Here is a 56,422-nt window from a genome sequence, read left to right on the forward strand (position 1 = left end):
AGTCGAAACCCCAGCCCGAGTCGAAGCCACCGAAGTCACCGAACCCACCACCCCAGTCGTCGCCGCCAGCGATGTCTGCGAGCGTTGCTTCGGCCCGAAGCTCCCGGAGCTCTGACGCGGCCGTCTTCTTCCGCTCCGAGGAGCGGTCAACGGTTGCCTGTCGTGCCTTCGAGACTCGCCTTGTCTTTGCCATCGCGGGTCAACACTGCAGCCCGCGCGCCAGCGGAACGGGCGGTGCCCATCGACCGTTGCATCGGCGCACTGTCCCTCCCAGCGGCAAGTCGGACCGACCTCCGACACGGCCCGCGCGGTGAGGACACACGGCGTTGCCGCGAACGGCGAGTCGCTGCCGCACGCGCGGTCTCCGATGAGCCGCGCCATCGCGAGCAACGTTCGCCCGCCGACGGGAAGGCGCTTGGCCGCGAAGCGACCCGCCCGCGACAGCGAGGATGCGCACCAAGGGCTCCGGCCCCCTGCAACGCATCGAGCGCCGGCTTCGCGTGGCACGCTCACCTTCGCGAGCCGGGCTGTCGCCAGCACGACTTCCGCAAATGGACCGAGGACCCCGGGACGGTGCCCCACGATGGACGACGGACCCTTGCCGCCCGGGTGCGCTCTCGCCAGCAAGTGGCCCGCCGAGTAGGCCCTGCGCTTATCAGGGGAGATCGGGCGGCGGTGGCGCCGGGATCTGGCCGATGAAGGAGTGATTGAGGTTGTCCGCCGCGGCCGCGCTGATCGGCGGGATGTTCATATTGGAGCCGCTATTGTTTTCGGACCACGTGTTGGCCGTGACCATGTTCGGCGCGCCCGTATCGGGGTTGGTCACCACGCCGAGGACGGGGTTGGCGTGCGTCGTCGTGGGCGACGTCGCGTAGTCGATGACGGCGACGAAGTTGCCGCCCGTCGCGGCCTGCAGCGCGACGGCTCCGCCGTCGACCATCTGTACGTTCTGCAAGCCGAGCTGCGTCATCACCTCGCTCGGCCACATGCCTTCGCCGGTGCCCATCCCCTCGCGAGCGCTCTGGACCATCCCGTTGGATTCGACGACGGCGGCATTCACGATCTGAAGTGTTTTGTCGCCTTGCGCGTAGAGGTTGTCGACGAAGGTCACCGGCACGTTCTGCGGTTGACCGTCGGCGCCCGTCAGCCGCACGTTGTACCGGTCGTCTCCCAGGTCGGTGACGAGGCTGTTGATATAGGCCTGCCCCTCGGGCGTGCTGTTGAGGGCGTTGACCACCGAGACGACGGCGCAGTTGCCCACGTGCAGCTGACTGATCTCGCCGGGGCTCGCGGCGTCGCGGTAGTTCTGCAGGAGATCCACAGTCTGATCGAACTGTTGCTGCGGAGTGAGCTCCGTCACCGTCACGCCAGTGACGTCGATCGGCGGGGGCTCGCCGAACTCGCCGCGCGGCGTGCTCATGCCGTCGATCAGTTCCTCGACGGAGGGGTCTGTGGTGGCTGCGGCGCCGGGGTCTGTGACGAAGGGACCCATGGCGCCAGTGTTCGTGGTGGACGCGGCGCCGGGGTCTGTGACGAAGGGGCCCATGGCGCCAGGGTCTGTGGTGGCCGCGGCGCCGGGGTCTGTGACGAAGGGGCCCATGGCGCCAGGGTCTGTGGTGGCCGCGGCGCCGGGGTTCAGGACGAAGGGGCCCATGGCGCCAGGGTCTGTGGTGGCCGCGGCGCCGGGGTCTGTGACGAAGGGGCCCATGGCGCCAGGGTCTGTGGTGGCCGCGGCGCCGGGGTCCGTGACGAAGGGACCCATGGCGCCGGGGTCTGTGGCGACCGTGGGCCACGGGTCCGTCGCAAAGGGATCGGTCGCAAAGGGATCGGTCGCAAAGGGATCGGTCGCGAAGGGATCGGTCGCGAAGGGATCGGTCGCGAAGGGATCGGTCGCGAAGGGATCGGTCGCGAAGGGATCGGTCGCGAAGGGATCGGTCGCGAAGGGATCGGTCGCGAAGGGATCAGTCGCGAAGGGATCGGTCGCGAAGGGATCGAGGCCGGTACCGAAGGAGTCGTACCCCCAGTCGAATCCGCCAAAGTCACCAAAGCCGTCGTCGCCGCCGGCGATGTCTGCCAGCGCCTCCTCGGCGTGAAGCTCTTGGAGCGCCGACGCGGACGCTGTTGCCCGCTCCGCGGCGCGGTTAGCGGTTGCGCTTGGTGCCTTCGAGACTCGCGTTGTAGTTGCCATTGCGGGTCAACACTGCAGCGCGCGCGCCAGCACCGTGGACGCTGCCGAGCGCTCCTTGCATCGGCTTGCCGTCCCTTTCTGGGGCAAGTCGGACCGACCACCGGCATCCGCTCGCGGCAAAGAGAATGTGGCGTTGCCACAAACGGCGAGCCGCTGCCCCTGCGCCCCTCAGTTGAGCCGCGTCATCGCGAGCAACGTTCGCCCGTCGACGGGCAGACCCTTGGCCACGAGGCGCGCGTGGAGTTCGGGATCGCTCGGGCCCTCGTAAATGCGGGCGAGGACGAACTGTTGATCGCGCGACAGGGTTGCGCCGGCGAGCGGTGCCGAGCCGGCCGGTCGGTCGTCGAAGACGAGCTCAAGGACGACGTCGAGGAGTGGCTTCGCAGAGCTGGGGTCGCGCGTCCCGCGGATGGCCGCGAGGAGCTTCTGCGCGAGCGCCGCGTCGCCGCGCTTCTCCAAGAGCGCGTGATTGACGTCGGCGGTCATGGGACGACCGGTCGCGTGTTCGTAGCGCTCCGCCAGCGACGCGGGCGCCACGAGCGCGCCGACCAGGACATCGAGGCGCGCCGAGGCGTCCCCCAGCGCGTCTTCGTGTCCTGGCGTGCCCAAGGCGGCGAGGATGCGCACCAAAGGATCCACGGCCCCCTGCAGCGCATCGAGCACCGGCCTCGCGTGGCGGTCGCCGATGTGGCCGAGCGCGAGGACCAGATGAGCAACGACCGCTTCGTCGCGTTGGTCCTCGAGGTGCCCCACGATGCGGAGCGCCATGTCGGATGGTCGACACGCCGACTGCGCAAGGCGTTCGAGGAGTCGCGCCGCCTCGGACCGCACCTCCGCGTCGTCGTGGCCGAGCAAGCGAAACACGCGGGGAAGGGAAGCTACGAGCGCCTCGTGGGTGCGGTGACCATACGCGGCTTCGGCGCCGACGGGATCGAAGTGCCTCATCAGCGCACCAGCCGCGCCGGTGGCCATCGCGGCGAAGCGCGCCACGGCATGCTCCGGCGGTCGCGGCGGTCCAGGTCGGGAGAGGAGCTGCGCCATGGCGCGTGACCAAACCGCCGCCGCGACCCTGGGCCCGGGCCGCGGTGCGAGCGGCGGCCGGTCCCAAGCGATGACGGCGATGCGCCGGAGCAACGCCAAGAGATCGCTCGCGTCGGGCGCGTTGGCGGCGGCGAGCCTTGCGACAAACGGAACCACGTAGCTCGTCACTTCGCAGACCGCGCCGTCGATGCCGTCGTAGAAGGGAAGGACGATGCCCCCGAGGGTCCGTAGCGCCTGGCGGCGCTCGTCGCGCGACGTGCCGCTGGCAAGCTCTGCGAGCAGCGCGGGAACGTTCGTGGCGGCGCCTCGCAGGTGCCAGAGGTGAGCCCAGTCGACACGCCCAACGTCGGAGAGGACAGACTGCGGCGTCTCGTCCGGAGCGAAGCGAGCCATGCCTCATCGTGGCACACTTGGTCGAAGCGAGCGACCGGTGAGGGCCGGCAGTGGCCTGCGATGCAAGCTCCGCTTCGAACCGCCCCGGTCGATCGAGTAACATCGGCGCCATGAGGTTCTCCGCGGGTCGGGCGCTAGGAGTCACGTGCATCGTTCTCACGCTGTCGGGGGCCGCGGCCTGTCGTCGCCGCCCGGCTCCCGCCGTAGCAGAAGCCGCGCCGCCGCTGGCTGCGCTTCCGCCTACTGCCGGCGGCCCCACGGCGCCCGTGAGCCCGTCACCGATCGCGCCCCTCTCTCCCAACGCGCGCACCGAAGACGAACGCAACACCGTCGCGATCTTTCGCGAGGCGGCGCCGTCGACGGTCTTCGTCACGCAGAAGCAACGCGTGGCGACCGATCCCTTCGGTTTCGACACCGAGGAGGTCACGGCGGGCTCCGGCAGCGGCTTCATCTGGGACGCGCAGGGGCACATCGTGACCAACTTCCACGTCGTCCAAGGCGGCCGCGGCACGTCGCTCACGGTGACCTTCTTCAACCAGCGCGAGGTGCCCGCGAAGGTCGTCGGCGTCGAGCCTCGCAAAGACATCGCGGTGCTCAAGGTGACGGCACCGGCCGACATGCTCAAGCCGCTGCGTGTGCCGCAGACGTTTGGCCTCGAGGTCGGCCAGAAGACCGTCGCCATCGGCAATCCCTTTGGCCTCGATCACACGCTCACGACGGGTGTCATCAGCGCCCTCGGGCGTCAGGTGCAAGGCATCGGCGGCGTGGCCATTCGCGACATGGTCCAGACTGACGCCGCCATCAACCCGGGCAACTCCGGCGGTCCTCTCTTGGACTCGGGCGGGCAGCTCATCGGGATGAACACGGTCATCTTCTCCAAGAGCGGCGCGTCGGCGGGCATCGGTTTCGCCGTCCCCGTCAGCACCATCGCGCGCGTCGTCCCGCAGCTCATCGCGCGAGGAAAAGCCGACTCCATTGGCCTGGGCCTCAACATCCTTCAGCGCGGCGTCGCGAACGTGCGCGGCGTCGTGGTCCTAGGCGTCCCCGCTGGGAGCCCAGCGGAGCGAGCAGGCTTTCGTCCGGCGAGGCGCCTCGCCAACGGCGACATCGACGCCGACATCATCGTCGGCATCGACGGCAAGAAGATCGACAACTACGACGATCTCTACAGCGCGCTCGACGCGCACAAGGCGGGCGACAAGGTCGACGTCGCGGTGCGCCGCGGCGAGCAGGTCGTCACGTTGAAGGCCGAAGCGATCCTTCTGAACGAGCGCTGAGCGGGCTCAAGAAAGGTCGCCGACGGTCGCGCGAAAGAGCGAGCCGCTTCCTTGTAGCGAATACGGGCCGTCGTCGTGTGCGACGAAGGCCGCGTCGCCTTGTTGCAGCGTGAGGTCTCGGCGGTTTTCGCCCACGCCTCCCGATGCCGGGGCGAGCGTCATCGTGCCGCTCTCGGCGAGCAGGATCTCGGGCCCACGGGGCTCTCGGCGCAAGGTGCCATCGACGGTCAGGCGCGAGAGGTGAAAGTCCGCCGCCGGCGTCGACCAAGCGACCTCGCTGTCGCCGCTCACCGTCGCACGAAGCGGCAAGACCTTCGCCGCGTCGAAGTCCACGACCCGAAGCAGCTCATCGACGTCAACGTGTTTTGGCGTCAAGCCGCCGCGAAGCACGTTGTCAGAGCTCGCCATGATCTCGACACCGAAGCCGCGGAGGTAGGCGTGGAGGTTTCCCGCGGGCAGGTAGAGTCCTTCGCCGGCTTCGAGCGCCACGTAGTTGAGGAGCAACGCTGTGATGCAGCCGGCGTCCGCCGGGTAAAGGCGTGAAAGCTCGAGCGTCCACTCCAGCGTGCGTTGAAAGGCGCTCCCCGCGGCGATGGCGCGCTCCGCAGCAGCACGCGCCTCCGCGACCAGCGACGCCGCTCCCTCTTGCCGAAGCAGCCGCTCGAAGACGGCCTTGTTGCCCGATGTCCGGAGGTCACGGGCGAGCGCGACGAGGCCGAGCTCATCGAACAGCGCCGCACTTTCCTCGGCGTCACGGAAGCCGCACAGAGCCTCGAAGGGACCGAGCGCGACGAGGAGCTCCGGCTTGTGGTTCGCGTCCTTGTAGTTGCGGGTGGCCAGCGGGACCTGACGAGCTTCCTCGTCGGCGAAGCCGCGCTCCGCCTGAGCCTTGCTCGGGTGCGCCTGGATGGAGAGGGGCGTGTCAGCCGCCAGCAGCTTGAGGAGGAACGGCAGCTCTCCAAAGCGCGCCGCGACGGCCGGGCCGAGCGTCGGCGTTGGCGCTTCGGCGATGACGTCGCGCAGCGAGCGCCCCGTGGGGCCCAATCGCGATGGCGCTGCCGGGTGCGCGCCGAGCCACAGTTCGGCCTCTGGCCTTCCCGAGGGCGCGCTCCCCAAGAAGGTCGCGATGGCGCCCAACTGTCCCCACGCGTAGGCCTGAATCGAGCCTTCGAGTCGATTCATCGGCCCGGCCTCCTCTGCGCGTTCGTCACGCGAGCTCGCCCAAGACCTTGGCGAGGGCGCGCGTCTCGACGATGTTGTCCTCGATGGAGCAATACGTCCAACCGCCATAGCGGCCGACGGGGTAAACGCCGCCGGCCGCGAAGATCTGGCCCAGCCGCGCGGTCTCCTTCATCGAAGCGGCAGTGATGTGGACGTAGGCCGGATCCATCAGCACGTGGTGCTCGGCGACGACCTCGTGGTCGTCGATGAGCCGCTCCCGCTTGAGTCCGGCCAGGACTTCGGCGCGCGCGCCGGCGACATCCACGGGGCCGTCTTTGGGACAACCGATCTCGACGTAGAGGCTCATGCGCTCGGTGTCGAAGATGTTGTCGTAGAAACCAACCCGATAGAAGGCGAGGGACTTGTCGGGGAAGTACATCCAGTGGACGTCCTTGGGCCCCTTCTTGTTGAAGCCCAAGTTGAAGACGAGCACGCGGTTGTACGTGAAGGCGCTTCGATCGAAGGCCACGCTCGTCATGGCGGCCAGCCGGTCGAGGGGCGCCGAGCTGACGAGCGTTCGGTAGCGGAGCTCGCGCTTGGTCGTTCGGGCGACGCGGTGCCTGAGGTCGATGGCCACGAGGGCTTCGCCATAGGCGAGCGCCGTCTCGGGCACGTCCGACAAGATGGCCCTTACGTATTCGATGGCGCCACCGCGCGGGTAGGTGAAGGTCGAGTTGTAGCTGGCGTTGTCCGACGCCTTCATGTTGCGGACGATGTCCGCGATGTCCGCGTGCGGGAAGAATCGACCCATGGCGTCGACGTCGAGGGTCGCAAGGTCGCAGGCGTAGAGCTTCTCGTTGTAGGGAATCAGGAAGCGCTCGGCGATGCCGCGGCCGTAGCGGCGGTAGAGCATGTCCTTGAAGCTTGCGGCGGATGCCGTTCGCGAGCCCGGGGCCGCGGCGGCCGCGCCCTCGTCACGAAAGTAGAGGTCGTGGAGGCACGCGATGAAGTCCTGCCGCGGCAGTTGGTGGATGTTCTTCTGGAAGGGGAAGTCGACGTCGTGGTCCTGAAACCGCACGAGCGACTTCTTCTGGACCGTCCGAATTTCTTGCCCCGGCATCCGCTCACGGAGCCACGCCTCGATCTCGGGGTGTTTGAAGTGGAAGAAGTGCCCCGAGTAGTCCCAGACGAACCCGTCTTTGACCACGGTCTTGCAGTAGCCGCCGGGCTCCCTGTCGGCCTCGACGACGAGGAGTGACGGCTCCGCCTTCCCGCGGCGTTGGGCTTCTTGGCGGATGGCGCTGGCGAAGCTCAGACCGCTGATGCCGGCGCCAATCACGAGGTGGTCTACGGTTTCCATGGTGCCTTTCCCGACGCTCAGGGGTGACGGAGGATACCCGCCGCAGGCCTTGCGCGCCTATGCGAATGCTCTGCAGGGAAAGGAGCACCGCTCGGCGAGGCGTCGCGCGTTCCAACGAAAATCTCGCACCTCCAGCGCGGATCGGCGCGGGTATGGCTCGTGCTTCAGCGCCGCCACATGAGCAAGCCCATCCCGCCGATCTCCAAGTACATGACGACCTCGCCCCATACCGTCGGGCTCGAGCAGACGATGGCTCAGGCGCACAAGATGATGCGCGAGCATCGCATTCGCCATCTGCCGGTGCTGCACGGGGGCAAGCTCGCGGGCATCCTCTCCGATGGCGACCTTCACCTCATCGAGACCCTGCGCGACGTCGACCCCGACAAAGTGCTCGTGGAGGACGCCATGACGCAGACGCCGTACTTTGTCTCGCCGGAGACTCCCCTTGATGAGGTCGTCGCCGAGATGGCGGAGCACAAGTACGGCTGCGCCGTGATCATGCAGAACCAGTCGGTGGTCGGCATCTTCACCACCGTCGACGCCTGTCGGGCCTTCGCGGAAATGCTCCACACGCGGCTCGCTAAGTAGCGAGACGTAGCCTGGCGCTACGACGGCAAGGCGATGGGGGCGCCGATGAAGACGATGCGCGCGAGGTGCGCGTGCGCCCCACCGTCGCGTGTCTCGTAGCGTGCCGGCTCAACGGATTCGACGAAAAAAGGCCGCGTGAAGGTGGCGCGGAGTTCGGCCTCCGTGACCCGGCGCGGCCCGCCCCACTCGGGCTCCAGCTCGCTGAAGCACAAGAGGTAGAGCGTTGCGCCGGTGGCCATGACTTCGGCCAGTTCGTTCGCGTAGTCGGCGCGCGCGTCGTTGCTGAGCGTATGAAAGAACCCGCTGTCGATGACGGCGTCGAAGGTTCCGCCGAGGCTGCTGACGTTGAGCGCGTCGTGCACCGCAAACTGAGCCGAGAGGCCGCGCGCCGCGCCCTTGCGCATCGCTGCGGCGATGGCCGCGCGGGCCGCGTCGACACCGACCACGGAGCAACCTCGCGACGCCAAGAGCAGCGTGTTTTCGCCGGTGCCGCAGCCGACGTCGAGGACGCGCCCGCGAATCGCCGAGGCGACTGACGCAATGGCGCCCTGCGGGCGATCGATCTCCCAGGGCGGCGTGCCTTCGTACATCCGATCGAAAGGGTTCATGAGGCGGCCATTGTGCCACGGGATCGCGCCGGTGAGCGGCGGGAGAGGCCGGCCGAGAGGTCGACGGTGGCCGCCCATGACGGTATGGTGCTCCACCCGATGTGGCGCTCCTTCCCCCGGCGGTATCGGTGGCCGCTCGACTCCGCGCGCGGCCGGGTTGAGGTGGGGCTCGCTTGCCTCGCGCTCGGCGGATGCGCTCAGCTTCTCGGCTACGGCGATGAGGTGACCCTCGCGAAGCCCGTCGCCGATGCGGGCCTTCGGCCTGACGCCCCCGGAGACGCGGGCCCGGGCGTCCCAGCGGACGCGGAGGAAGTTCGGCCCTTCTGCGAACGTTTCGCGAGCCCGCCGGAGTTTTGCTCAAGCTTCGACGGCCCGAACTACCTGGCCGGGTGGGAGGTCGGCCCTTCGGAGAATGGCGCCCTCGAGCGCGAGACGGCGCAGCCCCTCTCCGCCCCCGCGTCGCTGCGCGTCGTGGTGCCCGGCACCGGCGTCCCGAACTTGGGTCCCGCCGTTGCGTTCCCCGCGGTCGCGGCTCAGCGCATCGGGATCTCGACCGAGTTCGCCATTCGCGTAGACGCGGCGCCGGGCCCCGGCAGCGTTGCCGTGGCGGCGCTCCCCTACTTCACGGCGGTCTCGGGCGCACCGCCGTCCTACCTCTTGCAGTTCACCCTGGAGGTGCAGCCCGGCGGCGGCGTTGCGTTCGGACTGACGGAGGTCGACACCGCGACCTCCGCGACGCTGGTGCACCCGATCCCCGGCGCCGCCACCATCGGTGTGTGGTCGCGGGTGAAGGTCGACCTCCAGCTGGCCTCGGCGGCGGCGTCCGCGTCGAACACGTTGCGCGTCTCGGTCAACGACCAAGAGCGCGTGTCGGGCTCCCTCAGTCTCGCGCCCGGCAGCGGCGTTCCCAACGTCGGGGTCGGGATCAGCTACACCAACGCGCCGACGGCGGCGTGGACGTTAACCTACGACGACGTGGCCGTCGATCATCGTTGAGCGCGTCGCCAACTCAGAACGACGCCGCGACCGACAACGTTCGTCCGCTGAGGCCCACGTTCACGCCGCGCGGCGTCTTCGGCGACGTCAGGAGCAAGGTCACGCCCACGCCCGCGACGACGGCGCCGCCGAGCGTTGCGAACGTGGAAATGAGCGCCGCCGAGCGACCGTCGCGATCGGCGTTGACGGCGGCCTCGGAGCAGCCAGCAGCGCATTCGGCGTCGCGCTCGCTCTTTAGCGACAGGGCTCGTCCGCCGAAGGCGAGGCCGACGCCTGCCGCGACGACGCCCACGCCTGTGACGACGACGTCTACTGCGACGACGCTCTTCGTCTCTGGCGCCACCGACAAGTTGCGCGACACCGGCGGCCGGCCGTCGAGCCGGAGCTCCACGACGACTTGCCCCGCGACGACCCGGAGCTCGCCGAGCGACCCGGCGGCTCCTTCTTCGCGACCGTTGACGAACACCATGGCGCCGGGCTCGTTGGACCTCACGGTGATCCACGCGAGCTTGGCGCCGATGACGCGCAGGGCTCGCTCGAGCGCCTCCTTGTTTTGGCGGACCCACGGATCCTCGGGAGCCTCGAGCGCGGCTTTGAGATCGCGCTCCGACTCGACCCAGAGGGCCAGCGCCTGTTCGGCGAGCGCGAGCTGCGCCCGCGCGCGCGGCGTTGGCGACAGGGCGAAGGCCTTCCGAAACGCGTCGAGCGCCTCCGCGTCGCGGCCCGCGCGCCGCAATTCCACGCCGCCGCGCAAGAGCGCATCGGCCTCGGCGGAGTCGGCGGCCCACGCGGTGGAGCCCGTGAGGGTGAGCGCGATGGCCGTGGCGCGGACGAGGCGAGCGCCGGGCCTAGTCGAGGATCGGTACGCCATTGCGATCGACCTGTCCTTTCTTGGGCCCAGCCTTGGGCGCCGATGCAGGCCGCGCGACAGGCCGCAAGCGCCGCGCCGGCTGCGGCGGGCCCTCGGTCGAGGTCGAGGTCGAGGTCGAGGTCGAGGTCGAGGTGACTAGGGTCCTCGCGGACCCGTCGACATGACCGGACTCCGTCCCTTCGGGACTCCGTCCAGTCATGTTCGAGGTCGGGGTTGGCGAGGTCGAGGCGGCGGCGGACTGCTCCGGCGCGCGGAACCGTGACGACAACCAAGCCGCGCTGGCGGTCACGCTCACCACCAGCACAAGCATGCCGACGGTCCGTTTTCGTGTGTGCGCCGCGCGTTCAGTGTCGCTCGGCTCCCTGGCCGCTCGCGCCGCTTCCGTGGCGGTGGCCGTCATGGTCGCGTCGGGCGCATCGAGCACTGAGACCGGCGTCGCGGTGGGCGCGGCAGTCGTGGCGATGGCGCGGGGGACGTACGTGCTCCGCGTCAGCTCGGCACTGGCCTTGCCCGCCGTTGACGCGAACGGTTCGAGCGCGTCGGCGAGCGCGCTCACGTTGGGCATGCGCTCGTCGCGACGCTTCTCGAGGCATCGGAAGATCACGTCTTCGAGCGCGGCCGGCACCCCCGGCGTTCGATCGCGAAGCGGCCTCGGCGGATCGACGACGATGGACGCGCAGAGCGCCGCGACGGTCTCGCCCGCAAAGGGCTTGTCGCCACCGAGGAGCATGTAGAGGACGATGCCCAACGACCAAATGTCGGCCCGTTCGTCGACGTTACGGGCATCACGAATTTGTTCCGGCGAGACGTACGCCGGCGAGCCGATGAGCGCGTCGGTGGCGGTAAGCTCGTGAGCGCTTTGGGAGCGCGACTCGACTTTGGAGACGCCGAAATCGAGGATCTTGATGACCGGCATCCCGCCCGCGCGGTGAACGAGGAAGAGGTTCTGCGGCTTGAGATCCCGGTGCACGATGCCTGCCGCGTGGGCCGCCGCGAGTCCCGCGCAAACCTGCAAGATCAAGTCGACGGCGCGCTGCACCGGCAGCGCGCCCCGCTCGCGGAGCAGGGCCCGAAGGTCTTGGCCCTCCAGGTACTCGAGCACGATGTAGGGCGTCTGCGACGGAAGGAAGCCGAAGTCGAAGACCTGGACGACGTGCTCACTCCGAATCGCCATGGTCGACTGAGCCTCGCGCGTGAAGCGCGAACGAAGGTCGTCCCGTTCGATGGACTCGTGGAGGAACTTCAGCGCGACAGCGTGCCCCAAGAGCAGGTGCCGCGCGCGGAAGACGCGGCCCATGGCGCCCGAGCCGATGAGCGCTTCGAGGCGGTACTTGTCCGCGACGACATCTCCCTCGCGCGGCTCGTTGGACACGGCCCGGATGATACACGCCGGGCAACGGGCCTGAAAATGCCAGTGCGGGCTCCTGCGACCGGCGGGGGGCCTGCCTAGCCTCGCCGGAACGTGGAGAGGTCGAGCTCGTACTGGTCGAGCCAGCGACGAATCTGGAACGGCGCTTTTCCGAGGACCCGCGCCACCGCCGCCACGTTGCCGCCGTGCTCCGTGAGCAACCGCACCAGCTCGGCGCGCGGATCCGTCGGCTCGCCTTGCGGGCCCCGAGCGGGCAGCGGCGGGGCGGCCTTGGCCGACGGAAATACGAATCGAAGGTCCTCGGCTTCAAGCGCTGAGCCGCGCCGCGTGACGAGCGCGGCGGCGAGGCACGAGCGGAGCTCGCGCACGTTGAGCGGCCACCCGTGGTCGAAGAGTCGATAGGCGGCGTCGACGGAGAGCGACAGCGAGGGCAGGGCGGCCACGGCCTCCGCGCCGTGTTCACGGCCGAGCGCCGGCAAGAGCGAGCCCAAGAGCAGTCCCAGATCGCACATGCGCTCGCGAAGCGGCACGAGGTTGTGCACGAAGCCCGAGAGGCGCGCCAAGAGGTCCTCGCGAAAGGCTCCTCGTTGCACGAGCTGATCAAGCGACCGATGGGTCGCGGCCACGATGCGCACGTCGACGGGCACCTGCCTCGTGGTTCCGACGGGCGTCACCACCGCCTCTTCGAGAGCGCGAAGGAACGCGGCTTGCGAGGCGAGCGGCAGGTCGCCGAGCTCGTCCAAGAAGAGCGTGCCGCCGTCGGCGGCTCGAAAGAAGCCGAGCTCGTCGCGCGTCGCGCCTGAGAAGGCGCCCTTCGCGTGGCCGAAGAGGTGGCTCTCGACGAGCCCCTGCGGAATGGCGCCGCAGTTGACCGGTACGAAGGCGCCGCTTCGGCCCGAGAGCTCGTGGACCGCCGCCGCTGCCACTTCCTTTCCTGTCCCCGACTCGCCGAGGAGAATGACGGGCAGCCCCGCCGCGGCCACGCGTGCGAGGACTCGGTGACTCGCCGCGAGCTCAGGGCTCAGCGTCGCGAGGCGCGGCGCCGTCTGTGGATCGAGGTCGAGGTCCAGCGGTTCGTCCCGATCGATGGGCGCGTCGTCGCGGAACAGAAAGAACGAGTGGCCACACTCAATGAGATCGCCGTCTTCGAGGGTCGCCTTCGTCTTGGGCTCCTTGTTGACGAAGGTCCCGTTGCGCGACCCCTCGTCCACGAGCGTCCACGTCTTGAGCGCACGCTTGATGCGCGCGTGCGACCGCGACACGTGCGCACCGGGGATGCGAATCGTGAGGATGCGGCCGTCGGGGCCTTGTTCGCGTACGGCGCTTCGGCCCGCGCCGCCGCTCGCTCGCGTGATGACGACCTCGTCGACGCCCTTCAGCGAGTACCGCGCCGCGCCGCCGAGCGGCGCGTCGCACGACATGACGAGAAAGAGGTGCGGCGCCGTCGCTCCGCCGCTGCCACCGGCGCCTCGCCCGTCCTTCCTATGCGCCGAGGTCGCCGTGGCCTCCGCATCGGAACGCGTCATGACCTCGAACGATAGCGGAGCCGCGCGCCCGTGCGCAAACGCTGCGTAGCCGGGCTGCCGTCGCCGACGTCGGGCGCGCTACGGGCCACACTTGCCCGAGGCGACGGCCGCCTTCGTTTGCCAAAGCGTGCGCTTCGACGTCTTTTGAATGCTCGCGGCGTGGGTGGTCACCACCTCCGTGGCCCAGCCAGCCTTGAGCGTGGACGCGTGGAGCCCGTCGGCGACCATGTCGAACGCCGAGCTCGTCCCGTTGCTGCAGTCGCCGTTGAAGTTGTCCCAGGACCACGGGAAGTAGCCGACGCCGCTCGCGGCGGCGCGCGTAATGAGGTGCTGGTACGGCACGGCCTGGCCGCAGGCGCCGGGACTCACGTTTCCGAATTCGCCGAAGATGAGCGGGAGCTTCTGCGCCGCCGCGGTGGCGAGGGCCTGGTCGATGCGAGCCGTCTCACCGGCCCCGGAGTCGTAGACGTGCCACGAGAAGACCAGGTTGTGGAGCGGGTCGGCGGCGATGAGCCCCGGCGCCACGCGAAGGAGCTGCTCCACGTTGCGCCCGTAGCCCGCCGCGTCGATGACGAAGGGTGACCGAACACCGGCCGCGCGGAGCTTCTGAACGAGCTGCGTGTACGTCGCCGTGAACGTCGCATCGCTCACCGTCTGGCCCGCTTCGTTGGCGAGGTTGACCAAGAGGCGCGACTCGAACTGCTTGAGCACGCCGACGGTGGAGGCGTCGGTCCAGAAGGCCTCGATCTGCGGCATCTTCGAGAAGTCGCCGGTCGCGTCGTGCAGCTCCCACATGGGAACGAGCTCGGAATCGATGGCGCGCTGAATCGTCTGCACCGCCTCCGTCGCGGGCTCCGAGGTGAGCCACATGAAGCGGACCGCGTTGGCGCCGGTCTTGGCGATCTCCGGAAAGGAGTCGCCTTTGCGATCGGCGAAGACGGCCATCTTGTTGATGCCGCGAAGAACAACCTCTTCGCCGCACGGATCTGTGAGCTTGGCGCCGCTCGTCGCGTAGGCCGGCGCCGGTGTCTTCGCGCCGCTAGGAGTTGGCGACGGCGTAGGCGACGTCGGCGATGAACCCGCCGCAGGTGGCGCCGCGCCCAAGCCCCCATCGGTAGAATCGGGCCCCGAGACGCCACCGCCGCGCGCGCCGGGCGCTCCGGTGCTCATCGGATCGCGGGCGCCCGGGTCTGTGCCGAGCCCTTCGCCGGACACTTCGCACGCGGTCGTCGCGAGCACCGCGAGCATCGCCATTGTCGAACGTTTCATGAACGGCTCCTTCTCATGGACTGGCTCATGGGTCTGGCGTCGCCGGCGCTCGGAGCCGAGCGCATGGCTCGTTGGTCATTGCCATCGCCATCGCCGCCAGCGCCAAGCGGGATTCGTGCCGAGGGCGTTGGTTGCTGAGCGCGCACACCCGGGGCCGGTCAATTGGCGTCAACGCCACGGACCCGCGTTCACGAGGCGAGTCGCGGACCGGTTTCGCGTTTCGAAACTGTGCCGGCACACTCGCCTCGTCCGTTCCACCGCCACTGGACGAATCCTCCGAGGAGCCGATCCCGCGCGGATAAAACGCCCTGCTGCGTGGCCGCCCGAAGCGCGACGGCCCCGGCACTCGCCTTGCTCCTCCACCGCCCATGCGCGTTGGCGGCCTCGTGGTTGTTGTCCCTCTAGCAGGCGCGCTTGCGCTTGCCGGTGGTTGTTCAGAAGAAGAGTTGGGTGGCTCGCGCCGCTTCGGCGGCGAGGGGGCGATGGGCGCCGACGCGTCCGCCGACGGCAGCGGGCCTTTGGGCCCTCTCGGCGACGTCGCGTTGCCGCGCCTCTCGCGGGCCGAGTACGAAGCGACGCTCGCGGACGTTCTTCGTGAGGTCGCCCCGAAGGCTGCGACGGACATCGTCGCCGTGTTGCAGCCGACGCTCGCCACGCTGCTGCCGGACCAGGCCGTCGCGCCGCCGAAGGAGAAGCGTGGCGGCTTCACGCGCCTCGATCAGTCGGTGCAGCAAGCCTACGTGGAAGCGCCCTTCTACGTGGCCGTCGCCCTTGGCAAGGAGTTGACGAAGAGCCCGGCGCGGATCGGTGAGACGTTCGGCGCGTGCGCCGCCGCCGGCACCGCGGTCGACCGCGTCTGCGCGGAGGCCTTCGTGAAGCGCTTCGGGGAGCTCGTGCATCGACGGCCCATCAGCAACGAAGACGTGGCCTTCTACCTGACGGGGCTGCCGGCCACGGGCAACGTCACGGCGTCAGCGCTCGCGGAGCTCATCGCCGTCATGGCAAGCTCGCCGCAGTTCCTCTACCACGTAGAGAATGGGCACGTAGAGAGCGGGCAGAGCGGCGCCTCGGACGCGCCGGCGGCCGGGGCGCCAGGCGGAGAGGTCGCGCCCACCAACCTTGATGCGTGGGAGCTCGCGTCGCGTCTCTCGTATCACTTCACGGGCACGATGCCTGACGCGGCGCTCCGCGAGGTCGCGCGCAAGGGCGACCTTCTCAAGGACGACGGCTACGCGCGGGAGGTCGAGCGCCTCATGGCGGATCCGCGCGCCGAGCCGGTCTTCGACCTCTTTCATCGAGAGTGGTTCTGGCCCCTCACCGATCTGCCGCCGCTCGACGCGCGGGTCGGCGATCCGGTTTTTGACGCGTTCTCCGGCGCGAATCGACCCACGCCAGGGCTGCGTGAGCGCATGGTGAAGGAGGTCCTCGACGCCGCCAGGTGGGTCGTAGGCCATCAAGGCGGCGTCGCCGATCTGATCAACGACAAACACAACTTCGCGCGCGACGCGGATCTGGCGGCGCTCTACGGAGTGCCCGCGTGGAATGGACAAGGCGAGCCGCCGCTGCTCCCCGCCGACCGCGCCGGCCTCCTGACGCGCGCCGCGTTCCTCGCGACGGGCACCGCCAACACGCGGCCCATCATGAAGGGAGTCTTCATCCGGTCCACGCTCCTTTGCGACGACATCCCACCGCCGCCGAACAACGCGGCCAACACCCCGCTGAACCTGGCGCCAAACATGACGACGCGAGAGATCGTCGAGCAGGTCACCGAGCAAAGGGGCTCCGCCTGCGTGGGCTGCCATCAGGCGTACATCAACCCGCTGGGCTTCGCGTCGGAGAACTTCGACGCGCTCGGGCGGGGCCGCGCGGCCCAGCAACTCTTTGATGGCGCGGGCAAGGTCGTCGGTTCGAAGCCCGTGAACACGAGCACCGTGCCGAGCATCAACGCCGGCGATCCACAGGTGTCCAGCGGCATCGGCGACGTAACACGGCTCGCGCTGGCCAGCGGGCGCGTGGAGAGCTGCCTCTCGCGCCAGTACTTCCGGTTCACGTTTCGTCGCTTCGAAGGCCCCGCCGACGGACCGCTCATCGACGAGCTGACGAAGCTTTTGCGCGGCGGCGCGCCGCTCGCCCAGGTGTTCAAAGCCATCGCCCTAAGGCCGGAATTCAAACAGAGGACGTTTCGATGAGCCTTTCCCGACGACAGGTTCTGCGCGGCATCGCGGGCTTCACCTTGGCGCTGCCGTTTCTCGAGTCCATCGCCGCTCCGCGGCGTGCTGGCGCCGCCCCCACACCAGGGGCCAAGCGGTTCATCCAGTTCTGCTCGCAGCACGGCGGCATCTGGGGCTCCAACATGTACCCGGGCGACGCGACGCTCGTCGACACGTTGGCGTACGGCGGTCGGAACGTGAAGCGCGGGACGCTCGCGGCGCAGGCATCCGGTGGCGACGCCGTGCTCAGCCGGGTGCTGCGCGCGCCATCGTCGGTGCTCACGCCGGCGCTCGTGAGCAAGATGAACGTGCTGCGCGGCCTCGACGTTCCCTTCTACCTGGGGCACCACACCGGCGGGCACCTCGGCAACTTCGCGCGCAACGACGGCAACGGCGACGACGGCCGGCAGGTGCAGGCTCGCCCGACGCCGACCATTGACCAGATCATGGCGTACTCGTCGAGCTTCTACCCGAACCTCGCGACGGTGAAGGAGCGCTCCTTGGCCCTCGGGTCGCGCGTCTCCTACGGCTGGTCGAACCCGCAGACGCGGTCCGGCACGATCCAAGAGATCGTTGGCAACAAGGACGCGCGCGCTCTCTTTAGGCGCATCTTCGTTCCCAACGACGACCCCGCGGCAACGGCGCTGCCGCCCGTCGTCGACCGCGTCCTCGAAGACTACAAGCGGCTGCGCAGCTCGAACCGGCGCCTCTCGAGCGGCGATCGTCAGCGCCTCGACGACCACATGCAGCGTCTCTCCGAGCTCGAGCGCCGCCTCAAGGTTCGCGTGAGCTGCAACGTTCAGTCGGTGACGACCGACACGGAGCCGTATTTTGGTCGCGCGAACTACGACATCGATCCGGCGGCGCACGGGGAAGTCTATCGGGCGCTCAATGATGTCATCGTCGCGGCGGTGCTCTGCGACACGAGCCGCATCGCGACCATCAACATCGACGAGACCTTCTCCTCGTACGCCGGCGACTGGCACCAAGACATCGCGCACCACGCGGCGGATCCCGGCGGCACCGCTCAGGAGACGATCGCGTCGGCTCACCAGAGAATGTTCGCGAACACGTTCGCCGATCTTTGCGCCAAGCTGGACGTCGACGCGGGCAACGGCCGGACGTACCTCGACGACTCCCTCGTCGTCTGGACGCAAGAGTCGGGCGAATACACCCACGACGCGCAAGGGGTCCCCGTCATTACCGCCGGCAGCGCCGGCGGGTTCTTGAAGACCGGCAACTACTGCGACTACCGCAACAAGGCGATCGTCCTCAGCGACGGCCAGCAGGGCAACACGGCGAAGACGTATTGCGGTCTCTTGTGGCACCAGTGGCTCGGCACCGCGCTTCAAGCGATGGGCGTTCCGCGGGCCGAATACGAAGCGGCGACCGTCGGCGGATACCCGGCGGAGCGATTCTCAGGGACCTTCTTCTCCAACAACCCGCCCGAATACTTCTACCCCGCGAGCGCGTGGAACGTCTCGAGCGACGTCTTGCCGTTCCTCAAGGCCTGAAGATGATGAACACGACGACTCGCAACGGCCTCGGCAACATCGTCCGCAACATCGTCCGCAACATCGGATGGGCATGGCTCCTCACGGGCGCGGCGCTGACGGCCTGCGCCGAAGACGAGGCGCTCTCAGGTCCGCGTCCCCCTGCGCGCGCGTCGGCCGAGGGCGATGCGGGTGCGCCTGTCGCCAAGGGAGCGCCGACCGTCGGGCCCGACGCGAGCGCCGCCGTGACGTCGCCGTTTATGCCCGAGCCTGAGGCGGGAGCCCCCGTAGCGGAGGCGAGCGCGCCCTCCGTCGCGGGCCGCTTCGTCGCTGTCGGCTACGACGGCCGAAGGGCCATGTCGCTCGACGGGCGCACGTGGACCGGCGACACCCGTGAGGGCAACGGCAACGTGGACGGCCCCGAGCTCTTTCGCGACGTGGCCTTCGCCAACGGCCTCTTCGTCGCGGTCGGCGGCGGCTGCGCGGGCGGCTGCAAAGGACGCATCACCGTGACGAGCGATGGCCTCACGTGGAAGGACGTGGCGCCGGCGGCCGCTGACAACTGGCTCGGCGGCGTCGCCTACGGCAACGGCACGTGGGTCACCGTCGGCGGCTTCGCGCGCGTGCTCCGGAGCGTCGACGCGATCACCTGGACGCCCACCGATGTGGCCGACGGCTCGTTGCGCGGGATGCGGTTCGAAAGCGGTTGGTTCGTGGCCGTCGGTGACGGGGGCCGACGGCGTCGGAGTCAAGACGGGCTCACATGGGTCGACGCCACCATGGGCGGAGGCGGATTGCATTCGCTCGCCTACGGCAACGGCGTTTGGGTCGCCGCCGGGTACGGCGGGCGGCGCGTTCGGTCGACCGACAACGGCGCGACCTGGTCGAACGACGTCACGAGTGACAACACCGAGTCGGTGACCTTCGCCGAGGGTCGCTTTCTCGCGACGAGCCAAGGCGGCCCCGTGCTCACGTCGACCGACGGAGCTTCGTGGACCTCGCACGGGGGAAGCGGCGCCAGCGGCATCGCCTTCGGTCGGCCAGGCGGTCAGCCGCGCTACGTAGGCTTTGCCTGGGTGTCGACGCGCCGCGCCAGCGACGACGGCCTCGCGTGGCGCGACGCCGTCGGCGACGACGGAACGAGCGCCTTTGGTTCAGTGGCCTACGGACCCTGAGAAGCGGTCGGCCTTGAGGGCGTGCTTGTGGCCGCGCGGTGGTCGTGAAATTGTTCTCGCGCCATGGCCGACTTCAACTTCCAAGAGATCCTTCCCCTCGGCACCGACGACACGCCCTATCGACGCCTCACGACCGATCACGTCTCGACCTTTTCGGCGCAAGGGCGGACCTTTCTCTCCGTCGAGCGCCAAGCGCTCACGTTGCTCACGCGCGAAGCGATGCGTGAGATCGCCCACTTTCTGAGGCCCGCGCATTTGGGCCAGCTTCGAAACATCGTCCTCGACCAGGAGGCCTCGCCAAACGATCGGTTCGTCGCGACGGAGCTCCTCAAGAACGCCAACATCGCTGCCGCTGGCATCCTCCCCGGTTGCCAAGACACGGGCACCGCCATCGTCATGGGGAAGAAGGGCGAGCTCGTGCTGACCGGTGGCGGCGACGAAGAGGCCATCGCCCGCGGCATCTTCGAGACGTACCAGAGCTCGAACCTTCGCTACTCGCAGATGGCGCCCCTCGACATGTACAAGGAGGTCAACACCGGCTCGAACCTCCCGGCGCAGATCGAGCTCTTCGCGACCGACGGCGACGCCTACAAGTTTCTCTTCATGGCCAAGGGCGGCGGCTCCGCCAACAAGAGCCTCTTGTTCCAAGAGACGAAGGCGCTGCTCAACGAAGCGAAGCTCATGAGCTGGCTCGACGAGAAGCTGCGGACGTTGGGCACTGCGGCGTGCCCTCCGTATCACTTGGCCATCGTCATCGGCGGTCCGTCCGCCGAATACACGCTCAAGGCCGCCAAGTTGGCGTCGGCCAAATACCTCGACGCGTTGCCTCGTGAAGGCAACCGAGAGGGTCGTGGTTTTCGCGACGTGGGCCTCGAAGAGAAGGTCCTCGCGCTCACGCGGAACATGGGTATCGGCGCGCAATTTGGCGGAAAGTACTTCTGCCACGACGTCCGAGTCGTCCGGCTCCCGCGGCACGGGGCGTCGTGCCCCGTGGCCATTGCGGTGTCGTGCGCCGCCGACCGGCAAGCGCTCGGCAAGATCACGAAGGACGGCATCTTCCTCGAAGAGCTCGAGGCCGATCCGGCGAAGTACTTGCCGGAGCCCGCGGGCTTGGACGACGGCGGCGCCGTCGTGAAGCTCGACCTGAACCGCCCCATGGCCGAGCTACGGGAGGAGCTGTCCAAGTACCCCATCAAGACCCGCCTCTCGCTCTCGGGACCCATGATCGTGGCGCGCGACATCGCCCACGCGGAGCTGAAGGCGCGCATCGATCGCGGCGAAGGGCTGCCCGACTACATGAAGAACTTCATGGTCTATTACGCGGGGCCCGCCAAGACACCCACGGGCTACGCGTCGGGCTCCTTTGGTCCCACAACCGCCGGCCGCATGGACAGCTACGTCGACCTCTTCATGCAACACGGCGGCAGCTTCGTGATGCTCGCGAAGGGCAACCGCGGGAAGGCCGTCACCGACGCGTGCAAGAAGCACGGCGGCTTCTACCTCGGCTCCATCGGCGGCCCCGCAGCGCGCTTGGCCCACGACAACATCAAGAAGGTCGAGGTGCTCGCGTACCCGGAGCTGGGGATGGAAGCCGTCTGGAAGATCGAGGTCGTCGACTTTCCGGCCTTCGTGGTCATCGACGACAAGGGCAACGACTTCTTCGGCGAGACGCTGAGCCCCGGCCGGCACTTGCCGATGGTGGCGCAGTAGTGAGCTTCTCTCCGCCCGCGCGGACCATCGCGGCCGTGTGTTTTGGCATCGCCGCGGTGGGCCTCGTCGCCCGGGAGCTCTACGGCTTCTTTGCCCCGCTCGCCGGGGAAGAGGCGTGCATCGCCGCCGTCAACGACGCTCGAAGCGGTCGCGTCGGCGCGGGCGACGGAAAGAACGACCGCGCGGCGTCCGTCGTCAGGGCGTGCGCGCCGCTCTTCGGCGATGTCGCCTGCCGAGACGCCCACGAGCGCTTCGACAAGGGCGCTCCCGTCGACCGGATGTGGCGCCTCGCCGAGACCTGCCGCAACGCCTATTGCCCACGCCTCAAGGCTCCAAAACCGACGCTCTGCGACGACGGCGAGCGCGCCCCGCTAGAGCTCGCGGCGGCGTGGAGCGAGTTCGTGCCTGCCGTGCTCAAAGCCGAGCACGGCTCACGGGCCGAGCGCGTCATCGGCGTGCTTCGGGCGCCGACGGCGACGGTCGCTTCGCCGCCGCCGAGTGCCGGGGGACGCGCGGCCGCCAGCGCAACGGTCACTGCTTTTCGATGATGCCGCAGCCGACGCGGGGACCGGCGTCGCCGTTCTCGCCGCCGCCGTTGTCGGTTCCGCCGTGGATGATGAGCGCGTGACCGAGCGCGGAGGTCTCGCCCGTGTCTTCGAGCGTGAAGCCGGAAGCGGTGAGCTTGGCCGAGCCCTTGCCGGACGAATCGACGGTGAAGTTTCCGAAGTCGCCAGCGTGGTGCATTTTCGTGCCCGGCAGGCCGTGGGCCATCTTGCCGGGATTCCAGTGCGGGCCCGCCGCCGTCCCCGGGCCGCCGATTCCGCCGTCGGCGAGCTTGTCGCGGCCGCAGCTCGTGCCCTGATGGATGTGCCAGGCGCGCTGTCCCGGCGTCATGCCCGACACTTCGAGCGCGACCTCGACTTGATCGCCCCCTTGGGCGACGAACGTCGCCTGACCCGAGACGCCGCCGTCGCTGGTCGTTGCGATCTTGGCGACGGCGCGCCGTCGCTTGGCTCCCGTCGCTGCTGGTGCCGCCGGCGCGCCGGGCGCGGCCGCGGGGTTGGGCGCCGTGGGCGCGTCAGGGACGAGCGCGGGCGCGGTCTTGGCGCCGCAGCCGAGAAACAGCACGACAGCCAGGGGCTGGCCCAACCAACGATCGAGAAGACGGCGCGAGGCGATAGGGTCATGTGCGGGCTCCGGAAAGTTTCGGCGATGCTACGTCCACCCTCGTGCAAGCTGCACGGAAAACGTATCGAGGCTCACACGGCGGCACATCGCCGCCGACGGCCGCTGACGGATCGCGCGTCCATCGCGGGGAGCGCTCGGCTCGGGGATCGCGTGGGCTCTACACCTACCGCGCAGCTTGAGAACGCCGATGGATCGGGCGAGCGCCGGTGGTGAGGCGCGGTTGACTCATGGGGAACATCGGTTGCACGCTGCAAAGCATGCCCCTCTTGCGCCCCGCTCTCTCCGTCGGCCTCTTCGTTTCGGTCTTGGCAGCCTGCGGCAGCAGCACGGCCGACGACGTGAACGGGGCCGGGGGGCCTGGCAATGGCTCGGCCTTCAACACCGCCGACGGCGGTTCAGGGACCGTCAATCCGACGGACGTCGACCCGTCGAGCGCGTGCGCGACCTCGTCGGCCGTTGGCAAAGGCGTGCCCGCGTCGCTCGTCTTCATGTTCGATCGCTCCGGCAGCATGAAGGGCGACAAATGGGACGCGAGCAGCGCGGCCCTCAAGGCCTTCTTCGCGGACGCAGGCACGAAGGGGCTCGAGGCCTCTCTTCAGTTTTTTCCGCTCTACCCGAGCAACAACAAGACCTGCAAAGAGGACAAGGACTGCGGCAACGGCGACACCTTCTCGTGCGTCAACAAGCTGTGCGCGGAGATGACCTGCGCCGACGCCGACTACAAGGCCCCCGCCGTCACGATGCGGCCGCTGCCCAACGCGACCGAGTTCGCACCCGTCATCGACAACGTCGGGCTCGACGACAACACGCCGACGTTGCCTGCGCTTCGCGGCGCGCTCGCCTACGCGAAGGACGTTCAGGCGTCGGGAAAGAAGGCCGCCGTGATTCTGGTGACCGACGGTGAGCCGAACCACTGCGGCAGCAGCGTGGCCTCGGTGGCTGCAGCGGCGCAGGCCGACGCGGCGGCGGTGAAGACCTACGTCATCGGCGTGGGCAAGTCGCTCACGAACCTCAACGACATCGCCGCCGCCGGCGGCACGACGAGCGCGATCATCGTCGACACGGCGAGCAACGCCCAGATCGCCGATGACCTGACCAAAGCTCTTGGGCTCATCGCGAGCCAAGCGTTGTCGTGCGACTACTCGATCCCCGCGCCACCGAACGGCCAGACCATCGATCCCAACAAGGTCAACGTGCGCCACGCGCCGTCGTCGGGGGCGCCGGCTACGCTCACGTACAACGCGACCTGCAACGGTCCCGGTTGGCACTACGACAACCCCTCCACGCCTGGAAAAATCCTTCTGTGTCCCGCAACGTGCGACGTCGTCATGAAAGATCCCGGCGCCAAGGTTGAGGTCTTCTTCGGCTGCGCTGTAAAGGGCGGCATTCCTCGTTAGTTGACGCCCGAGCACACGTTCGGCGCGGTCGTCGCCCTCGCTGGCGGCTCGTGGTCAGCGGCGCGACCACTCGGCGCCCACAAGGCGAAATCGGGCGTATCCGCGCGATCGAAGCTAGACTCCGCGGATGCTCCGACTTCGCTCCATCGCTGCATTCAGCCTCGTGGTCTCGGCTCTTTACGCTTGCGGCTCGTCGACCGACGACGGCGCAAACGGCGGCAACGGCGGCGGCGGCAACGGCAGCCTCGACGGCGCGTTCATCAACACGAGCGGCGACGGCGGCAACGGCACCGGCGACGGCGCTGGCGGCGGCGGCAACTGCTCGGCGCCCGTCGACATGTTCGTGATGTTCGATCGCTCGGGGAGCATGGACGAGCCGGCGCAGGACGGGCAGGGCGACTGCAACATCGGGCAGAACGTCAACTCCAAGTGGTGCAAGGCCATCAACGCGCTCTCCGGCTACTTCAACTCGGCCGGCGCGAAGGGGCAGGCGGCGGCGCTCCAGTTTTTCCCTCTCAAGAGCCACGACAAGGACCTCTGCGGGACCGGCGATAGCTACAACGTCGCCGCGCTTCCGCCGTCCGGCTTTGTGGAGCTCTCCAGCAACACGTTCGATGGACTCTTGAACTCGGAGTCCCCTGGCGGCGGCGGCGGCGGAGGTGGTACGCCCACCGAGGCCGCGATTCGAGGCATCACGCGGTTCACGGCGACGCCGGCCAATCGTAGGCCCGGGCGCGTGACCATCGGCGTCCTCATCACCGACGGCGACCCGAACGGCTGCAACGAGGGCCTCAACTTCCTCTCCGGTCTCTTGCAGACGCACTACGCGGCGACGCAGATCCGCACCTACGTCATCGGCATGGCCGGTGCCGACTTCAAGAACCTCGAGGCCATCGCGCAGGGCGGCAACGCGCCTCCCCACCCGGCGACCGTCGGCGCGCTCACCAACGCGTGTGGCAACGTCCCCGCGCCGTGTCGCCACTGGAACGTCGGCAACGGCGACCCGGCGGCGTTCATCGCCGCCATGGCCGCCATCCAGGCGTCAGCCGACGGTTGCGCGCCTGGCGGCGGCACCGTGAACCCGATCCCGAAGTAAGCCTCCTCGGGGTCGCGCCTGGCGGCTGAGCTGCGACGTCGCGTGCCCGCAAGCCCCCTCGCGCGCTTTCGCGCGCGTGGCGTTCGGTGTAGACCGCCCGCATGACGGCGGCCCCGGCGACCGACTCAAACGAAACGAAGCTCACGTTCCTCGAGACCGTGCGGACCTTTCCGCGCTCCTTCTGGATGTGCTGCACCATGGAGATGTGGGAGCGCCTGGCGTATTACGGCGTGCGCGTCGTCATCCCGATCTACATCGCGCAGGCCGACGAGCCGGGCGGGCTCCACTTTAGCCAGACCGACAAGGCCACCATCTTGGCGTGGTGGGCGCTCATGCAGTCGCTCGTACCGATGGTGAGCGGCGGCCTCTCCGATCGCTACGGCTACAAGGGGACGATCTTCTTGGCCGTGTGCTTCAAGGTCGCCGGCTACCTCGGCATGGCGACGCAGCGCACGTTCACCGGCTTCTTCATCGGGTGCCTGCTCTTGGCCTTTGGCACGGCCATCTTCAAGCCGGGCATTCAGGGCACCCTGGCGCAATCGACCTCGAAGAAAAATTCGAGCGTGGGCTGGGGTCTCTTCTACTGGCTCGTCAACGTGGGCGCCGCCATCGGGCCGCCGTTCGCCGGCTACCTCCACGGCAAGGGATGGCCTTGGGTCTTCTACGGCTGCGCGATCATCGCGTCGCTCAACTTCTTGATGCTCTTCACCTACCGCGAGGTCGACTCCGGCGGGGACAAGTCGAAGGCCCTCGGGCACGTCATCTGGAGCACCGTCAAGAACCTCATCGAGTGGCGGCTCATCACGATCATCCTGCTCTTTAGCGGCTTCTGGATGATGCTCTACCAGCTCTGGGACTTGATGCCGAACTTCTACGCCGACTGGATCGACTCGGCCAGCTTCGTCAAAGCGAACACGTGGATTCCCGAGTCGTGGACCATGAAGGATGCCCGCGGCGTCCAGTTGAAGCAGGAGAATGCGCTCAACCTGAACGCCGTCCTCGTGGTCCTCTTCGTGGTGCCCATCTCGGCGTTGGTGTCGCGGATGCGGGTGCTCACCGCCATCTCCATCGGCATCGCCATCGCGACGGCCGGCACCATCGTCTACGGCGCCTCGCCGAAGATCTACGTGCTCTTCCTCGGCATCGGACTCTTCTCGCTCGGTGAGATGCTCACGGGCCCGAAGAAGACCGAGTACTTCTCGCTTATCGCGCCAGCGGGGAAGAAGGCGCTCTACCTCGGCTACGTCAACATCCCCGTGGCCATCGGCCAGGCGCTCGGCGCCAAGATCGCTGGCGCGCTCTACGGCGACCGCGGCGAGAAGGCGACGCTGGCCCTCCGCTACCTCGCGGAGAAGACCGAGCTCGGGCGCTCGAAGGGAGCGTGGGACGGAAATATCGCGCGGCTCCCGGACTTCCTCGGCATCAAGCGCCCGGCCGCCGTCGAGACGCTCATTCGCGAGACGGGCCTCGACGCGAGCGCCATCAACCAGCTCTTGTGGGACACCTACAAGCCGTTCCAGGTTTGGTACCCCTTCGCGGCCATCGGCGTCGCGTCGCTCATCGGCCTCATCCTGTTCTCGCAGGCCAGCAAGCGCTGGAAAGACCTCGACGTCTGACGGAACGAGTTGCGCGCTCTCATTCTTCGTCCCCTTCTGACCACTCTCAGGAACGCACCCCACCCATGCCTCTTGAACGCTCCTTCGCCACAGCGCTCTCCCTCGTCTTCGTGTTGGCCTGCGGTGCGCCGCCGGAAGGCGCCGACGCCCCGATCTTTCCGCGACCGCTAGCGGCCGCCGACGCTGGCCCCACGCCAGCGCCCGCCCAAAGGGCCGCGAGCGCCGCCGACGCTGGCGCGACCTACGCGGGCCACGGCGCCGGCTCGGTCAGCCCCGAGCTGTTGAAGCGCTTCGCGCCGCCGCCGCTCCCCGGTGAGCTGAGTCGCAAGGTCCAGAGCATGCTCGACGTGCGAGGGCCCGGCGCGGGGATCCTTTGCCGGGCGCCGGCGCGCTGGTGTTCTCGTGGGCCGTCACCGGGACCCAGCAGATCTATCGCCTCGACGGTCCCAATCGCTTTCCCGTGCAGCTCACCGGCGGCGAAGACGCCACGGCCATCGTCAACGTCACGCCCGACGGCAAGACGCTCGTCGTCGCGCGCGACACCAAGGGCGAGGAGTACCCGGGCCTGTACCTTCAGAGCAAAGACGGCGGCCCGCTGCGAGTCGTCATGCACAAGCCAAAGGTGCAGGCGAGGGCTCACCGCATCAGCAAAGACGGGCGATATCTCTACTTTACCGCCAATGACAAGAAGCCCGACGCGTACGTCGTCTATCGATGGGACTTCAAGGAGAGCCGCGTCGAGACGGTTTTCGAACAAGACGGGCTGTGGTCGGTCTTCGACACGTCGGGCTCGAAGCTCCTGCTCGCCAAGGCCACCGGCTCGCTCTCGCGGGAGATCCACGAGCTCGACCTCGACAAGAAGACCCTCGTGCCGCTGCTCGGCGCCTCTGAAAAGGAGGAGTACGAGGTCACCTACGGCAAGTCCGAGGGCGAGCTCTTCGTCCTGACCAACAAGCTCGGCGAATACCGGCGGCTCTACCGCGCCAAACGTGCGGGCGGCGCCGGCGACAAGGTGGAGCCCTTCGTGGCGCTCTCGCCGGAGCTGAAGGCCGACGTCACGGGCTTCGTCGTGGACGACGCCCGCACCGTGCTCCTCTACAACGTCAACGAAGGCGGCTCGACGCGCCTCCGTGTCCTCGACCTCGCCTCCGGCAAGGAGCGGCCGACGCCGGCGGTGCCCGATGCCGATCACGTGCGCATTGCGTCGGTGGCGCGGGACGGTCGTCACGCGACGCTCCTCGTGCGGACGAGCGGCGCGCCGGCGATTCCCTTGGTGCTTGATCTCAAGGCCAACAAGGTGACGCCGTGGGCGCTGCCGAGCGCGCCGGAGCTCGACACGGCGAGCTTCGTCAAGGCGACGCTCGAGCACTACGTGGCGAAGGACGGCACGAAGATCCCGATGTTCGTGCGGCGCCCGAAGTCCTGCGCGTCCGAGCCGTGTCCCGTGGTGGTGCACTTTCACGGGGGGCCCGAGGCGCAGTCGCTCTCCGGGTTCAGCGCGTGGGCGCAGCTCTTCGTCGACGCGGGCTTCGTCTGGATTGACCCGAACGTTCGCGGCAGCGACGGCTACGGCAAGGCTTACCTTCGCGCCGACGACGGCGCGAAGCGCCTCGACGTCATCGGAGACATCGAGGACGCGGCCAAACACGTCCGGGCGGCCTTCGCCAAAAACGGCAAGGAGCCGAAGGTCGGCGTGATCGGGGGCAGCTACGGCGGCTACGCGACGCTCATGGCCATGACGCGCTTCGCTGGCAGCTACGACGCGGGTGTGTCGATCGTCGGCATCGCGAACCTCGTGACCTTCCTGAACAACACGGCGCCCTACCGGCGCGCGCTGCGCATCAGCGAGTACGGCGATCCGGAGAAGGACAAGGAGGCGCTCGTGAAGCTGTCGCCGACGACCCACGTGGGCAACGTCAAGGCGCCGCTCCTCTTGATTCAAGGCGCGAACGATCCGCGCGTGCCCGCCGGCGAGGCCATCCAGATGGTCGACGCGCTCGCGGCGCGCGGCGTCACCACAGGCCTCATCCTCTTCGCCGACGAGGGCCACGGCTCGCAGAAGCGCGAGAACCGCGTGCTCGAGCTGGGGCACGCGCTTCGCTTCATGCGTGAACACCTGATGAAGTAGCCGCGAGCTCGCTTCGAGCGGCGCTTGGGGGGAGCTTCAGATCTCGAAATCCGGCGCCGATGGCGTCGCCTTCGGTGCTTCACCGAGGACGCGGAGCTTCGGCGCGTCGACGGCGACGCGTTGGCCCGGCGGCACGCTCTTGGTGAGAAACACCGAGCCGCCGACGACGCTGCCCTTGCCGACGACGGTGGACCCGCCGAGCACTGTGGCGTTGGCGTAGATGGTGACGTCGTCCTCGACGGTGGGGTGGCGCTTTTGCCCGCGGATGACGCGCCCCGAGACCTCGTCGCGCGGAAGGCTGAGCGCTCCGAGCGTGACGCCTTGGTAGAGGCGAACGCCGTTACCGATGACCGTCGTTTCGCCGATGACGACGCCCGTGGCGTGGTCGATGAAGAACCGTTCGCCGATGGTGGCGCCGGGGTGAATGTCGGCGCCGGTCCGCGTATGGGCCCACTCGCTCATGATGCGCGGCATGAGAGGGACCTCGAGGCGGTAGAGCTCGTGGGCCACGCGATAGACCGAGATCGCCAAGAACCCCGGGTACGCCAGCACGACCTCGTCGAGCGAGCGCGCCGCCGGATCGCCGTCGAAGGCGGCCTGCGCGTCCAAGACCAGCTTCTTGCGGACCTCTGGCAGAGACCGCAAGAGCGCCTCCGAGATGCGCTCGGCGCTCGCGCGGGCGGCTGCGCGGTCGATGCTTGTCGTGGCCTCGTCGACGGACGCGTCGGCTGATGCGGGCGCCGACGTGAGGCAGAGGCAGCGGTGCACCTGCTGCACGAGCGCGTCGTGGGCGCGCACGAGATCGGTCACCACGTGCTCCTCGAGCGTCGCCGTGCGGAGGTCGGCGTCGCCGAAATAGCCCGGGTAGAGGACCGCGAGGAGCGTCTCGAGGATGGTCGTGATCTCTTCTCTCGACGGGATGAAGCCGCGGCCGATGTGTTGGCAGCGCCCGTCTCGATACCCTTCGGCGAGCGCGTGAGCGATTCCCTCGAAGGCCGTCATCAAGTGGCCTGCATGTTGATGACCTCGTCGAACATCCCCTCGAAGAGAGGCCCCGAGAGGTAGCGCTCGCCGGAATCGGGGAGGACGACGACGATGACCTTGCCGGACCATTTCGGATCGTCGGCGAGGCGGAGCGCCGCCGTCGCCGCGGCACCGCAGGAGACGCCACAAAGAATCCCTTCTTCACGGGCGAGGCGCCGCGCCATGGCGATGGCTTCGTCGTTGGTCACCTGCTCCACCTGATCGACGAGGGACAAATCGAGGTTCTTCGGGACGAAGCCGGCGCCGATGCCCTGAATCTTGTGGGGCGCCGGCGCGAGCGGCTCGCCGGCGCGGGTCTGCGTGATGACGGGCGAGTGGGCGGGCTCGACGGCGACCGAATGGAGCGCCTTGCCGCGCTTCTTTTCGAAGTAGCGGCTCACGCCGGTGATTGTGCCGCCGGTGCCGACGCCGGCCACGAACACGTCGACGTCGCCGCCCGTGTCGTCCCAGATCTCGACGCCGGTCGTCTTCTCGTGAATGTCCGGGTTCGCGGGGTTTTCGAACTGGCGCACGGCGACGAACTTCCCCGGCTCGCTCTTGGCGAGGTCTTCGGCCTTCGCGATGGCGCCCTTCATGCCGAGCGCCGCGGGCGTGAGGATGAGCTTTGCCCCGAGCGCGACCAAGACCTTGCGGCGCTCCATGCTCATCGTCTCGGGCATGGTGAGCACGCACTCGATGCCGCGCGACGCTGCGGCGAACGCCAGCGCGATGCCGGTGTTGCCGCTGGTCGCCTCGACGATGGCTTTGCCCGGTCCGAGGAGGCCCTTCTCTTCGGCGTCCCAGATCATGGCGGCGCCGATGCGGCACTTGACCGAGTAGGCGGGGTTTCGCCCCTCGATCTTCGCGAGCACCGTGGCGCCGGCGCCCTTGGCGATGCGGCCCAGTCGAACGAGCGGCGTTCGGCCGATACTCTGGCTGTTGTCTTCGAAGACGTTGGGAAAGCGGTTCGGCATGGTGCCCGCTAGAGTATCCTCAATTTCCCTCGTGCCCATTCCGGAAGCTCTCCTCAAGGTTCGCTCGGCGCTCTCTACGGTCATCGAAGGCAAAGGCGAGGTCCTCGATCTCGTCCTGGTCGCCGTCCTGGCGCGCGGCCACGTGCTCCTCGAGGACGTCCCGGGCGTGGGGAAGACGACGCTTGCCAAGGCCATCGCGAGGGTGTTCGCCGTCGACTTCGCGCGCGTTCAATTTACGCCCGATCTCTTGCCCAGCGACATCTTGGGCACGCAGGTGCTGCGGCCCGCCGACGGCACCTTCGAGCTTCGTCGCGGGCCGATCTTCACGAGCGTCCTGCTCGCGGACGAGATCAACCGCGCTTCGCCGCGAACGCAGTCGGCGCTCCTCGAGGCGATGAACGAGGCCCAGGCGACCATCGATGGCGTCTCGCACCCGTTGCCCTCGCCATTTTTCGTGGTGGCCACCCAGAACCCCGCGGACTTCTCCGGGACCTATCCGCTGCCGGAAGCCCAGCTCGATCGGTTCCTGCTCCGAACGACCATCGGCTACCCCTCGGCGGAGGCTGAGCTCCGCATTCTCTTCGCGCGCGCCACGGCCGATCCGCTCTCGCGCCTCGAGCCGATGATGGCGAGAGACGAGCTTCTGGCGCTCCAGCGCCAAGTGCAAGGCGTCATCGTCAAGGAGGACGTCGCCAAGTACGTGCTTCGCATCATCGAGGCGACGCGCACCAGCGCCGAGATCGAGATCGGCGGCAGCCCGCGCGCGTCGCTGGCCCTGTTTCGCGCGTGCCAGGCGCGAGCGCTCCTCGAGGGGCGCGACTACGTGAGCCCCGCCGACGTCCAAGCGCTCGCGGCGTCCGTCTTGGCGCATCGCCTTCGCCTCACGCCGTCGGCGCGCCTCGGCGGCCGCAGCGACGCGAGCGTCATCGGTGAGCTCGTCGGCCGCGTCGCCGTCCCCGTGTGAGGTCATCGTGGCGCTGACGCCCTTCGCAAGGCAAAACCACGTGCTCGTCCCCGACTCGAGCGCCGAGCGCGATCGCTATCGGCACACGCGCGCGGGCCGAGTCCTCGGCGTCGTCGCCTCTGTCCTCCGTCGCTTCAGCCAAGAAGGGTCGCTCTTGCTCCTCTTGGCGGCGCCGGCGGCGTTGGCGGCGCTCGACGTGCGTCGTTCCCAGAGTCACGTCGCGTGGGGCGCGCTCGTCGGGCTCCTCGCGGCGTCGTTTGTGGTCTCGTTCGCCTATCGGTTGCGCGGCGTGCGAGCCAGCGTGTCGGTGCCGCGACGCGTGGCCATGGGCGCGGCGACGCACCTGACGGTGGTGCTCGACAACGAGGGCGACGCGTCGCCGACGTCGTTACGGGTTCGCGGGCCGTTTTTGCCATGGGACGGCCAGTGGCAACAGCGCGCGACGGGCCTCGCTGTCTTGCGCCGAGGCGCGCGCGCGCGCGCGACGCTCATCGCTACGTTTCACCGACGCGGCGAGCACCACCTCGACCCGGTCCGGGTGCAAGCGCTCGTCCCCCTCGGCTTGGCCTTGGGACCGCCGCTCTTCACGGAGGCGCCGCGCTTTCTCGTGGTGCCGAAGGTGGCGAACGTCACGAGCCTCACCTTGCCGCGGGCTCGGCGCCATCACCCCGGGGGCGTGCCGCGCGTGAGCCACCTCGCCGACTCGCGGGAGCTGGCCGGCGTGCGCCCCTACCGACCCGGGGATCCGGTTCGCGACTTGCACACAAAGACGTGGGCCCGCACGGGCGTGCCTCACGTGCGCGAATACCAGGAAGAGTTCTTCACGCACGTGGCCGTCGTCGTCGACGCCGCGACGACGGAGCGAAAGCGAAAGCGCTACGCCGAGGACGCGCCGCTCGAGGCGGCGCTCTCGCTGGCGGCCGGCGTCGTGGAGCGCCTCCTTCGAGGTGAGACGCTCATCGATCTGTTCGTCGTTGGAGAACGAGTCGCCGGCTCGCAGGCGCACGCGCCCGGCGCCGCCACGACGGTTGAAGCGCCGCGCGCCACGCCGCTCGGTCGAGGTCGGGGCACGCTCGAGGTGGCGCTCGATCGGCTGGCGGCCGTCGAGCGAGAGGCTCCGCTCGACGTCGAGGTCTCGGTCGAGCCGCTCTTGGCGGAGCGCGATCGCTTCGCCGCCATCGTCCTCGTCTGCTCCGAGTGGGACGCGCGTCGCGAGGCGCTCGTGAAGAAGCTGGAGACCGCGGGGTTGGCGTCGCTCGTCTTGGTCACGCTGCCCGAGGGCGAACGCGCCGCGGGCACCGTGAGGACCGTTGCGGCAGAGGCGGTTCTCCTCGGAGCGGCGGTGCCCCTGTGAGTCGCGCAGACGAGCTTGGGCCGCGGTTCGTTCGCGCGATTCCGCTCCTGGTAGCGACGCTCGCGCTGGCCATGGCGTCGCCGGTGCCGCTGGCCGCGCCGCTCCTTGGTCTCGCGCTCCTCTTGGCGGTCGTGCTCGGGCCCCGACTGCCGCTCGACCGACCGACGCAGCGGCTCGCGTCGCTGGTGCTTGTGGTGCTCGTCATTGCCGCCGTGCGCGCGTTGGGCCTCGCCGCGCGCAGCGATACCCATTTGGGGGCGTTCGCCTTTGGCCTCGCGGTCGCACCGCTGGCCATCGCGGCGTTTCGCGTCATCGTCGCCGACGTCGAGTGGGGGCACGCGCCCAACGCGCTCTTGGCCTTCGTCAGCGTGATGGCCTGCGGTGGCGCTCGGGTAGGAAAGCCTTACGGCGTCATCGTCGCCGCGGCGCTGGCGAGCGTCGTGGCGTCGCTCCGCGTGGGGGACTTGCATCGCGCGAAGGGGCGCGAGGTGCCGCGCACGGCGGCGCCCGTCGCGGCGATCATCGTGGGCCTCGCGTGCGCGCTCGCGGTGTCGCTCGCTCTCGTGCTTCGGCCTATCGCCAATTTCGTCGAGAAGCGCATCGAACGCGCCTTCCTCGACTCGATGGCCGCGCGCGCGACGTTCTCCGACACGATGCGCCTGCAGCGCGAGATGACGGCGAAGGAGACGCGGCTGCTCCGCTCGAGCCGCATCGTGCTCCGCTTGCGCGGGCCCAGGGTCGAGCGGCTCCGCGGCGTCGTCTTCGATCGCTACGAGGGGTCGCGCTGGGTGCGCCAAGCGGCGGGGGCGCCCAAGGCCCTCGCGGTTCGGCGGCTCCTCGAGGGCGCCGACGTGCTCTTCGTGAAGGAGGTCGGTGAGGCGACCGATCGCCTGTTCTTGCCCCTGTCGATGAGCGAGCTGGCCGTCGCGAGCGGAACGCCGAGCGCCGACGCTCACGGCGTCGTGCGCATCAACCGGGAGAGCTCCGACGCAAGCTATTGGGTGCGCACCGACGGGACGAGCGCGCGAAAGATCGCCGAGCTTGCGCCTTTCGGCCCCGAGGACCGCGAACTGTCGGCCGAGCTGGCCCCGCCGCTCAACGCGCTCGCGAGCCAGTGGGCACAGGCCGCCGGCGCGAAGGCGCCCCACGAGGCGCTCCTCGCTATCGAGCAGCGCCTCCAACAGGACTTCGACTACTCACTGGAGAGCGCGCGCAAGACGCACCTCGATCCGGTGCTCGACTTCTTGTTCATGCACCGGGTTGGCCACTGCGAATATTTCGCGAGCGCCATGGCGCTCATGGCTCGGTCCATCGGCGTGCCGGCGCGCGTCGTCGCCGGTTATCGCGTCTCGGAGCACAACCCGTACCTCGGGCACTACGTCGTGCGTGATCGCAACGCCCACTCTTGGGTCGAGGCGTGGCTCCCGGGGCGCGGCTGGGTGACCTTCGACCCCACGCCCGTGAGCGGCACGTTCCAGCGCGAGCAAGAGCAAGAGGGCGCGACCGCCGTGGCGGAGATGTTCTCCGCCGGAGCGGGCCTCGTGGAAGACTGGCTCGCCGAGCGCACCATCGCGCAGCTCTCCGTCTCGGCGGTCCTCGGACTCCTAGTCTTCGCGCTGGTTCGCGCCCTCGGACGGAAGGCCCCGCCGCCGGTCGAGGGGCCGTCGCCGGCGCTCGCGTTCTCCGCCCCCATGCCGGCCTTCGCGACGTTCCTCGAAGACTTGGCGGCGGCCGGTCTCGTCAAGGGTGATACGGAGCCGCTCGAGGCCTTCGCAGCGCGGCTGCCCGAGGAGCTCGGCGCGCTCTTGCTCCGCTACGTCGACGTTCGCTACGGCGAGAAGGCCGACGCGGCGCTGCCGGAGGCGCTCGCGGCGGCGCGCCCACGGCGCTGAGTCCCTCGCGACCCTCGTTCGGGGCCCACGTTCGCGGAAGAATCGCGGCCCGTCGCGAGGCGTCGAAACATGGACGCGTTGCCCATCGAGGCGGTACCAGTGAGCCATGAACCGTTCGCTCCTGGTGGTCGATGATTTTGCGAAAGAAGCGCGAGCGCTCCGCTCGGTCTTCGACGAGCGCTACAAGGACCCCCGCTCGGCGCGCGGCGATCGGTTCGTTTGGGACTACTGGCACGTGCCGGACCAATACACGCTGCTGAGAACGCCCGCGTGGGAGTACTTCCCGAAGAAGCTCTACGAGTCGTTTCACCGCAACCTGGTCCAGTGGGGGAGGCGCACGCTCGGGTGCCACGACGTCTCGCCGCCTTGGCTCAGCCTCTACGTGGAAGGGTGCCGGCAGGAGCTTCATGGGGACTTGCCGCACGGCCCCTTTGCCTTCGTCTTCTCGCTGACGCCCTGGCAGAAGCGCGCCTTCAAGGGCGGCGAGACGCTGATGCTCAACGAGGGACTCCTCGACTACTGGGACGACTTCGCGTCCACGCGCTCCGTCGAGTCGCCCGATCTGATCACGCTGGTGCCGCCGCGCTTCAATCGCCTCGTCGCCTTCGACCCCCGCATCCCGCACGGCGTCCGCCGCGTCGAGGGCACCCACGACCCGCGCGAAGGGCGCTTGGTCATTCACGGTTGGTTCGTACAGCCGAGGCCGTTCATTGAGGGACCGCTTCCCGTGGAGGAGCTCGCCGACCGCATCGCTGAGCTCCCGGCGGCCATCTCCGAGATCGCAGAGGAACTCCCCATCGCCGGCGCGTTGTGTCTCGGCTTCACGGTCACCGCCGCCGGGAAGGTGACCACGCTCAGCATTTTGTCCGACACGACGCGCGTGCCGTCGCCCTACGAGAAGATGCGCGACCAGCTCATCCTCGCCGTCGCGCGGACCGTCGCGTCGTTCCGCTTTTCGAAGCGGAAGGGCCGCTCGAAGGTGACCTTGCCCATCGTCTTCGAGCGATGACGCTGGCGACCTAAGCGAGCGAGGAGAGTTTGCCCCAGACCTCGTCGTTTAGCTCGGTGAGGCTCGAGAGCACGACGTCGGCGACGGCGAAGCGCGCGTCGGCCTTGGCCGGGACGGCGACGCAGCGCATCGACGCGGCCTTCGCGGCGATGACGCCGCGAAGCGAGTCTTCGATGGCGATGCAACGTGCGGGGGCGACGCCGAGGCGCGCCGCAGCGCTCAGGTACACCGCCGGATGCGGCTTGCCGAAGGGCTCGTCTTCCGCCGAGTGCACGGCTTCGAACGCGCCTTCGAGGCCCAGTCGCATGAGGACGACGTCGATGAGCGAGCGCGGCGAAGACGAGGCGAGGCCGACCTTCAGGCCCCGGGCCCCTGCGCGGTCAACGGCGGCCTTGGCGCCCGGCAACGCCTTGCCCTCGCGCGCGATCAACTCTCGCATGCGCGCGAGCGTGGCCTGGCCGACGGCGTGACGGTCCACGTCCTGGCGCTCACCGACGACGAGGTTCACGACGTCGTCGATGCGGAGGCCGAGCGTCGCTTCGCTCTGTTCGGGTGTGAGGACGATGCCGAAGGCCGCGAAGGTCTCGACCTCGGCGACGCGCCACAGCGGCTCTGAGTCGACGAGCACGCCGTCCATGTCGAAGATGACGGCCGAGGCCCGAGGTGCCATGCTCCGGCAAGATACACATGGAATCACGCCTCGTGGAGCTCGAGCTCCGGTACATGGAAATGAAGCGGACCGTGGAGCACCTCTCGGAGATGGTGCACTCGCACGAACGGTCGATCTTGCAGCTCACGGCTCAGCTCGCCTCGGCCACCAAGAGGCTCCGCGACCTCGGTGAGCAGACGGGGACACCCATCGGCGACGAGCCGCCGCCGCACTATTAACAGCGCTCCGTGAGCGCGCTGTATCCGTCGCGCGACAGCCGCGACGACACCGACCGCGGCTCGCGCTGCAAGCTCGGTTTGACGGGCCGATGAGGCGCGAGTACGCCGGCCTCTCGGGAAGGACGCGATGGCCAAGTACACGCCGTTTCACCCACGCACGGGCCCGCTCATGGCCGAGAGCCAAGCGTGGCGCCGTTGGGCCGGGAATTTCGTCGCGAGCGCCTACGACGTGAGCCACGACCGCGAATACGCGGCGCTGCGCAACGCCGCCGGGCTCATCGACGTGTCGCCGCTCTGGAAGTACCGCATCGAGGGACCCGACGCGGCGCGCCTCTTGGACCGCGTGGTGACGCGCGACGTAAGAAAGTGCCAGGTCGGGCAGGTGCTCTACACGCCCTGGTGCGACAGCGCCGGAAAGGTCATCGACGACGGCACCGTCTCGCGCCTCGGCGAGAGCACCTTCCGTATGACGGCCGCTGACCCGTCGCTTCGTTGGCTAACGCTCAACGCCGTCGGCATGAACGTCACGATCGACGACGTTTCACTGGAGACGGCGGCCCTCGCGCTCCAAGGGCCGAGGGCGCGCGACATCCTCGGCGAGGCCACCAGCGGTGCCGTCACGGACCTCAAGTACTTTCGCGTCGTCGACGCCACCCTCGGCGGCGTGCGCGTCCAGGTCTCGCGCACCGGGTACACCGGCGACCTCGGCTACGAGCTGTGGATCCCCGAAGGCGGCGCCGTCGCCGTCTGGGACGCGCTCACCGACGCCGGCGCCAACTACGGCCTCACGCCGGCTGGCATCTGGGCCCTCGATGTCGCGCGCATCGAGGCGGGCCTCATCATGCTCGACGTCGACTACGTGTCGTCGCACCGTGCCATCTCGCCTTCGCAGCTCTCGTCGCCCTTTGAGTTGTCACTCGGCTGGGCCGTATCGGCCGGCAAAGGCGAGTTCGTCGGGCAACGCGCGCTCGAAGCGGAGCGCGCGAAGGGCTCGCCGTGGCAGCTCGTTGGCATCGACGTCGACTGGGTGTCGCTCGAGGCGCTCTACCTCGAAGCGGGCGTGCCGCCGCGGCTTCCGAGCGTGGCGTTCCGCTCGAGCGTGCCGCTTTACGGCCCCGAGGGCCGCCAGGTTGGTTACGCGAGCAGCGGCTGCTGGTCGCCGCTGCTCAAGAAGTTCATCGCCCTCGCGCACGTCGAGGCGGCCTTCGCCAAGGCCGGCACCTCGCTCATGATCGAAGTCACCGTTGAGCATCAGCGCAAGAAGGCGAAGGCTGTCGTGGCCGCGCTTCCGTTTTTCAATCCCGAGCGGAAGAGGAGCTGAACATGGCGAAGAGTTACGACGTCGTCGTCATCGGCGGGGGTCACAACGGCCTCGTGGCCGCCAGCTACCTCGCCAAGGCCGGGCGCTCCGTTCTCGTGCTCGAACAACGCGAGCGAGTTGGGGGCGCCGCCGTGACGGAGGAGATCTTTCCCGGCTTCAAGTTCACCGTCTTCTCGTACGTCGTGAGCCTTCTCAGACCGGAGATCATTCGCGACCTCGACCTGCCGCGTCACGGCCTGCACATCCTGCCGCTCGAGAGCACGGTGACGCCTCTCCCCAACGGCGACTACCTCGCCGGCTGGGCCGACGCCGACGCCACCAAGCGCGAGATCTATCGCCACTCGAAGCGCGACGCGGAGGCGGTCGATGAGTTTGGCCACCTCATGCACCACATGGCCATGGCCGTTCGGCCAATCCTCGGGATGCTGCCGCCCGATCCGACGTCGCTCCGCCCCACCGAGCTTCGCTCGATGGCTCGCTTTGGGGGCCATTTTCAGGGCCTCAGCCAGGAGAACTTTCATGCGCTCTACAAGCTCATGACGATGAGCGCGGCCGACTTCCTGGACGAGTGGTTCGAGTGCGAGCCGCTCAAGGCCACCAAGTCGGCGAGCGGCATCATCGGCACGTTCTTGGGGCCGCGGTCGCCGGGGACGGCGTACGTGCTTCTCCACCACTACATGGGTGAGATCGACGGCGCCTTCCGCGCCTGGGGTTTTGCCAAAGGCGGGACCGGTGCCATCAGCGAGGCCATCGCCGGCGCGGCGCGGGCTTTCGGCGCCGAGATCCGCACCGAAGCGAAGGTTCACAAGGTCCTCGTCAAGGGAGGCCGGGCGACCGGCGTGGTGCTCGAGGGCGGCGAAGAGATCGTCGCGAAGAGCGTCGTCTCGGGCCTCGACCCGTCGCAGACGTTTCTTCGTCTCGTCGACGCGAAAGAGCTGCCCGACGACCTCGTTTCGACGATTCGGCGCTTCCGTTACCGGGGCTCGTCGGGGAAGGTCAACCTCGCGCTCTCGGAGCTGCCGCGCTTCACGTGCCTGCCCAACGACGCTCGCCTTCATCGCGGCGCCGTCTCCATCAGCCCGAGCGTGGACTACCTCGAGCGCGCCTACGACGACGCCAAGTACGGGCAGTTCTCCAAGAAGCCGTACATGGACGTGATTTTTCCGTCGGTCCTCGACCCAGGCATGGCGCCGCCCGGCAAACACGTCATGAGCGCCTTCGTTCAATATTGCCCTTACCACCTCGAGGGCGGCTGGAACGCCCAGCAGCGCGAGGCCTTCGGTGACGCCGTCATCGACACGCTCGCCGAATACGCGCCGAACTTGAAGAGCGCCATCCTGCACCGGCAGGTCATCACGCCGAAGGACATCGAAGACACCATCGGCCTGACCGAGGGCAACATCTTCCAGGGCGAGCTGGCGCTGAGTCAGCTCTTCTTCCTAAGGCCGCTGCCTGAGTGGGCGAAGTACCGGACACCGATCCGCGGCTATTACCAGTGCGGCGCGGGGACGCACCCTGGCGGCGGCATCATGGGCGCGTCGGGGCGCTTGGCGGCCGTCGAGATGCTCAAGGACGGGGTGTGATCATGACGCAGGCATCCGCTGGCCTTCCGGAGAAACAAGAGTACGACGCGGTGGTCCTCGGCTCGGGGCCCAGCGAGCTTACCTGCGCGCTCCTCTTGGCGCGGCGCGGGCGCTCGGTGCTCGTCGTGGAGCGAGGTCGCGCGCTAGGCGGACCGGCGGCCCTTCGCGAGTTCGCGCCGGGTTTTCGAGCCGCGCTCGCGCCGGCGGAGGCGGGGCACGTCTCGCGTCGCCTCGTCACGAGCCTCGGGCTCGGGGAGCACGGGTTTTCTCCGGAAGCGCGCCATTGGCCGCTCGTTGGTGTGGGCGAGGGCTCGCCGCCGCTCGTGCTGTCGGGGGACCTCGCGGCGTCGCAGGGCAGCATCGCCGCGGTCTCCAAGCGAGACGCCGAGCAATGGGTCTCGTTCGCCACGCAGATGGAGCGCCTGGCCGCTTTCATGGAGGCGCTGGCCACGCGAGACGCCGTCGTCCTGACCAACGGCCAGGATGGCCTGGGCGCGCGTGACCTGCTCTCGCTCGCGGGGCACGGCCTGCGCCTCCGCAGCCTCGGCAAGGCCGACATGATCGAGATGCTCCGCGTCTTGCCCATGGCCGTCGCCGACGTGCTCGAAGATCGCTTCGAGTCGGAGCGCCTGAAGGCCATGTTGGCGGTGACGGCGCTCGCCAACCTGTTTCAGGGGCCTCGCTCCGGTGGAACCGGGGCCACGCTGCTCCACCACCACATGGGGCAGGCGAGGGGGGCCTTCGGAAATCGTCGCTTCCCCACGGGTGAGCGTGACCACCTCGTGGCGGCGCTCCTCGCCGCCTGCAAGAAGGCGGGCGTGGAGTCGGTCCTCGGGCGAAAGCCTAAGGTCGCGGTCGAGAGCGGTCGCGCCGTCGCCGTCGACCTTGGCGGGCATTCGGTGAAGGCGCGCGCCGTCATCTCGGGCGCCGATCCGAAGCGCGCGTTCCTCGAGGACCTGGACCCGTGGCACCTGGCGCCGGAGTTCGTGCGCGCCGTCACCCACGTGAAGCTTCGAGGCGTTCGCGCCGTCTTGCTCTTGGGGCTTGACGACGAGAGCGCCCTCGCGACGCTCGCACCGGAGTGCCGCAAGGGAACGATGGTCTCGGCCGCTTCGATCAACGAAGTGGAGCGCGCCTACGATCACGCCAAACACGGCGACTTCTCCAAGGCGCCTGTCCTCGAGGTCACGGTGCCCTCGTTGCACGACGCGTCGCTCGCTGCGAGCGGCAAACACGTGATGCATGTGGCGGCGCAATTCGCGCCGTTTTCTCTTCGTGCGCGTGAGGGGGGCTGGACCGATGAGACGAAGGGCGAGCTGAAGATCGCCATCTTGCGCCGGCTCGAAGCGATGTTTCCCGGCCTTGGCGCCGGCATCACGGCGTCGCGCCTCTACACGCCACCGGATCTCGAAGCCGAGCTGGGGCTCACCGAGGGGCACCTCTACGGTGGCGAGATGACCCTCGACCAGCTCTTCTTCATGCGACCCGTCGCGGGCGCCGCGCACCACGAGACGCCCATCGCCGGTTATTACCTTACGGGTGACGCGACACATCCGGGGGGCGGCGTGCCTTGTCGCGCCGGCCAGCTCGCGGCCGACCGCGTGCCGTGAATCGCCAACCGCTCCATTCCTTGTGCAAACTGCACTCTTACCGTGCGGCGCGCCGGAGGTCCGTGCATGTGGGCTCCGCGCGCCGGACGTCGGCTGATCCGCCTTTGGGGCGCACCGGCTCCATGGCCGCGCTGCGGAGGCTGCTTCCGCGACACGGGCGCCAGGGGTTCCTTGCCCGATCCGCTCTCGTTTCGCGGTAGCCTCGCCGGGCACGGGCATTGCGACCAGGCGAACCCGACAGGCCGCCGGGCCCGGTTGATGTAAGCGATTGTCGTCTATCCGAAAGGAAGGAAGCTCCACATGGTCATGTCCGTCCCCCGTTCGCTTCGCCTCGTTGCGCTCTCGAGTATCGTGCTCGCCGCGATCGCGACGGCGTGCAGTGACTCTTCATCCTCCGGCGACGTCACGCCGACGACCGACGGTGGCGGTGACGGGAGCAGCTCCGGCGACAGCTCGACCGGGTTCGACGGAGGTGGAGGTTCGGACTCGAGCTCAACGCAGGACACGGGGAGCCTTGTTGACTCGAACCCCGGCCCCCAGAGGGACGCGGGCGCGCCCATCACCATCGACGCCGGCGACGCTGGCAGCATTCCGTGCGTCGTGAACGGCACCGTCGAGGTGGAGCCCAACAACGCGGCCGGCACGGCCACGGAGATGGCGGCACCCACGGCCGGGTCGAGCTCCATCTGCGGCATCTTGGCCGGCGGGGGCGACGCCGCCGCCGACGTCGACTTCGTGAAGTTCAAGCTCCAAGCGGCGACGACGTCGTTCTACGTCGAGTGGGTCGGCAACGTCACCCCAGAGTTCAAGATCAACGGCACGCTCACGACGATCGGCGCGGCCGGCAGCTTCCAGAAGACCGACTTCTACTCCGTGGAGATGAAGCCCAACGCCGGCGCAGCGGCCAACAGCCCGTGGCGCCTCACGGTCTACGAGACCCAGTAGTCGTCCTCGGAACGGCCGACGGAGGGCCGCTCGGCGCGCGCCAGGTGTTCGCTCACCGGCGCGTGCCGGGTCGAATCACTCGTCGTCTTTCTCTCGGAGCTTGCGCACGATACGGCGGAAGTTGGAGCGATCGAGGCCCGCCTGGCGCGCGGCCTCGGCGAGGTTGCCAGCGGAGCGCTCCAGCGCCTTCTGCACGTACCGCGTCTCGAAGCGCTCGAGCCACGCGCGCTTCGCCTCCGAGAACGGCAGCTCGTAGAGGCCCAGCGGCGTGAACGAGCGCTGCATGAGCTGCTGGGGGATCGACACCTTGGGCGAGGCCATCGGCAGGTCGCCCTCTTCGACCATGCGGCCGCGGGCCATGACGAGCGCCCTCTCGAGGGCGTTCTCGAGCTCGCGGACGTTGCCCGGCCAACCGTGGCGACGAAGCGCTTCTGCGGCTCCAGGGCGAGCTTCTTCGCAGGGATGCCGACGCGTGACGCGAGGCGTTCGAGGAAGCGGTCGGCCAAGAGCAGAATGTCGTCACCCCGCTCGCGAAGCGGCGGGAGCTGAACGGCGAGCACGTTGAGCCGGTAGAAGAGATCGCTGCGGAAGCGCCCGTCGTCGATCTTCTTCGGGAGGTCGACGTTGGTGGCGGCGATGACGCGCACGTCGACCTTGGTGACGGCGTCGGCGCCGACGCTCTTGATCTCGCCTTGCTGAAGTGCGCGCAAGAGGTGAGCTTGGACCCCGATGGGTAGATCGCCCACCTCGTCGAGGAAGAGCGTGCCTCCGTCGGCGGACTTGAAGAGCCCGGCGCGCTCGGTGGCGGCGCCGGTGAAGGCGCCTTTCGAGTGTCCGAAGAGTTCGCTCTCGACGAGCTCGGCGGGGATCGCCGCGCAGTTGACGCAGATGAGTGGCCGCCCGCCTCGCTTCGAGCGCGCGTGGATGGCGCGGGCGACGAGCTCCTTGCCGGTGCCGCTCTCGCCGGTGATGAGGACCGTCGAGTCGGTGGCCGCCACGTTCTCGATGAAGTGGTAGACCTGCTGCATCGGCGGCGAATTGCCCACGAGCTCGCCGAACCGTGCCTGCGCAAAGAGCTGCTTCTCGAGGTCGCCGGCCCGCTCGTCGAGGCGGTGCTGTTTCGCTGCGTTCTTGAGGACGCGCGCGAGCGCTTCGAGCGAATCAATGGGCTTGCGGACAAACTCGAAGACGCCCTTCTCGCTGCGGGGAGCTGGTGCGGTGAGCGCGTCGTCGCCGGTCATGAGGACCACGGGAACGGCGGGCCGGAGATCGTCGAGGCGCCGCGCGACCTCGAAGCCGTCCATGCCGGGCATGTGCACGTCCACCATGGCGACGTCCGGCTGAAACTGCTCGACCTTCGCGAGCGCCGCCTCGCCACCGGGCGCCGACTCGACCACGAAGCCGGCGCGCGTAAGGACGCGCGACACGGCCGACACGATGAGCGCATCGTCGTCGACGATGAGCACGCGCGGCGGCGTGGCCTCTTGGGGCTTCTTAGGAGGGAAGGCGGAGAGCGACGAAGGAGTCACGGTGACATCTTCGCCTGGTTTTCCGTCGGCTCGCAAGGCACGCTCATGCGATCTCCGCGAACGGGTGCAGCCATGCGGATGGATGTGCGTGCCTGCGCCTTGACCGCGGCGACGTCAAATGTTTGACGCGGCAAGCGGCCCACAGGTTGCGTCATGCCGGCTTGGCCCGAAACGAGGCCCAGGCTTCCTCCAACGTGGCGACGAGCATCCTGGTTTCGATGGGCTTCGGGAGGCAGCGGAAGACGCCGGGGCCGTTGATGGCCCTAAGGAGCGCCTCCGTCTCGAGTCGTCCCGACATGAGAATCGCCCGCGTTCGAGGCGCGACGCGGGCCGCCGCCGCGAGGAACGTCGGTCCGTCCATGCCGGGCATGTGGATGTCGCTGACGACGGCGAAGTAGTCGTTCGGGCCGGCGCGGAGCAGCTCCAGCGCCTTCTCTCCGGAGGTCGCGGTTCGCACTGTGACGCGCCCGCGAAGGGCGCGCACCAAGGCGCTGAGCAAGAGAGCGTCGTCGTCTACCAGCAAGAGCGCGAGGTCGTTCATGGCGTGACCGCGATGGGTTCAAGAACTGCGCCGACGGCAAACGCCCGTCGCGAGGGGAGCCGGTGGCCAGGCGCGGGACCGGGCGGCGGTCGATTTGACGATTCGCCAGCGCCATGACGCGCGGTCGAGCGCCGAGCAGCGTCAAGGCGTTGGCGCACCCAGAAATCAACCGGAGAACGTCGTCGGCATGGGCTCTGCACCTGAAGAACATCGCTTGGGGTGCCGTTCCCCTGAACGGACGTGAACGACAGCCGGCCAACGTGAGTCGAAGCGTGCCTGCGGGCACAGGAGCCACCATGACGACGACGGACGACGAGATCCTTCGCGAGTTCTTGGTCGAGAGTTATGAAAACCTCGACCGACTCGACCGCGACTTTGTGGCTCTCGAGAGCACGCCTGACGACATCGAGCGCATCTCGGCGATCTTCCGCACGATCCACACGATCAAGGGGACGAGCGGCTTTCTCGGCTTTCAACGCCTCGAGGCGCTGACTCACGTCGGCGAGAGCCTGCTCGCGAAGCTGCGAGATCGGCAGCTCTCGCTGACACCGGATCTCACCACCGCGCTCCTCTCGATGGTCGACGGCGTACGCGCCATCCTCGCGAGCGTCGAGCGCACGGGCGAGGAAGGGACGGAGGACTACACAGCGGTGCGAGCGCAGCTCGTGCAGATGTCGTCGCCGCGGGCGCCGAGCGCTCCGCCCGTCGAGGCGAAGGCGCCGGTCGCGCCCGCCGCGCCGAGTCCCACGGCTGCCGCGCCGCAACCTGCCATCGTCGATGAGGCCGTCGCGGCCCCCGTCGCCGCCGCTGCGCCGGCCACGCCCGCGCCCGCGCCCGCAAAGCCCGCCGAGGTCGACGACCCGCACGCGAGCAGCGCCGCCGTGGACGCCAGCATTCGCGTCGACGTCGGTCTCCTCGACAAGCTGATGAACCTGGTGGGCGAGCTGGTCCTCGCGCGCAATCAGATCCTTCAGTTCTCGACGTCGACCTCGAGCCGCGACACGGCGCTCATCGCCACCTCGCAGCGCATCAACCTCATCACCACGGAGCTGCAAGAAGGCGTCATGAAGACGCGCATGCAGCCCATCGGCAACGTGTGGGCGAAGTTCCCCCGCGTCGTCCGTGACCTCTCGATGATGTGCAAAAAGCAGGTCCGCATCGCGATGGACGGCAAGGAGACCGAGCTCGACCGCACCATCATCGAGGCCATCAAAGACCCGCTCACGCACGTCGTTCGCAACGCCGTCGACCACGGCATCGAGTCGCCGGAGGTTCGCGTCAAGGCCGGCAAGGACCCCATGGGAACGCTGCACCTCCGCGCGTACCACGCGGGCGGACAGGTCAACATTGAGATCTCCGACGACGGAGCGGGCCTGGACCCCGACAAGATTCGTCGCAAAGCCATCGAGCGCGGCCTCGTCGCGCCGGAGCAGGCGCAACGGATGACCGACCGCGAGGTGGCGAAGCTGGTCTTTCTGCCGGGGTTCTCCACCGCCGAGAAGGTCACGAACGTCTCCGGTCGCGGCGTCGGCATGGACGTCGTCAAGACCAACATCGAAAAGATCGGTGGGGCTGTGGACCTCGAGAGCCGGCCCGGCAAGGGCACGACGCTCAAGATCAAGATCCCGCTGACGCTGGCCATTATCCCAGCGCTCCTCGTCCAGAGCCGGACCGACCGTTTCGCGATCCCCCAAGCGAGCTTGCTCGAGCTGGTTCGCATCGACGCGGAGCAGAACAAGGCCGCCGGCGGTCCCACCGCCGGGCCCGAGTCGGCGCGCATCGAGTACGTGCACGGCACGCCCGTCTACCGCCTCCGCGGGAGCCTCCTGCCGCTCGTCTTCTTGTCGCACGCCCTCGGCGACGAGAGCGCCCCTCGCGTGAGCGATGACGGCTCGGTGAACATCGTCGTGGTCCAGGCCGACGGCCGTCAGTTCGGGTTGGTCGTCGACGGCATCAGCGACACGGAGGAGATCGTCGTCAAGCCGCTCGGCAAGGAGCTCAAAGGGCTCAACGTCTTCGCCGGCGCAACGATCATGGGCGACGGCCGGGTGGCGCTCATCCTCGATGTCGTCGGGCTCGCGCAGCGCGTCAGCCTCGGCTCGAGCGGCCGCGAGCGCACGTTGGGCGAGGCCGCGCGAACCGAGGGGCGCAGCGACGACCGCCAGACGCTCCTCTTGTTCCGCACCGGGACCGAGGGCAACCGCGCCGTGCCGTTGTCGATGGTGGCGCGCCTCGAAGAGTTCCAGCGCGACCGCGTCGAGCGAGCCGGCAAGCGGGCCGTAGTGCAATATCGCGGGGAAATCATGCCGCTCATCGACTTGGGCGAGCTCTTGGACGGAGCCGGCTTTGCGCGCGCCAAGAAGGGCGAGGAGCCGCTGCAGGTCATCGTCACCAGTCATGCGGGGCGCCGCGTAGGCCTCGTGGTCGACCGCATCGTCGACATCGTCGATGAGCACGTGACGCTGCAAGACGGCGGACGACAGAACGGGGTCCTCGGCGCCGCGGTGGTGCAGGGCAAGGTCACCGAGCTCTTGGACATCACCGGGGTCATCCGCGCCGTCGAGCCGCAGATGCTCGAGAAGGCGAGCTAGGGCGGCCATGGACGGGGACAAGGAAAAGGAGCGCACCGTGGACGCGAGACAGCTTTGCACCTTCTTTCTCGATGGCCTCTGCTTCGGCGTGGATGTCACGCGTGTGCAAGAGGTCATCCGCTACCAAGACATGACGCGCGTGCCGCTCGCGACCGCCGTTGTGCGCGGTCTCATCAACCTGCGCGGACAGATCGTGACCGCCGTCGACATGCGAATTCGGCTGGGCATCGCGCCGGCCAAGAGCGGCGAGCTCCCGATGAACGTCGTGGTCCGCACCGACGACGGCGCCGTCAGTCTCCTCGTGGACGACATCGGCGATGTCGTCGAGGTCGACGAGTCCGCCTTCGAGGGGCCGCCGGAGACCATGCCGGCGCGGGCTCGCGAGCTCGTGCGCGGCGTCTACAAGCTGAACGACCGACTTCTCTTGCTCTTGGATACGGAGCGCGCCGTGGACCTTCAGGGCGCCGCCTGACGTTGTTGTTCGCGCCGACCTCGCTTGAGAGGCGGCGTGCGTGGACGGGGAACAGAACGCCGCCGCCAGGCGTGCCAGCCATCAACTGAAACGGGAGACAGGAACATGACGAATCCGGCAGAAGTGAAAGCACAATCGCTCTTCGAACGACTCGGCGGCAAAGACGCCATCCGCGCCGTTGTCGACAAGTTCTACGACCGGATCATGGCCGACCCCGAGGTGTCGCACTTCTTCGAGGACGTCGACATGACGACCATGAAGGCGCACCAGTACATGTTTATGTCGCAGTCGTTCGGCGGACCCGCGAAGTACCGCGGGGCGTCGCTCAAAGACGCCCACAAGCACCTGAAGATTGAGGCCAAACACTTCGATCGCGTGGCGACCCATCTCGACGGCGCGATGGAGGACGCGGGCGTCCACGAGGCGCTTCGAGCCGAGGTCGTCGGCGCCGTTGCGGGCCTCAAGGGCGAGGTCGTCCAGGCGCCCGCTCGACTCAGCATCCTGCCCGGCGGCGGTGGCGACCAGAAGCAGCTCGACGAGCTCAAGAAGCGCGTCTCGGAGCTGACCACGAACCGGGCGATGCTCGAGAACGCGCCCGTCAACGTCATGTTCGCGGACCGGCAGAACAAGATTCGATACATCAACCCGCGCTCCGTCAGAACGCTCCGAACCCTGGAGAAGTACCTGCCCGTCGCCGCCGACGACATGCTTGGCCAGTCCATCGACATCTTCCACAAGAACCCGTCGCATCAGCGAAAGCTCCTCGGCGACCCGAACAACTTGCCCCATCGCGCGTCGATCTCGGTAGGGCCCGAGCGCCTCGATCTGCTCGTGAGCCCCATCTACGACGACGCTGGGACCTACACCGGCGCGATGGTGACCTGGGAGATCATCACGGAGAAGGAGCGCGCGGAGCGGGACCTCGCGCGGACCAAGTCGATGATGGAGCAGGCGCCCATCAACGTGCTCTTCGCCGACACCGACTACGTCATCCAATACGTCAACCCGGCGTCGGTGCGGACGCTCAAGACCATCGAGCATCTCTTGCCCGTCAAGGTCGACCAGATCGTCGGCCAGAGCATCGACATCTTCCACAAGCGTCCCGAGCACCAGCGACGCATTCTTGGCGATCCGAAGCGCAACCTGCCGCATCAGGCGAACATCCAGCTCGGCGCCGAGACGCTCTCCTTGCTCGTGAGCCCCATTTACGACCACAAGGGCGACACCAGCGGCACCATGGTGACCTGGGAGGTCATCACCGAGCGGCTCGCGACGGAGCGCAAGGTGCAGGAAGCGCAGGAGCGTGAGCGCGCGCAGGCGGAAGAGCTCCGCACCAAGGTCGACGCCATGCTCGAGGTCGTCCGCGCAGCCGAACAGGGCGATCTCACGCGCGAGGTTTCGGTGCGCGGCGCCGACGCCATCGGCCAGATGGGCGAGGCGCTCGGTCGCTTCCTCAGCAGCATGCGCGCCAACATGACCACCATCACGCAGAATTCGCACGGCCTCGGGGCTTCTGCCGAAGAGCTGACGGCGGTGGCGCAAGAGATGAGCGCAAACGCCGACGAGACGAGCGCGCAAGCGAACGTCGTCTCGGCGGCCGCCGAGCAAGTGAACAAGAACGTGCAAACGGTCGCCACCGGCGCCGAGGAGATGAGCGCGAGCATCCGCGAGATCGCCAAGAACGCGAATCAAGCGGCCAGCGTCGCGACCTCTGCCGTGCGGGTCGCCGAGGCGACCAACACGACCGTCGCCAAGCTCGGCGAGAGCTCGGCGGAGATCGGCAAAGTCATCAAGGTGATTACGTCAATCGCGCAGCAGACCAACCTCTTGGCCCTAAACGCCACCATCGAGGCGGCGCGCGCCGGCGAAGCCGGCAAGGGCTTCGCGGTCGTCGCCAACGAGGTGAAGGAGCTCGCCAAGGAGACAGCGCGCGCCACGGAAGACATCGGTCGGAAGATCGAAGCCATCCAGGGCGACACCAAGAGCGCCGTCGACGCCATCGGGCAAATCGGCTCCATCATCAACCAGATCGCAGACATCCAGAACACCATCGCCTGCGCCGTCGAGGAGCAGACCGCCACGACCAACGAGATCAGTCGCAACGTCGTCGAGGCCGCGAAGGGGAGCTCGGAGATCGCCCAGAACATCACCGGCGTGGCGAGCGCTGCGCAAGGCACGTCGCAGGGTGCCGGTGAGACGCAGAAGGCGGCCACCGAGCTGTCACGGATGGCCAGCGACCTGCAACGGCACGTGGCGCAGTTCAAGGTTTGAGCGGTTCTTCACGGTCGAGCCGCCGGCGTGACGCGGCGGCTCGGCCAGTCTCAAGCGGTTTACGTCAGCGGGAGAAGCAGATGAAAGTTCTCATTGTGGACGACTCGAAGGCGACTCGAATGATTCTGAAGAAGATTCTCTCGCAGGTGGGTATCGACGACATCGTTGAGGCGGGGCACGGTGTCGAGGCGCTCGAACGGCTTGAGACCAACGGCGACGCGGCGCTCGCGCTGCTCGACTGGAACATGCCCGTCATGGACGGCTACCAGCTGCTGCAGGAGATTCGCTCGCGCCGCGCCCTCGACGGTATGCGCGTGATGATGGTCACCACGGAGACGGAGATTTCGCAGGTGGAGAGGGCGCTTGCCGCCGGCGCCAACGAGTACGTGATGAAGCCTTTCTCCCACGACACCATCAAGGAGAAGCTCACGATGATGGGGCTCGGAACCGGATGAGCCGCGTTCGCGTGCTCATCGTCGACGACTCGGTCGTCGTGCGGAGGATGTTGACCGACATCCTCGGGAGCGAACCTTGGATTGAAGTCGTTGGCACGGCGGCCAACGGCAACATCGGCCTGCAGAAGCTGACGCAGGTGAACCCGGATCTCGTCACGCTCGACGTCGAGATGCCAGAGCGCGACGGCCTCTCGACGCTGACGGAGATCCGGAAGACGCACCCAAAGCTCCCGGTGATCATGTTCAGCACGCTGACGGAGCGAGCGGCGACGACCACCCTCGAAGCGCTGAGTCGCGGCGCGACCGACTATGCGACGAAGCCGCAGGGCACGACCGGCATCGTCGCGGCCTCCGCCGACGTGAAGGCGCAGCTGCTACCGAAGATTCGCGCGCTCTTCCCGAAGGCGGGGGCGTCGACGACGAGCCTCTTGCCGCAGGGATTGTCGAAGCCGCCCGCGGCGACGCCCCGCGCGGCCGAGCCGCGCCGCGAGCGTCAGAAGCCAGCCGTCTTGGCCATCGGCTGCTCGACGGGCGGGCCCAACGCGTTGGCGACCATCTTTGGTGCGCTGCCGACGCTTCCGGTGCCCATCGTCCTCACCCAGCACATGCCGCCGCTCTTCACGCGGATGCTGGCCGATCGACTCTCGGCTCACTCGGCCATTCGCGTCATCGAAGCCGCTGGCGGAGAGACGCTCGAGGCGGGGTGCGCCTACATCGCGCCGGGGGACCATCACATGGTGCTCGCGCGGAAGGGCGCGGCCATCGTGACGGCGCTCAACCAAGGCCCGCCCGAGAACTCGTGCCGGCCGGCCGTTGACCCGATGTTTCGGTCTGTGGTGGCGGCCTACGACGGCGCGGTCCTCGGCGTGGTCCTCACGGGGATGGGCCAGGACGGCCTGCACGGCTGCCACGCCATTCGCGAGGCCGGGGGGCAGATCATCGTGCAAGACGAGGCCACGTCGGTGGTCTGGGGGATGCCTGGGTTCGTGGCTCGCGCGGGCATCGCCGACGGCGTGCTCCCGCTCGAGGCCATCGCTGCGGAAATTGTTCGTCGCGTGGGCACTGGCGCAGCGCAGCGGGCGCTCGCCGGTGCTGTCTCTCACCAACGGCTAGGTGCTCCATGACCGTCTCTCAACCCGACATCGCCTTTCTGCGGGAGCTCGTCTACAAGCGCTCCGCCATCGTCATCGAGCCCGACAAGGACTACCTCGTCGAGGCGCGGCTAGGCCCGGTCGCCCGCGATCAGGGGTACGGCTCCATCGGTGATCTCGTAACCAAGCTGCGCGGTGGCGCGCACGCGAGCCCCGAGCTGACGACGCGCGTCGTCGAAGCGATGACCACGAACGAGACGACGTTCTTCCGCGACACCGGACCCTTCGAGGCTCTGGAGAAGCGAATCCTTCCAGAGCTCATCAAGGCGCGGGCCGCCACCAAGACGCTCACCATCTGGTCCGCCGCCTGCTCGACGGGCCAGGAGCCCTACAGCGTCGCGATGCTCCTCGACGAAGCGTTCCCGCAGCTCAAGGACTGGCGCATCCGCATCCTCGCCACGGACCTGTCGACGGCCGTCCTCGACCGTGCCCGCGAGGGCAAGTACCGCCAACTCGAGGTGAACCGCGGCCTGCCGGCTCGATTGCTCGTGAAGTACATGGAACGCGTCGGGACCGACTGGCGGCTGAAGTCCGAGCTCCGGCAGCGCGTCGAATTTCGGCAGATGAACCTCGTCGAGCCCTGGTCCCACACGGGTCGCTTCGACGTCATCTTTCTTCGGAACGTCCTCATCTACTTCGACGTGGAGACGAAGAAGGGAATCTTGGGGCGCATGCGCCAGACGCTCGCGCCGGACGGGTTTCTCTTCCTTGGCGGCGCCGAGACGACGCTGCACCTGGACCCGTCCTACGAGCGTGAACAATACGAACGCGCCACGTTCTATCGGCCGACCGCCGGAGCGAAGGGTTGATTGCCATGATCGAAAAGGAAAACATCCTCGACTTCACGCAGACCGTCTGGACGACCGTGCTCGGCACGGAGGTCGAGCCCGGCGGCGCGCCTTCGCAGGCGCCGACGATGCAAGGCATCGTGCGCATCTCGGGCAGTTGGGAAGGAGAGATCGCCATCGAGTGCTCGCCGGCCTTCGCGAGATGGGCCGCGGCCACCATGTTCGACGCGTCGGACACGTCGCAGGACGATGTTCGCGACGCCCTTGGAGAGCTGGCCAACATGGTCGGAGGGAACATCAAGGCCCTCTTGCCGGGGCCGAGTCACCTGTCGCCGCCGCGGGTCCAAGCCGGTCAGGGCGGGGAAGCCGATGAAGCGGTCACCGTGTTGCGGTTCACCTGCCGCGGCGAGCCGATCGCGGTGAAGGTTCGTGAGCGCCCGGGGACTGAAATGGAGAGAGGAGCCTAGTCATGAAGATTCTGGTGGTCGACGACAGCAAGGCGATGCGCATGATCGTGACGCGCACGCTCAGGCAAGCGGGCTTCGACGGGCATACGCTGGAGGAAGCCTCCAACGGCGCGGAGGCGCTCGCGAACATTCGCAAAGAGACTCCGGACCTCGTGCTTTGCGACTGGAACATGCCGGAGATGTCAGGCATCGACCTGCTCAGCACGCTGACCGCTGAGGGCGTGTCAGTGAAGTTCGGGTTCGTCACCTCGGAGGGCACCGACGAGATGCGGGCCCGGGCGAGGGAAGCGGGCGCGCTCTTTCTCATCGCGAAGCCCTTCACGGTGGAGGCGTTCCAGGAGGCGCTCAAGCCAGTCGTCTGAGCCGCTCGGCGTGGTCGGAAGCCGCGTACGGCAAGAGTCGTAGTTCGGGGGAGAACCAAGATGGCCGCACTGATCGTTCCCAACCTCGCGTCTGTGCTGAAGCTCTTAGGGGGCCTGCTGGGCAAGCCGGTGACGGCCAAGCCGGCTACGGCACCGCTGGCGGTCGCGCCGGCGCGGGCCATTGCCACCTACCAGGACGCGGAGGGGCATCTCCTCGCGGTTTGCGTCTGCGACGTCGCGTGCGCGGCCTACGTCGGGGCTGCGCTGTCGCTCCTCGCCCCGGCCGTGGCCGCCGAGGCGCACAAGAAGGGGAAGATTCCCGAGAGCATCATGGAGAACTTCCACGAGGTGGTGAACGTGGCCGCGAGCCTCTTCAACGTCACCGGTGGCGGCCACGTGCGGCTCGAGAAGATTCTCGTGACGCCCTGCGACGTGCCGGCCCCCGTGGCCTCGTTGGTGGCCAAACCGAAGACGCGGCTCGACCTCGACGTGACGGTGCCCGGCTACGGCACCGGCAAGATGAGCTTCGTCGTCCTCGAAGCGCAGTAGTCCGCGACCTTTCGTGATGGGCCGTCCGCTCGGTGCCGTGGCCCCGCCGCTCGGCCCTGCCGCTCCTCCGCCCTGCCGCGCGAAGGCGAACACCTCAGGGCATCTCGCTCCAAGGAGTGAGGTGCCCGTCGCCGCTTGGAGCGGACGTCGCCGCCGCCCCGCTCGACGCTTGCGCGTGCCAAAGCAGCGCAGCCGCCGTCGCCTCGTACCTCGACCCATCGATTTTGATGGGTCGAGGCTCGGGTGGCCTCGGGCCTTACGCTGCCGCGACGGCGGCGCTTGCGGCGTCGGGGGCCGACAGCTCGATCACCTGGGTGCGCGGCAGTTGCCGTGCGAGGCGCTCACAGAGGCTCTCGGTGAGGCGCGTCCCGGCTCGAATGAGCAGCGCGCCGGCGGCGGTGTGGACGTCCTCGGCTACGACCATGCCTTCGCGGAGCATGGCGGCGGAGAGCTTGATGTTCCCTTGCGTGCGCGCCCCAACGAGCACCATCAGCGACGAGGTGCCGACCTTGAAGAGGAGTCGCTGGTGCGTCGAATACGGCTTCAGGAGGACGGTCTCGTCCGCTTGCGTGGCGCGCTTCGGCAAGCCGCCCGTGAAGATCTGGTTGATGCCCGAGAAGCCGTTCTTGGTCGAACCCATGCTGATGTTCGCGAGTTCGGAGAGGAGGTCGAGCGCCGTTTCCTCGTCGGCTTCGCCGAAGAGTTGCTCGGCGATGGCGCGGAGCGAAGCGCGCTCTGCCATGACTGTGAGACCGAGCTCCACGCCATGGACCACGTCGGTCAGCGGTATCGTCGTCGCGACCGCGTCGACGAGGCGAACCCCGCCGCGGAGCTGGTGGCGACCTCCTGCTGCAAGAACTGCGCGAACACGGTCTGGAGGACCGTGTCGAGCGTCCGCCACGGCACCGTGGCAGCGATGCCCTCGGTCGCGGCGCCAGAGGGCTCTACGGCACCCGGATGGAGCGTCGCCGTCGCGGCCGCCGCCGTGGCCGCGAGGTAGGCGTTCATGTCGAGGCGCCGAAGCGCGCTCTCGAGCTCGCCCACGCGGGCACGGAGCTTGGTCTCGAGCCGCACGATGCGCTCTCCGGCGCGAACGCGCGCGCGGAGCTCATCGATGGGGCGCGACTTGGCGATGAAGTCGTCGACGCCCGCGGAGAAGGCCGACGAGATCGTCTGCTCGCTCTCCTTACCGGTGCGCATGATGATGTAGAGGTAGTGCGGAAGCTCCATCTGGCGGAGCTGCGTGACGAACTCTGCGCCGGAGAGCCCGGGCATCATCATGTCGGTGATCACGATGTGGGGCGGCTCTTGGCTGACGATCGGCAGGGCCTCGTGAGCCGACTTCGCCAACCGAACGCGATGACCAAGCTTCTCAACGAGGCGGGCCACCAGCGGGCCGTCGGTGGGGCAGTCTTCTACGATGAGGACGTCCATCGGTTAGTCACCCAAGGCCGAGAGGGCGCCGCGAAGGTGCTTTACGCGTTCGTGCGAGTCGCCGAGCACGGCCTCGACGACGTGAAGGTGGCGTCGCATGAAGGCGCGCGCCTTCACGCGATCCTCGCGCGACTGGTAGGTCTCCGCGAGGGCTCGGACGAGGTCGGCGTCATTCGACGCGCTGCGCGCCAAGGCGGCTCGCAACACGGTCTCGTCGCTGGCGCTGGCGCCGCAGGTGACGCGCTCGGCGAGGTGGAGACGCGCCTCGAAGTCCTCGGCCGCGATGGGCTTGATGAGGACGTCGTCGGCGCCGGCCCCGAGGGCCTCGAGGCGATCCTCGGGAGTGGAGAGCGCCGTGTAGACGATGATGTAGGTCTCCCGGGTTGCGTCGCCGGCTCGCACCTGCTGGCACAGGTCGACGCCCGAGAGGCCCGGCATGAGCCAATCGGTGACGATGACGTGCGGCTGGAAGGAGTCGACCAAGGCCAAGGCGGCCTCGCCCGTCTCGGCGAGAGCCACCTCGTGGTCCAAGGCAACGGCGACGCTCTGGGCGTACAGGAGCGCGATGGGGTCGTCGTCCGCGATCAGCACACGCATAGAACCTCCAGGCCGCGTGGAGAAGGAGAGACGCGGGCTCACCTCCCTGAACGGAGGGCCACTCCAGAACTTGAGAGGTGTGAACGTGCCGGCTCCACTTAAGGACCTCGCCTCGCCGACCGTTCCCATCGGTAGGGATGGCAGTGAACATGGCGATCGATCTCACGACGGTCCGAGACGTTGCAGGTGACGATGACGCGTTCGTTCGGAGCGTTCTCGGGGCCTTTCGTCGCAACGCGAACCGCCTCCGCGGCCAGCTCGCGGCGGCGGCGGCGTGCGGCGAGACGGCGACCCTCAAGCAAGTGGCCCATGGGCTCAAAGGCTCGCTGCGTACCCTCGGAGCGTTTGACGCGGCGGCCGCGGCGCTCTCCATCGAGGAGTTCGAGGACGACGGCGGCGTGGAGGTCGACGGCCAGAGGGGCGGCGTCGCCTACCAGGCCCTGACGGAGCGCTTCGCGGAGGAGCTAGACGCGGTCCTCGCCGAAGTGGACGCGCTCCTCGACGGCCGGTCCGCGTGAGCTCTTTGGCACACGCGAGCGCGCACGCGAGCCGGCGCGGATGGGGGCAGCGATGGGTGTGGGGGATGGTGGATTGGGGACGGGGCCGATGACAAATCGGCGGCGCGTGCTCCTGGTCGATGACGAAGAGGGAATACGGCGCGGTCTCGCCCGAAGCCTGGGCCGGTACCACGAGATTCATACGGCCTCTGATGGCCATCAAGGCATCGGCGCCGTGGAACGCGACGGCCCCTTCGTGGCGGTCGTTGCCGACCTTCAGATGCCAGGCATGGACGGGCTCGCGATGCTCCGCGAGGTGGCGCGCATTGCACCGCGCACGCTGCGGATTCTCTTCACCGGCACCCTCGACGCGTCGCGCCTCGTAGACGCCGCGGTGGATCTCGAGCTCTTTCGCGTCATCTACAAGCCCGCGTCGACGGCGGATCTGCTCGCCGCCCTCGCCGCCGCGGCGCTCGAGTACGACCGGCCGCGGTG

At 68.4% G+C, this 56,422-nt stretch carries 51 protein-coding genes (2 of these 51 cut by a window edge); 32 read left to right on the forward strand and 19 right to left on the reverse strand.

Translation table 11 applies throughout. From position 1 onward, the window contains the following. The 3 genes from IPG50_37330 to IPG50_37340 all read right to left on the reverse strand — a co-directional run. Window positions 1–193: the 5' portion of a hypothetical protein gene (locus tag IPG50_37330; GenBank protein MBK6697809.1), read on the reverse strand. Its footprint begins 2,267 nt before the window's first position; 193 of the gene's 2,460 nt are visible here — the first part of the coding sequence; the start codon lies at window positions 191–193; its stop codon lies off the left edge, out of view. Between the two features lie 462 nt (window positions 194–655). Continuing rightward, window positions 656–2,188 (reverse strand): hypothetical protein, encoded by a 1,533-nt coding sequence (locus IPG50_37335; GenBank protein ID MBK6697810.1) that lies wholly within the window; start codon window positions 2,186–2,188, stop codon window positions 656–658. 168 nt (window positions 2,189–2,356) lie between these two features. Next, window positions 2,357–3,622, reverse strand: a complete 1,266-nt coding sequence (locus IPG50_37340) for a HEAT repeat domain-containing protein (GenBank protein ID MBK6697811.1) — start codon at window positions 3,620–3,622, stop codon at window positions 2,357–2,359. 110 nt (window positions 3,623–3,732) lie between these two features. Here IPG50_37340 and IPG50_37345 point away from each other — a divergent pair, with 110 nt between their 5' ends. Continuing rightward, entirely contained in the window at window positions 3,733–4,899 is a 1,167-nt protein-coding gene (locus IPG50_37345; GenBank protein MBK6697812.1) for a trypsin-like peptidase domain-containing protein, read from the forward strand. Between the two features lie 6 nt (window positions 4,900–4,905). On the opposite strand, the gene manA is transcribed toward IPG50_37345, so the two are convergent. Further along, window positions 4,906–6,081: a mannose-6-phosphate isomerase, class I gene (gene manA, locus IPG50_37350; protein MBK6697813.1), complete on the reverse strand. Its 1,176-nt coding sequence runs from the start codon at window positions 6,079–6,081 to the stop codon at window positions 4,906–4,908. A 25-nt stretch (window positions 6,082–6,106) separates the two neighbouring features. Then, complete coding sequence (locus tag IPG50_37355) at window positions 6,107–7,420, reverse strand: NAD(P)-binding protein (protein MBK6697814.1); 1,314 nt, start codon at window positions 7,418–7,420, stop codon at window positions 6,107–6,109. A gap of 210 nt (window positions 7,421–7,630) precedes the next feature. Between IPG50_37355 and IPG50_37360 the strand changes: the two genes are divergently transcribed. Next, window positions 7,631–8,008, forward strand: coding sequence for a CBS domain-containing protein (locus IPG50_37360; protein MBK6697815.1), 378 nt, complete (start codon window positions 7,631–7,633; stop codon window positions 8,006–8,008). A gap of 17 nt (window positions 8,009–8,025) precedes the next feature. Here IPG50_37360 and IPG50_37365 read toward each other — a convergent pair whose 3' ends face one another. Continuing rightward, window positions 8,026–8,616, reverse strand: a complete 591-nt coding sequence (locus IPG50_37365; protein MBK6697816.1) for a class I SAM-dependent methyltransferase — start codon at window positions 8,614–8,616, stop codon at window positions 8,026–8,028. Between the two features lie 99 nt (window positions 8,617–8,715). Between IPG50_37365 and IPG50_37370 the strand changes: the two genes are divergently transcribed. Beyond that, window positions 8,716–9,612: a hypothetical protein gene (locus IPG50_37370; protein ID MBK6697817.1), complete on the forward strand. Its 897-nt coding sequence runs from the start codon at window positions 8,716–8,718 to the stop codon at window positions 9,610–9,612. Window positions 9,613–9,625: 13 nt separating this feature from the next. Here IPG50_37370 and IPG50_37375 read toward each other — a convergent pair whose 3' ends face one another. From IPG50_37375 to IPG50_37390, 4 genes are all read right to left on the reverse strand, one after another. Next, window positions 9,626–10,483 carry a hypothetical protein gene (locus IPG50_37375; protein ID MBK6697818.1) on the reverse strand — a complete coding sequence of 286 codons (858 nt, stop codon included), beginning with the start codon at window positions 10,481–10,483 and terminating at the stop codon, window positions 9,626–9,628. Further along, window positions 10,461–11,855 carry a serine/threonine protein kinase gene (locus IPG50_37380; GenBank protein ID MBK6697819.1) on the reverse strand — a complete coding sequence of 465 codons (1,395 nt, stop codon included), beginning with the start codon at window positions 11,853–11,855 and terminating at the stop codon, window positions 10,461–10,463. The genes IPG50_37375 and IPG50_37380 overlap by 23 nt, the downstream gene beginning before the upstream one ends. Window positions 11,856–11,929: 74 nt before the next feature. After that, window positions 11,930–13,378: a sigma 54-interacting transcriptional regulator gene (locus IPG50_37385; protein ID MBK6697820.1), complete on the reverse strand. Its 1,449-nt coding sequence runs from the start codon at window positions 13,376–13,378 to the stop codon at window positions 11,930–11,932. Window positions 13,379–13,456: 78 nt separating this feature from the next. After that, window positions 13,457–14,647, reverse strand: a complete 1,191-nt coding sequence (locus IPG50_37390; GenBank protein ID MBK6697821.1) for a cellulase family glycosylhydrolase — start codon at window positions 14,645–14,647, stop codon at window positions 13,457–13,459. 368 nt (window positions 14,648–15,015) lie between these two features. Here IPG50_37390 and IPG50_37395 point away from each other — a divergent pair, with 368 nt between their 5' ends. From IPG50_37395 to IPG50_37415, 5 genes are all read left to right on the forward strand, one after another. Then, window positions 15,016–16,836 carry a DUF1588 domain-containing protein gene (locus tag IPG50_37395; protein MBK6697822.1) on the forward strand — a complete coding sequence of 607 codons (1,821 nt, stop codon included), beginning with the start codon at window positions 15,016–15,018 and terminating at the stop codon, window positions 16,834–16,836. Then, complete coding sequence (locus IPG50_37400) at window positions 16,833–18,371, forward strand: DUF1552 domain-containing protein (GenBank protein ID MBK6697823.1); 1,539 nt, start codon at window positions 16,833–16,835, stop codon at window positions 18,369–18,371. The genes IPG50_37395 and IPG50_37400 overlap by 4 nt, the downstream gene beginning before the upstream one ends. 2 nt (window positions 18,372–18,373) lie before the next feature. Further along, window positions 18,374–19,525 carry a hypothetical protein gene (locus IPG50_37405; protein MBK6697824.1) on the forward strand — a complete coding sequence of 384 codons (1,152 nt, stop codon included), beginning with the start codon at window positions 18,374–18,376 and terminating at the stop codon, window positions 19,523–19,525. 63 nt (window positions 19,526–19,588) lie between these two features. Next, window positions 19,589–21,235, forward strand: a complete 1,647-nt coding sequence (locus tag IPG50_37410) for a fumarate hydratase (GenBank protein ID MBK6697825.1) — start codon at window positions 19,589–19,591, stop codon at window positions 21,233–21,235. Beyond that, complete coding sequence (locus IPG50_37415; GenBank protein ID MBK6697826.1) at window positions 21,235–21,783, forward strand: hypothetical protein; 549 nt, start codon at window positions 21,235–21,237, stop codon at window positions 21,781–21,783. Before IPG50_37410 ends, IPG50_37415 begins: the two co-directional genes overlap by 1 nt. On the opposite strand, the gene IPG50_37420 is transcribed toward IPG50_37415, so the two are convergent. After that, a complete protein-coding gene (locus IPG50_37420; GenBank protein ID MBK6697827.1) occupies window positions 21,767–22,384 on the reverse strand; it encodes a superoxide dismutase family protein in 618 nt (205 codons plus the stop codon). The two genes, IPG50_37415 and IPG50_37420, sit on opposite strands and share 17 nt — an antisense overlap. Before the next feature lie 296 nt (window positions 22,385–22,680). Between IPG50_37420 and IPG50_37425 the strand changes: the two genes are divergently transcribed. The 4 genes from IPG50_37425 to IPG50_37440 all read left to right on the forward strand — a co-directional run bounded on the left by IPG50_37425 (window position 22,681) and on the right by IPG50_37440 (window position 28,660). Continuing rightward, window positions 22,681–23,820 carry a VWA domain-containing protein gene (locus IPG50_37425; GenBank protein ID MBK6697828.1) on the forward strand — a complete coding sequence of 380 codons (1,140 nt, stop codon included), beginning with the start codon at window positions 22,681–22,683 and terminating at the stop codon, window positions 23,818–23,820. A gap of 127 nt (window positions 23,821–23,947) precedes the next feature. Then, window positions 23,948–24,916 carry a VWA domain-containing protein gene (locus tag IPG50_37430; GenBank protein ID MBK6697829.1) on the forward strand — a complete coding sequence of 323 codons (969 nt, stop codon included), beginning with the start codon at window positions 23,948–23,950 and terminating at the stop codon, window positions 24,914–24,916. A 101-nt stretch (window positions 24,917–25,017) separates the two neighbouring features. Beyond that, a complete protein-coding gene (locus tag IPG50_37435; GenBank protein MBK6697830.1) occupies window positions 25,018–26,532 on the forward strand; it encodes an MFS transporter in 1,515 nt (504 codons plus the stop codon). A 373-nt stretch (window positions 26,533–26,905) separates the two neighbouring features. After that, window positions 26,906–28,660 carry a S9 family peptidase gene (locus IPG50_37440; GenBank protein ID MBK6697831.1) on the forward strand — a complete coding sequence of 585 codons (1,755 nt, stop codon included), beginning with the start codon at window positions 26,906–26,908 and terminating at the stop codon, window positions 28,658–28,660. 36 nt (window positions 28,661–28,696) lie between these two features. On the opposite strand, the gene IPG50_37445 is transcribed toward IPG50_37440, so the two are convergent. Next, on the reverse strand, window positions 28,697–29,662 hold the full coding sequence (locus IPG50_37445; GenBank protein MBK6697832.1) for a serine acetyltransferase: 966 nt from the start codon (window positions 29,660–29,662) through the stop codon (window positions 28,697–28,699). After that, complete coding sequence (gene cysK / locus IPG50_37450; GenBank protein ID MBK6697833.1) at window positions 29,662–30,657, reverse strand: cysteine synthase A; 996 nt, start codon at window positions 30,655–30,657, stop codon at window positions 29,662–29,664. Before cysK ends, IPG50_37445 begins: the two co-directional genes overlap by 1 nt. On the opposite strand from cysK, the gene IPG50_37455 reads away from it, so the two are divergent. The 4 genes from IPG50_37455 to IPG50_37470 all read left to right on the forward strand — a co-directional run bounded on the left by IPG50_37455 (window position 30,656) and on the right by IPG50_37470 (window position 35,876). After that, on the forward strand, window positions 30,656–31,621 hold the full coding sequence (locus IPG50_37455; GenBank protein MBK6697834.1) for a MoxR family ATPase: 966 nt from the start codon (window positions 30,656–30,658) through the stop codon (window positions 31,619–31,621). The genes cysK and IPG50_37455 overlap by 2 nt on opposite strands. Next, window positions 31,587–32,975 (forward strand): DUF58 domain-containing protein, encoded by a 1,389-nt coding sequence (locus IPG50_37460; GenBank protein MBK6697835.1) that lies wholly within the window; start codon window positions 31,587–31,589, stop codon window positions 32,973–32,975. The genes IPG50_37455 and IPG50_37460 overlap by 35 nt, the downstream gene beginning before the upstream one ends. Then, window positions 32,972–34,867 (forward strand): hypothetical protein, encoded by a 1,896-nt coding sequence (locus tag IPG50_37465; protein ID MBK6697836.1) that lies wholly within the window; start codon window positions 32,972–32,974, stop codon window positions 34,865–34,867. Before IPG50_37460 ends, IPG50_37465 begins: the two co-directional genes overlap by 4 nt. A 106-nt stretch (window positions 34,868–34,973) precedes the next feature. After that, on the forward strand, window positions 34,974–35,876 hold the full coding sequence (locus tag IPG50_37470) for a 2OG-Fe(II) oxygenase (GenBank protein MBK6697837.1): 903 nt from the start codon (window positions 34,974–34,976) through the stop codon (window positions 35,874–35,876). A 10-nt stretch (window positions 35,877–35,886) separates the two neighbouring features. On the opposite strand, the gene hxpB is transcribed toward IPG50_37470, so the two are convergent. Then, complete coding sequence (hxpB, locus tag IPG50_37475; protein ID MBK6697838.1) at window positions 35,887–36,546, reverse strand: hexitol phosphatase HxpB; 660 nt, start codon at window positions 36,544–36,546, stop codon at window positions 35,887–35,889. Between the two features lie 17 nt (window positions 36,547–36,563). Between hxpB and IPG50_37480 the strand changes: the two genes are divergently transcribed. From IPG50_37480 to IPG50_37500, 5 genes are all read left to right on the forward strand, one after another. Continuing rightward, window positions 36,564–36,764 carry a SlyX family protein gene (locus IPG50_37480; protein MBK6697839.1) on the forward strand — a complete coding sequence of 67 codons (201 nt, stop codon included), beginning with the start codon at window positions 36,564–36,566 and terminating at the stop codon, window positions 36,762–36,764. 127 nt (window positions 36,765–36,891) lie between these two features. Continuing rightward, window positions 36,892–38,085, forward strand: a complete 1,194-nt coding sequence (locus IPG50_37485) for an aminomethyl transferase family protein (GenBank protein ID MBK6697840.1) — start codon at window positions 36,892–36,894, stop codon at window positions 38,083–38,085. 2 nt (window positions 38,086–38,087) lie between these two features. Next, entirely contained in the window at window positions 38,088–39,668 is a 1,581-nt protein-coding gene (locus IPG50_37490) for an NAD(P)/FAD-dependent oxidoreductase (GenBank protein ID MBK6697841.1), read from the forward strand. 2 nt (window positions 39,669–39,670) lie between these two features. Next, complete coding sequence (locus IPG50_37495; GenBank protein ID MBK6697842.1) at window positions 39,671–41,278, forward strand: NAD(P)/FAD-dependent oxidoreductase; 1,608 nt, start codon at window positions 39,671–39,673, stop codon at window positions 41,276–41,278. A 306-nt stretch (window positions 41,279–41,584) separates the two neighbouring features. Then, the gene (locus IPG50_37500; protein MBK6697843.1) at window positions 41,585–42,223 is read left to right on the forward strand and encodes a hypothetical protein; all 639 of its coding nucleotides are present in this window, start codon (window positions 41,585–41,587) and stop codon (window positions 42,221–42,223) included. On the opposite strand, the gene IPG50_37505 is transcribed toward IPG50_37500, so the two are convergent. Both IPG50_37505 and IPG50_37510 read right to left on the reverse strand, forming a co-directional pair. Then, window positions 42,208–43,752, reverse strand: a complete 1,545-nt coding sequence (locus IPG50_37505) for a sigma-54-dependent Fis family transcriptional regulator (protein MBK6697844.1) — start codon at window positions 43,750–43,752, stop codon at window positions 42,208–42,210. The genes IPG50_37500 and IPG50_37505 overlap by 16 nt on opposite strands. Before the next feature lie 151 nt (window positions 43,753–43,903). Then, complete coding sequence (locus IPG50_37510; protein ID MBK6697845.1) at window positions 43,904–44,293, reverse strand: response regulator; 390 nt, start codon at window positions 44,291–44,293, stop codon at window positions 43,904–43,906. A gap of 296 nt (window positions 44,294–44,589) precedes the next feature. Here IPG50_37510 and IPG50_37515 point away from each other — a divergent pair, with 296 nt between their 5' ends. The 9 genes from IPG50_37515 (at window position 44,590) to IPG50_37555 (ending at window position 53,399) form a co-directional block, all read left to right on the forward strand. After that, entirely contained in the window at window positions 44,590–46,884 is a 2,295-nt protein-coding gene (locus tag IPG50_37515; protein ID MBK6697846.1) for a chemotaxis protein CheW, read from the forward strand. A gap of 7 nt (window positions 46,885–46,891) precedes the next feature. Next, on the forward strand, window positions 46,892–47,356 hold the full coding sequence (locus IPG50_37520; GenBank protein MBK6697847.1) for a chemotaxis protein CheW: 465 nt from the start codon (window positions 46,892–46,894) through the stop codon (window positions 47,354–47,356). Between the two features lie 105 nt (window positions 47,357–47,461). Next, a complete protein-coding gene (locus IPG50_37525) occupies window positions 47,462–49,627 on the forward strand; it encodes a chemotaxis protein (protein MBK6697848.1) in 2,166 nt (721 codons plus the stop codon). An 80-nt stretch (window positions 49,628–49,707) separates the two neighbouring features. Continuing rightward, window positions 49,708–50,082 (forward strand): response regulator, encoded by a 375-nt coding sequence (locus IPG50_37530; GenBank protein MBK6697849.1) that lies wholly within the window; start codon window positions 49,708–49,710, stop codon window positions 50,080–50,082. After that, complete coding sequence (locus tag IPG50_37535) at window positions 50,079–51,206, forward strand: chemotaxis response regulator protein-glutamate methylesterase (GenBank protein MBK6697850.1); 1,128 nt, start codon at window positions 50,079–50,081, stop codon at window positions 51,204–51,206. Before IPG50_37530 ends, IPG50_37535 begins: the two co-directional genes overlap by 4 nt. Beyond that, the gene (locus IPG50_37540; GenBank protein MBK6697851.1) at window positions 51,203–52,042 is read left to right on the forward strand and encodes a protein-glutamate O-methyltransferase CheR; all 840 of its coding nucleotides are present in this window, start codon (window positions 51,203–51,205) and stop codon (window positions 52,040–52,042) included. Before IPG50_37535 ends, IPG50_37540 begins: the two co-directional genes overlap by 4 nt. Window positions 52,043–52,047: 5 nt before the next feature. Next, window positions 52,048–52,488, forward strand: coding sequence for a chemotaxis protein CheX (locus IPG50_37545; GenBank protein ID MBK6697852.1), 441 nt, complete (start codon window positions 52,048–52,050; stop codon window positions 52,486–52,488). Window positions 52,489–52,490: 2 nt separating this feature from the next. After that, the gene (locus IPG50_37550) at window positions 52,491–52,850 is read left to right on the forward strand and encodes a response regulator (GenBank protein MBK6697853.1); all 360 of its coding nucleotides are present in this window, start codon (window positions 52,491–52,493) and stop codon (window positions 52,848–52,850) included. 60 nt (window positions 52,851–52,910) lie between these two features. After that, window positions 52,911–53,399: a hypothetical protein gene (locus IPG50_37555; protein ID MBK6697854.1), complete on the forward strand. Its 489-nt coding sequence runs from the start codon at window positions 52,911–52,913 to the stop codon at window positions 53,397–53,399. Window positions 53,400–53,655: 256 nt separating this feature from the next. Here IPG50_37555 and IPG50_37560 read toward each other — a convergent pair whose 3' ends face one another. Genes IPG50_37560 through IPG50_37570 form a run of 3 tightly spaced genes read right to left on the reverse strand, consistent with a single transcriptional unit; the run spans window position 53,656 to window position 55,430 of the window. Next, a complete protein-coding gene (locus IPG50_37560) occupies window positions 53,656–54,141 on the reverse strand; it encodes a hypothetical protein (GenBank protein MBK6697855.1) in 486 nt (161 codons plus the stop codon). A 38-nt stretch (window positions 54,142–54,179) separates the two neighbouring features. After that, window positions 54,180–54,833: a response regulator gene (locus tag IPG50_37565; protein ID MBK6697856.1), complete on the reverse strand. Its 654-nt coding sequence runs from the start codon at window positions 54,831–54,833 to the stop codon at window positions 54,180–54,182. A 3-nt stretch (window positions 54,834–54,836) separates the two neighbouring features. Continuing rightward, window positions 54,837–55,430 carry a response regulator gene (locus IPG50_37570; GenBank protein MBK6697857.1) on the reverse strand — a complete coding sequence of 198 codons (594 nt, stop codon included), beginning with the start codon at window positions 55,428–55,430 and terminating at the stop codon, window positions 54,837–54,839. 149 nt (window positions 55,431–55,579) lie between these two features. On the opposite strand from IPG50_37570, the gene IPG50_37575 reads away from it, so the two are divergent. Both IPG50_37575 and IPG50_37580 read left to right on the forward strand, forming a co-directional pair. After that, a complete protein-coding gene (locus IPG50_37575) occupies window positions 55,580–55,948 on the forward strand; it encodes an Hpt domain-containing protein (protein ID MBK6697858.1) in 369 nt (122 codons plus the stop codon). Between the two features lie 88 nt (window positions 55,949–56,036). Beyond that, window positions 56,037–56,422: the 5' portion of a response regulator gene (locus tag IPG50_37580; protein ID MBK6697859.1), read on the forward strand. The gene runs 1 nt beyond the window's last position; the window shows 386 of its 387 coding nt (coding positions 1–386); it begins with the start codon at window positions 56,037–56,039; its stop codon straddles the right edge of the window (only 2 of its three bases are visible, at window positions 56,421–56,422).

This window comes from Myxococcales bacterium, assembly GCA_016703425.1.
In the GTDB taxonomy this organism is placed as follows: Bacteria; Myxococcota_A; Polyangia; order Polyangiales; family Polyangiaceae; genus JADJCA01.

What these genes read in the sequence shown, in the direction of transcription:
- IPG50_37335 (MBK6697810.1), bottom strand. Translation starts at nt 2,188, where the DNA reads ATGGCAACTACAACGCGAGTCTCGAAGGCACCAAGCGCAACCGCTAAC.
- IPG50_37340 (MBK6697811.1), bottom strand. Translation starts at nt 3,622, where the DNA reads ATGGCTCGCTTCGCTCCGGACGAGACGCCGCAGTCTGTCCTCTCCGAC.
- IPG50_37345 (MBK6697812.1), top strand. Translation starts at nt 3,733, where the DNA reads ATGAGGTTCTCCGCGGGTCGGGCGCTAGGAGTCACGTGCATCGTTCTC.
- manA (MBK6697813.1), bottom strand. Translation starts at nt 6,081, where the DNA reads ATGAATCGACTCGAAGGCTCGATTCAGGCCTACGCGTGGGGACAGTTG.
- IPG50_37355 (MBK6697814.1), bottom strand. Translation starts at nt 7,420, where the DNA reads ATGGAAACCGTAGACCACCTCGTGATTGGCGCCGGCATCAGCGGTCTG.
- IPG50_37360 (MBK6697815.1), top strand. Translation starts at nt 7,631, where the DNA reads ATGACGACCTCGCCCCATACCGTCGGGCTCGAGCAGACGATGGCTCAG.
- IPG50_37365 (MBK6697816.1), bottom strand. Translation starts at nt 8,616, where the DNA reads ATGAACCCTTTCGATCGGATGTACGAAGGCACGCCGCCCTGGGAGATC.
- IPG50_37370 (MBK6697817.1), top strand. Translation starts at nt 8,716, where the DNA reads ATGTGGCGCTCCTTCCCCCGGCGGTATCGGTGGCCGCTCGACTCCGCG.
- IPG50_37375 (MBK6697818.1), bottom strand. Translation starts at nt 10,483, where the DNA reads ATGGCGTACCGATCCTCGACTAGGCCCGGCGCTCGCCTCGTCCGCGCC.
- IPG50_37385 (MBK6697820.1), bottom strand. Translation starts at nt 13,378, where the DNA reads ATGACGCGTTCCGATGCGGAGGCCACGGCGACCTCGGCGCATAGGAAG.
- IPG50_37390 (MBK6697821.1), bottom strand. Translation starts at nt 14,647, where the DNA reads ATGAAACGTTCGACAATGGCGATGCTCGCGGTGCTCGCGACGACCGCG.
- IPG50_37395 (MBK6697822.1), top strand. Translation starts at nt 15,016, where the DNA reads ATGCGCGTTGGCGGCCTCGTGGTTGTTGTCCCTCTAGCAGGCGCGCTT.
- IPG50_37400 (MBK6697823.1), top strand. Translation starts at nt 16,833, where the DNA reads ATGAGCCTTTCCCGACGACAGGTTCTGCGCGGCATCGCGGGCTTCACC.
- IPG50_37405 (MBK6697824.1), top strand. Translation starts at nt 18,374, where the DNA reads ATGATGAACACGACGACTCGCAACGGCCTCGGCAACATCGTCCGCAAC.
- IPG50_37410 (MBK6697825.1), top strand. Translation starts at nt 19,589, where the DNA reads ATGGCCGACTTCAACTTCCAAGAGATCCTTCCCCTCGGCACCGACGAC.
- IPG50_37425 (MBK6697828.1), top strand. Translation starts at nt 22,681, where the DNA reads ATGCCCCTCTTGCGCCCCGCTCTCTCCGTCGGCCTCTTCGTTTCGGTC.
- IPG50_37430 (MBK6697829.1), top strand. Translation starts at nt 23,948, where the DNA reads ATGCTCCGACTTCGCTCCATCGCTGCATTCAGCCTCGTGGTCTCGGCT.
- IPG50_37435 (MBK6697830.1), top strand. Translation starts at nt 25,018, where the DNA reads ATGACGGCGGCCCCGGCGACCGACTCAAACGAAACGAAGCTCACGTTC.
- IPG50_37445 (MBK6697832.1), bottom strand. Translation starts at nt 29,662, where the DNA reads ATGACGGCCTTCGAGGGAATCGCTCACGCGCTCGCCGAAGGGTATCGA.
- IPG50_37455 (MBK6697834.1), top strand. Translation starts at nt 30,656, where the DNA reads ATGGTGCCCGCTAGAGTATCCTCAATTTCCCTCGTGCCCATTCCGGAA.
- cysK (MBK6697833.1), bottom strand. Translation starts at nt 30,657, where the DNA reads ATGCCGAACCGCTTTCCCAACGTCTTCGAAGACAACAGCCAGAGTATC.
- IPG50_37470 (MBK6697837.1), top strand. Translation starts at nt 34,974, where the DNA reads ATGAACCGTTCGCTCCTGGTGGTCGATGATTTTGCGAAAGAAGCGCGA.
- hxpB (MBK6697838.1), bottom strand. Translation starts at nt 36,546, where the DNA reads ATGGCACCTCGGGCCTCGGCCGTCATCTTCGACATGGACGGCGTGCTC.
- IPG50_37480 (MBK6697839.1), top strand. Translation starts at nt 36,564, where the DNA reads ATGGAATCACGCCTCGTGGAGCTCGAGCTCCGGTACATGGAAATGAAG.
- IPG50_37485 (MBK6697840.1), top strand. Translation starts at nt 36,892, where the DNA reads ATGGCCAAGTACACGCCGTTTCACCCACGCACGGGCCCGCTCATGGCC.
- IPG50_37490 (MBK6697841.1), top strand. Translation starts at nt 38,088, where the DNA reads ATGGCGAAGAGTTACGACGTCGTCGTCATCGGCGGGGGTCACAACGGC.
- IPG50_37495 (MBK6697842.1), top strand. Translation starts at nt 39,671, where the DNA reads ATGACGCAGGCATCCGCTGGCCTTCCGGAGAAACAAGAGTACGACGCG.
- IPG50_37500 (MBK6697843.1), top strand. Translation starts at nt 41,585, where the DNA reads ATGTCCGTCCCCCGTTCGCTTCGCCTCGTTGCGCTCTCGAGTATCGTG.
- IPG50_37510 (MBK6697845.1), bottom strand. Translation starts at nt 44,293, where the DNA reads ATGAACGACCTCGCGCTCTTGCTGGTAGACGACGACGCTCTCTTGCTC.
- IPG50_37515 (MBK6697846.1), top strand. Translation starts at nt 44,590, where the DNA reads ATGACGACGACGGACGACGAGATCCTTCGCGAGTTCTTGGTCGAGAGT.
- IPG50_37520 (MBK6697847.1), top strand. Translation starts at nt 46,892, where the DNA reads ATGGACGGGGACAAGGAAAAGGAGCGCACCGTGGACGCGAGACAGCTT.
- IPG50_37525 (MBK6697848.1), top strand. Translation starts at nt 47,462, where the DNA reads ATGACGAATCCGGCAGAAGTGAAAGCACAATCGCTCTTCGAACGACTC.
- IPG50_37530 (MBK6697849.1), top strand. Translation starts at nt 49,708, where the DNA reads ATGAAAGTTCTCATTGTGGACGACTCGAAGGCGACTCGAATGATTCTG.
- IPG50_37535 (MBK6697850.1), top strand. Translation starts at nt 50,079, where the DNA reads ATGAGCCGCGTTCGCGTGCTCATCGTCGACGACTCGGTCGTCGTGCGG.
- IPG50_37540 (MBK6697851.1), top strand. Translation starts at nt 51,203, where the DNA reads ATGACCGTCTCTCAACCCGACATCGCCTTTCTGCGGGAGCTCGTCTAC.
- IPG50_37545 (MBK6697852.1), top strand. Translation starts at nt 52,048, where the DNA reads ATGATCGAAAAGGAAAACATCCTCGACTTCACGCAGACCGTCTGGACG.
- IPG50_37550 (MBK6697853.1), top strand. Translation starts at nt 52,491, where the DNA reads ATGAAGATTCTGGTGGTCGACGACAGCAAGGCGATGCGCATGATCGTG.
- IPG50_37555 (MBK6697854.1), top strand. Translation starts at nt 52,911, where the DNA reads ATGGCCGCACTGATCGTTCCCAACCTCGCGTCTGTGCTGAAGCTCTTA.
- IPG50_37560 (MBK6697855.1), bottom strand. Translation starts at nt 54,141, where the DNA reads ATGGCAGAGCGCGCTTCGCTCCGCGCCATCGCCGAGCAACTCTTCGGC.
- IPG50_37565 (MBK6697856.1), bottom strand. Translation starts at nt 54,833, where the DNA reads ATGGACGTCCTCATCGTAGAAGACTGCCCCACCGACGGCCCGCTGGTG.
- IPG50_37570 (MBK6697857.1), bottom strand. Translation starts at nt 55,430, where the DNA reads ATGCGTGTGCTGATCGCGGACGACGACCCCATCGCGCTCCTGTACGCC.
- IPG50_37575 (MBK6697858.1), top strand. Translation starts at nt 55,580, where the DNA reads ATGGCGATCGATCTCACGACGGTCCGAGACGTTGCAGGTGACGATGAC.